Origin of the sequence: Coprococcus sp. LG101-27 (assembly GCF_027695515.1) — a bacterium.
In the GTDB taxonomy this organism is placed as follows: Bacteria; Bacillota; Clostridia; order Lachnospirales; family Lachnospiraceae; genus Allocoprococcus; species Allocoprococcus comes.
This window is the reverse complement of record NZ_JAQEUJ010000001.1, coordinates 1-57671: the sequence shown is the minus strand read 5'-3', so window position 1 is coordinate 57671 and position 57671 is coordinate 1. Positions and strand designations below refer to the sequence as shown.

Genomic DNA, 57671 nt, shown 5'->3' with positions numbered 1-57671 from the left:
TTTTCACAGGTATCAGTCGTCATGATTGCTTTTGCTGCCTCAGTTCCGTTTGCCAGTGTATCATTTTTCTTTTCAGCAAGAGCCTTTACCCCTGCCACGATGCGATCAATTGGAAGCTGCTTTCCAATGACACCGGTCGATCCGATCAGTACACCGTCTGCATTAATTCCAAGAGCTTCTGCTGCCGCATCTGCTGTGTCCTTGCAGTAGCCAAATCCTTCCGCACCGGTACATGCATTGGCAATTCCGGAATTGACGATCACAGCCTGTGCTTTCGCACCACTCTTTACAACCTGCTGATCCCATTTTACGCATGCTGCCTTTACAACGTTTGTAGTAAATGTTCCTGCACATTCACATGGAACCTGGCTGTAGATCATTGCCATGTCGGTTCTGTCCTGATATTTGATCTTTGCTGCTGTTGATGCTGCCTCAAATCCTTTTGCTGCGGTCACACCGCCTTCGATAATCTTCATCGTATATAGCCTCCTTTAGCCCTCTTCGATAAATGCTGTAATATTTTCCTCATTTAAAACAAACTCATAGTAGTTGACATCCGGTCTCTTGGTCCATCCGATCGTATTCCAGAACGTATTGCCGATATCATTCTTGGTAAATGCGATCAGTGTGATCTTGTTGATATGTTCCTCTTTCAGAGCTGACATTGCATAGGCAACCATGCTCTTTCCGATCCCATGACAGCGGTACGCCGGATCTACACATACATGATAAAAACATCCGGTTCTTCCGTCGTGTCCGCAGAGGATTCCTCCTACTACTTTTCCGTCTATTTCGGCGATCACACTGGTTGTCGGATTCCTTTTCAGGAATCGTTCCACGCCTTCTTTTGAATCATCTATGCTCCGGATTCCAAATCCTTTGATCCGCATCCAAAGTGCATGAAGCTGGTCATAATCTTCTACTGTCATCGCACGAATAATTGTTGTCATATATTTTCCATTCCTTTTCTTTTTCTGCCATGTTCTACGGGAACATCGGAACCAGATCAAGACCTTCACTTTCCGGAAGTCCAAAGATCAGGTTCATGTTCTGTACAGCCTGTCCTGCTGCACCTTTTACCAGGTTGTCGATCGCACCCATCATAATGATACGGTTTGTTCTCGGATCGATCTTAAATCCGATATCGACATAATTGCTTCCTTCTACCCATTTTGTTTCCGGGTAAACATCTTTCTCCAGAACACGGACAAATTTTTCATTTGCATAATATTTATCGTAAACTGCTTTTACTTCTTCCCAGGTAACATCCTTTGTAAGCTTCGCGTACTCTGTTGCCAGGATTCCTCTGTTCATCGGAACCAGATGCGGTGTAAAGTTAATCACAACCTCTTTGCCGCTCGCATATCCAAGCTGTTCCTCGATCTCCGGTGTATGTCTGTGTGTTGCCACACCGTATGCTTTCATATTCTCATTGACTTCACAGTACAGGTTCGGAACCTTTGCCCCTCTTCCTGCTCCGGATGTTCCGGACTTGGCATCAATGATCAGCGTATCCATATCGATCAGTCCTTCTTTTGCCAGCGGATAAGCAGTCAGGATGGAGCATGTTGTATAGCATCCAGGATTGGCGATCAGTCTTGCGCCTTTGATATCTTCTCTGTTCACTTCACACAGTCCGTAAACTGCTTCTTCGATAAACTGCGGGCTCTTGTGCTCAATACCGTACCATTTTTCGTAAGTCTTGACATCTTTGATACGGAAATCTGCGCTCAGGTCGATGATCTTAACCTTTGATAAGATTTCTTCATTAACTAATGATGCGCACAGTCCCTGTGGAGTTGCTGTGAAAATCACATCTACCTGATCTGCAAGTTGTTCCATATTATCATCTAAACATACCGCATCTACGATCTGAAACATATTGCGGTATACATCTGCATATTTCTTATCGATATAGCTTCTTGAGCCAAACCATTTAATTTCTACGTCTTTATGTCCTGTTAAAATGCGAACCAGTTCTCCTCCGGCGTAACCGGTAGAACCGATGATTCCTGCTTTAATCATGTAAACCATCCTTTCGTAAATGCCGTATTTGTGTATAGATAGGCATAATCATAAATACTATAAACCCATTAATCCCTATTGTAAAGGGGTTCGCGGTAATTGGGGGAATGTTTTCCGATTGGTTTAGTATACATGGTTTTATTTGGTAAAGCAAGTGGTTTTTTGATTTTTATGCATGTTTCTGTATATTTTTATGTGTAATTTCTTATTTTTATGCATTTATATTTATTTTTATGCATTGTTATGCATTTTTATTATTATAAGATGCATTAGGTCTGTATTCTTTTTATTGACTATTTTAGGAAAATTCAATTAGTATTAAGGAAGTGATTGTAAAGGAGTTGTTATTTTATGGAACGGGATCTTACTTCGGGGAGTGTTTTTCGGAATGTGATTTATTTTTCGCTACCTTATTTTTTATCTTATTTTTTACAGACGCTTTATGGGATGGCGGATCTTTTTATTGTTGGGCAGTTTGATGGGGTTGCCAGTACAACAGCGGTTTCGATTGGGAGCCAGGTGATGCATATGTTGACGGTAATGATCGTGGGGCTTGCGATGGGGGCTACAGTTTCAATCGGGCAGTCTATTGGAGCGGGCGATAAGAAAAGGGCTTCTGTGTTTGTGGGAAATACGGTGATTTTGTTTATGGGGATTTCTCTGGTGCTGGCGGTTTTGCTTCTGTTTTTTGTGAAGCCGGCTGTTGCCGTGATGTCTACACCTGCGGAGGCTGTGTCAGGAACGGCAGCTTATCTGACGATCTGTTTTCTCGGGATTCCTTTTATTACGGCGTATAATGTGATCAGTTCGATTTTCCGCGGACTGGGGGATTCTAAAAGTCCGATGTATTTCATCGCAGTTGCATGTGCGGTGAATATTATACTGGATTATCTGTTTATCGGATTTTTCCATCTGGGAGCTTCCGGTGCTGCTCTTGGCACAACACTTTCCCAAGCGTGCAGTGTTCTGTTTGCATTGATTGCCATTAAACGTAAGCAGACCGGACTTTCTTTTTCCGGAGACTGTTTCCGCCCACAGAAAAAACCGCTTGGCAAAATTCTGAATATTGGGATTCCGGTAGCGCTTCAGGACGGATTTATTCAGATTGCTTTCATTATTATTACGATCATTGCCAACCGGCGCGGACTGAACACAGCCGCTGCTGTCGGCATTGTGGAAAAAATCATCAGCTTTCTGTTCCTGATTCCGTCTTCCATGCTTTCGACTGTTTCTGCACTCGCAGCTCAGAATATCGGTGCCGGAAAGTATGACCGTGCAAAGCAGACGCTTCGCTATGCCATGATGATCGCCATTGGATTTGGTCTGGTCGTCTCTATATTGATCCAGTTTATCGCAGCTCCGGTTGTCGGACTTTTCACTGCAGACGCAGCCGTTATTCTTCTCGGCGCACAGTACATTCGCGGATATATCTGGGATTGTATTTTTGCCGGCGTTCATTTCAGTTTCAGCGGATACTTCTGTGCATGCGGAAAATCTGGAATTTCATTTTTACATAACCTGATCGCTATTTTGTGCGTGCGTATTCCGGGTGTTTATCTGACTTCAAAAATTTTCCCGCATACACTGTTTCCGATGGGACTCGCAACCGCTACCGGCTCCTTATTGTCTGTGATCATCTGCATCATTGCTTACCGATGGTTATGTGAAAAATCCGGAAAATAGAATACAGGATCGGACTCTTACGGATTTCTCCAGATCATCAAAAATGGTGACTCACTACGAGCCACCATTTTTGATGATCACTTATCTGATATGCGCTTCTTCATGTGCAAGCAGCCATTCTTTCTTTTCAAGTCCACCGGCATATCCGGTCAGGCTTCCGTCGCTTCCGATGACCCGGTGACATGGAATAATCACAGAGATCGGATTATGTCCGACCGCACCTCCGACTGCCTGCGGCGAGATACTTTTCGCGCCCCGTTTTACTGCAAGGATCTTTGCGATCTTTCCATAAGTAATGGTACATCCATATGGGATTTTTGCGATAATCTTCCATACTTCTTTTCGGAAATCACTTCCTGCAGGTGCAAGAGGAAGTTCTTCCGGATCCGGATCCTGCCCTGCAAAATACCGATCCAGCCAGTACTCTGCCTGATCCAGTACCGGCAAGTCTTTCTTCTCCTCAAAATCTTCTACAATCTTGTCCATATAGTATTTCTGTCCTTCAAACCATGCACCGACAAGTACATCCTCCCGTGCTCCAAGCGTAATTTTCCCGATCGGCGAATCATAGTAGCTTACATACAGCATTTTTCATTCTTCCCCTTTTTCATCCGTCCTGATACCCATGTTTTTGAGGATTGCGAGAGTGCAAAGCACGTAGCAATCTGGTATCAAAGGGGTCAAAATACCTTTGGACCCCAACATCTTAAAAATAAAAACAAAATTCCTTAACTTTTGTATCATTCAAATTATAAAATGGAGATTTTTTCCTGTCAATCTTCTTATCCGCGAATTTGTCCATTTCCAAAGATCACATACTTTTTCGTGGTAAGGGCTTCCTGCCCCATCGGTCCGCGGGCATGAAGTTTCTGGGTACTGATTCCGATTTCCGCCCCGAATCCAAATTCGTTTCCGTCAGTAAATCTGGTTGACGCATTGACATACACTGCCGCCGCATCTACCCTCTCCTGAAAATACAGTGCATTTGCATAATCCTTCGTAATAATCGTCTCGGAATGCCCGATGTTCCATTTGTTGATGTGCCGGACGGCATCACAGATAGTTGGAACAATTTTTACAGAAATAATCGCATCCAGATATTCCTGTCCCCAGTCACTTTCCTGTGCCCAAGCGATCCGCTCATCAATCTGCCTTGCCGCTTCGTCTCCCCGGATCTCTACCCCTTTTGCCGAAAGCCGGTCACAGATCACCGGAAGCGCCTCCTCTGCAATTTTCTCATGAATCACTAAGGATTCACATGCATTGCATACACCAAGCCTCTGCATCTTTGCATTCTCGATAATCTCCGCTGCCATCTGGATATCAGCAAATTCATCCACATAAATATGGCAGTTCCCCGTCCCGGTCTCAATCACCGGAACCGTACTGTTCTCCACCACAGATGCAATCAGTGAAGCACCTCCTCTTGGAATCAGTACATCCAGATAGTCCTTCATCCGCATCATTTCCATAGCCGACTCCCGGCTGGTATCTTCAACCAGAATCAGCGCATCCGGTTCCATTCCCTTTTTCGCAAGTGCCCCACGGATCATCTCTGCTATAGCCCTGCAGGAATTTGCTGCTGCACTTCCTCCTTTTAAAACGGCGACATTTCCGGTCTTAAAGCAGAGTCCAAAGGCATCTGCAGTCACATTCGGACGGGCTTCATAAATGATTCCGACAACACCAAGCGGAACTCGTTTTTCTCCGATCTGCAGTCCGTTTGGCCTTATTTTCATGGAAATGATCTCTCCCAAAATATCCGGAAGTGCTGCAATCTTCCTAAGTCCTTCTGCCATTTTCCGGATTCTGTTTTCATTTAGAAGAAGCCGGTCGATCAGTGGCTCTGTCATCTTATTTTTTCTTGCAAGCATAATATCCTTTTGGTTTTCTTCTATTATATATGCCTGTTGTGCCACCAGCGCATCTGCCGCCAGGATGAGCCCTTCCTGTCTTTGAATTACATTTAAAAATGCGACCGTTTCTTTTGCACTGACTGCACGCTTTCCAAGCTCTTCCATATAGATTTTTTTCTCTGCTCTCTGTTTCATTTCATTCACCTCTACTTTCCCACAGCCATCCGATACTGTATATTTCTTTTCAGTCTCCGCTCCATCCTGTACGCATCTCTTTCCGGTCCAAACTCATTTTCCCCGTCATAGCGGTGATTCTTTGCAAGAAACAGCGTACCGACTTTCTTTCCTGCCATAATATCATTAATTGCATAAATATTATCGCCATTTGCGATCACCATATCTGCTCCCGCTTCTGTTGCAATCTTGGCTGCCTCGATCTTTGTCGCCATACCACCGGTTCCGACTGCGCTTCCGGCTCCTTTTCCCATCTTCTCCAGTTCTTCATCAATCCGGTTCACGGTATGCACAAATCTTGCTGCCGGATTAGTTCTTGGATCATCCGTATAAAGTCCCTCGATATCTGACATCATGATCAAAAGATCCGCCTCCACCAACGCCGCCACATCCGCAGACATAGTATCATTATCGCCAAAATTTCCATAGCTGTCCGCATCCACGGAAATAGCATCATTTGCATTGACGATTGGAACCACATTCATTGCCAGAAGTTCTTCAAATGTATCTCTCGCATGGATACGGCATGTCTTGCTGTAAACAGATTCTTTCGTCAGCAGCACTTGTGCGGTGAGCTGACTGTATTCCGCAAAAAAATTCTCATAGATCATCATCAGGCGCCCCTGCCCTACTGCTGCACATGCCTGTTTGACAGAACCAGCTGGCTTCTCACTGATTCCAAGGACATTTTTTCCGATACCGACTGCACCGGAAGATACTACGATTATCTCTTTTCCGCGGTTTCTGAGATTGATCAGTACACGGACAAATTTCTCCAGTTTTTCCAGATTGATGTTACCGGTTTTTGCATAGGTGACAGTGGAGGTTCCCACTTTGATGACGATTCGTTTCTTTTCCTTTAGAGTGGCTCTTAATTCCATTTCGTTTTTCCTCTTTTCAATTCATATTCTTAGTAGGTATAAATAAAAGAAGCAGAAAAAGAGTATGCGGCGATACCTTTTTCTGCTTCTTTTTTCACTATCGAATCATAATACTTCAATGACTGAACCAAACCTATCACTTTTTCATTCCATCCGAAATGAACATTTTAAGCTGTATATATTGGATACACGCATTCCCTGATCTGCAATATTGAATTTTCTGTTCTGTGCCCTTGAAGGACACGGTCGATGCGGGAATGTAGGAATGAAAAATACACTGCCTTCTGCCAGCAATGTCAGAACGAAATCAAATATGTTATTCTTATTCATTTTATGCATATCACTCATCTCGCCGGTTCCTTTCTTCCTTTAGCGTGTTACCTTGTTACTTTTTGTTATATTTTACGGGTTTTTGTGTAAATGTTAGGTATTTTTCTGATTTATCTTTATATTTTCTGTTTAATCTTCTTCTATCCTTCTTTTTTCTTACTACTCTCTTTCCTTTTTTATACATAATTATGCATATTTTATGTATATTTTTACTTTTATTTGCATAAAATAACATTTTTAAAAGTTTTTTCATTTTATTATTGCATAAATATAAAAAATAGTGTATAGTGGGTTGTGAATTGAATACAAAAGAAAATTTTTAGGAGGTTTATATACAATGAAAGAAAAAGTAGTTCTTGCATATTCTGGTGGTCTTGATACTACCACACTGATCCCTTGGTTAAAGGAGACATTTGATTACGAAGTTATCTGCTGCTGTATCGACTGCGGACAGGGCGAAGAGCTGGATGGTCTTGATGAAAGAGCAAAACTCGCAGGTGCTTCTAAATTATACATCGAAGATATCACTGATGATTTCTGTGACAACTATATTATGCCATGTGTACAGGCAAATGCTGTTTACGAAAATGCATACCTTCTCGGAACTTCTATGGCTCGTCCGGCAATCTCCAAGAGACTTGTTGAAGTAGCAAGAAAAGAAGGTGCTACTGCTATCTGCCACGGTGCTACTGGAAAAGGAAATGACCAGATCCGTTTCGAGCTTTCTATCATGGCTCTTGCCCCGGATCTTAAGATCATCGCTCCTTGGAGAATGACAGATCTGTGGACACTTCAGTCACGTGACGATGAGATTGCTTACTGTAAAGCTCACGGAATCGATCTTCCGTTTGACGCAAGCCACAGCTATAGCCGTGACCGTAACTTATGGCACATCAGCCACGAAGGACTGGAACTTGAAGATCCATCCTGCGAACCAAATTACGCTGATCTTCTTGTTCTTGGAAATACACCGGAAAATGCACCGGATGAAGATGAATATGTAACCATGACATTTGAAGAAGGTGTTCCGAAGACAATCAACGGCGAAGCCATGAAGGTTTCTGATATCATCCGCAAACTCAACGAACTTGGCGGCAAGCATGGTATCGGTATCGTTGATATCGTTGAGAACCGTGTTGTTGGTATGAAATCCCGTGGTGTTTATGAAACTCCTGGTGGAACAATCCTGATGGAAGCTCACAAACAGCTTGAAGAACTGGTTATCGACCGTGCTACCATGGAAGTTAAGAAAGATCTTGGCAACAAACTCGCTCAGGTTGTATACGAAGGAAAATGGTTCACACCACTTTGTGAAGCTCTTCGTGCTTTCGTAAAATCTACCCAGAAATATGTTACAGGTGAAGTTAAATTCAGACTTTACAAAGGAAATATCATTAAAGCCGGAACTACTTCTCCATACTCACTTTACAATGAATCTCTGGCAAGCTTCACAACTGGTGATATGTACGATCATCATGATGCAAGCGGATTCATCACTCTGTTCGGACTTCCGCTGAAGGTTCGTGCGATGAAGAATCTTGAGGTAAACAACAAATAATTGTATATCCCCATACTGACAGATTTAAAGGACGTTGATATGAAATTATCAGCGTCCTTTTTCTGAGCAAGCCAACGCTTAAAAGGTTCCGCTTTTGGCGAGGGTCTACATGAAATGTAAGTTTCACTCCAACAGGCTCGTCAGGCATACAATGTCATTTTTATAATTATGCTATAGTAGTTATCAGCCATTTATGATTCATATAAAGGCATATCCACCCCGTATTCTCTATCAATCCCCATACAGATCTGCTCAAATATCTGATTTGGCAGATATACACCTTACTTTCCGCTTTCAGGCAGCTCTCCCAGTGATAGTTTCCCCGGCACAACGCAGTTCCAAGACCGGGAGACGCGCGCAAAGTGAGATCATATTTCAGGCGATACTCCCCTGGTTTTATTTCGGGAAGTTCCTTACAAAATTGCAGATCTGGCATGAATTTCATTCCCATTTCTTCTGCTTTCTATCATTATATGATACCACAGGCACAGTCGTTCTTATTCTGTCAGTTCTTGCTCTTTAATCTTCAACCAGTCCTCTTTCCACTACATTTTCCACGGCATCCATCTGTTCCAGGATTTCTTCACGGCGTTCATCCAAAAGTAAACCTTTGTTGTATTTGTAATACATCGCACAGTCATTTTCCCGCAGGAACGCAATGCTGTACACATTACTGTTGAGTTCCGTGACAAATACTGCCATTTCCTGGCTCTCGCCGAAAGCAGATTCCAGGAATTCAAAGCAGTGATTCAGCGTTTCCAGTGTCTTATCTGCCATTTGCTCTCTCTGCTCTTCTTCGCTGTCAAATGTGGCCTTTACAGACTCAAATTCCGGAGCTTTCTGGTATTCTTCCAATTTGCATAAAATACGCTCCATACGGTGCATTTCCGCCTTTGTAAGCTGTCCGGCGGCCTTCTTCTGTTCAACTTCCCGCCTAAGAGACTGAATTTTCGCAGCAAGGACCTCTCCCGGAACTGCACCTTCCTTTTGCAATTCCTCTTTATAAGCACACAGCTGAGCAAACAGTCCCTCCACAAATTTTTCCATCTCATATTCTTCTTTAAAAAGTTCTGCCATCTTTCCGACCAGAAGATTTACCACACCCAGTCGCTCATCAAACGACGCAAATTTCAAACGTTCTAAGGTATCTTTTTCATAATATCCTGCAAGGATCCGCTCCAGTCCATACTCCTTCTGATACTTTCGGTAAAGCTCCAGATAATTTGCAAAATCCTTCGCTGTCTTCCAGTGCTGGAGGTACTGATGCACAACCTCACGATCCACCTCTTTACCAAGCTTTTCATAAACCTGGATCAATCTTGACAGGTCTTCCCATCCTCTGGCTGTGACAAACATTTTTCCATCTACTGTATTTTCCATACGATAGAAATTCTCTTTTCGAAGTTCCAGATAAGAAAGCACTGCAGGATGGATTCCAACCTGATACGCATATTCCTTCCAGACATCAAAATCAGCTTCCACATCGATCCGCTTGATCCGGTCCAGTGTCACCACATCAAATTCCCGCACCGACTTATTATATTCCGGCGGATTCCCTGCCGCCACAATGATCCATCCCTCCGGCACACTCTGATTACCAAACATCTTGCACTGTAAAAACTGCAGCATAGTCGGCGCCAACGTCTCTGAAACACAGTTGATCTCATCGATAAACAGGATTCCCTCTTTCATGCCGCTCTGCTCTATCTTTTCATATACAGCAGCAATGATCTCACTCATCGTATACTCGGTTACCGAATACTCTTTTCCACCGTAGATCTTTTTCTGAATAAATGGAAGCCCGATCGCACTCTGTCTGGTATGGTGCGTGATCGTATACGCAACCAGTCCGATCTCACATTCCCTTGAAATCTGCTCCATGATCTGTGTTTTTCCAATTCCCGGAGGTCCCATCAGAAGGATCGGTCTCTGATGGATTGCCGGAATCTGATATTCTCCATATTCATCCTTCATCAGGTATGCCTGCACCGCATCCTTGATTTCCTGTTTTGCACGTTTAATATTCATCTATTTCTCACTCCTCTCAAATCTTCTTCATCCAGAACCAGTTTCATCGCCCACGGCGGAACTTCCTGTTCTTCTGCCCCGTCGTCCATAAATACAAACGCGGTCTGGTATGGCGGCATTTTCTGCGGATAAATCCCCTGTCCATCGGTAAAATAGATCACACCCTTCAGTTCAGTGAACCGGTGCGTCGCGATCAGCTCATCAATATAGGCAAACGCCGGTCTGAAATCCGTTCCACCTTCCCCGACAAGATCCAACTTTTCCATATATTCCTGTAATTCTTCTTTACAGGTAATCTTCCGGTCCGACTGCACCTGGTCATCACATTGTATAATGTGGATATTGACTCTCTGAAAAAAGCTCCCTGCTTCACTTAAAATGCCATAGGTCTCCTCCAGAAATTTTTTTACCAGATCTCCTGAACAGGACATGGAAGTATCGATCACGATTGCAAAATCCTCCACTTTTTTCACTTCTTTCCACTCCTGCGGCTCGATCAGAGGCATATTTCCATAAAGGCGCAATCCATAACTGTAAAATACATAATCAAAGCTGTCATCATCCACGGTAACCTCTTCCTTCAGCACAGCAAATTTGCGCAGAAAGCTGCGGTAGTCATATCGCTGTCGGTTCTCAACCCGGACCTGATCCAGAAAATGCCCGGTATTTGATGCTGCTTCTTTCGAAAAAGTTTCCATATCGGTCTGCATTTTCTCGCTGATATCCTGCCACCTCTGGTTCATCTCACTTTTCCGGTCATCATCCTCATCTTTTGCCCAGTACTTGTGGTCATCCACGGTAAATTCCCGAACCATGCGCTCCATTTCCCGGTTCGAAAGCTTCCATCTTACCAGTACTCCATAAATTTTTTCCGCTGTAAATACCTTGATTTCTTCTTTCAGATCCCGGTAAGTTCTCTGTCTGATCCAGGACTGGCTTTTTCGTATATTCTGGAGGTTCCAGTCGTCAATCACAGATTCTACCGCAATATCCGCCGCCAGGTTCCATACAAGCTCTTCCCGTCCATTTCTGCGAAATACATGTCGGAAAATGCAGTGCAGAACCAGATGTAGATAGGCGCGGTTTACTCCGATCCGGTTCTGCCTGTACTCACCTCCCAGCATCTGCCCGTTAAAATACATTGTCTCTCCGTCTGTAGCAAGAAGGTCTACCGAAAAATCCTGTACATAATAAAACGCCGAAAGCGCCACATCCATAAATCTCATCTTCATATACAGTTCGTTCCTCGTCAGAACCAGTATTTTATGTCCGATTTCTTCCAGACCCTGTTCTAATGACATTTCTTCCAATCTTTCCACCTTCTTTTACAATACAAACTTTTTCTTCTTTTTTGGAAAACTACGGTAACGCTCGTCCATCAAAATAGCTGAAATCTCGGTCTGTCCTGCATCTGCCGCATAAGTAATCGTTTTTCCCAACGCTTGTTCATCAAAATAATGCTCTCTGCAGCAAAAAAGCAGAACCTCCTGCGGATCTCCGGCGGCGATTTCGCGTCTTTCTTTCACCGCATGGATACAGCTTTCTCCAATTTCTTCCATATGCGCCTTTACATAATTTTCATAGCGCAGCTTCGCCGCATCTTCCAGCTTCCACGGATATCGCAGACGCGTCAGAGCCACACTGAAAATTGCCTCTTCCGAATCTCTTGCTTCAGAAAGTGCAAACAGCCGGTCGTATTTTCCATAATCCAGTTCCCGCCGGTAAAAGCACTCCCTGTACTCTCCACCGGAACCATAATAATGCGTCTCCACGATCCGCGCCGGCGTATTTTCCACCGCATCTGCGTAATATTCCGGAAACAGGATCTTTGTCTCCGTTCCCTGATAACGCAGTGTTGCAATGATCTGATACCGGATCTCCGTCAGAATTTCCTTAAGACAGGACTTATTTCCATCCATAAAATCAATCTCCACCTTCTCCAGACGGCATCCGGTAAATACCCCGCTACCCATCCGCACGATTGCATCTGTCCCATGGAAAAGTTTCAGATTCATACATCCATAAAACGCATAATTTCCAATTGACTGTACGGTAGACGGAAGATGGATCTCCCTTACTATTCCACCACAGCAGAGTTCTTCCGGCTGCGCAAAACGATCATCTTCTTCATCTGTCTCTGTCTGATAAACAGATGCATTTTTCTCTTCTTCATCTTTATGCAGTGAAAATGTATATGGAGCAATGCGGATGACAGGAATTCCCTCTATCTGCTCCGGTACTTTTATGATTCCTGAATCCTGCCAGATCCTGAGAATTTCAAGTCCGTTTTCTATTTTCTGATATTGTATCTTCATAAATTTCACTCCTGAAATTGATTCTGTCTGTTCTATCCAATTAAGGATTATAGCAAAAAAAAGCAGATTTTTCCATTATCCACTTCACACAATATATCGAAATTTCACGAAATGTATCGTTATGAACAAAATTATTTACATATCTATAGAATTCCTTTATTCTATAGTTAGATAGTCGGTATGAATATTTGAAGGAGGTACTTATGTATGACGTCAGGCATGTATTAAGAAAAGCCGGTCTCCGTTCCACCTACTCTGGTTATAACTATCTTGTTTCAGCAGTCGCTCTCGTTCTCAAAGATCAGGAATTTTATATGAAGAACGTAACCTCTAATCTCTACTGTGTTGTCGGCGAGCAGTATGGCGTTTCCAACATGTGCGTTGAAGCCGCCATCCGCACAATGATCAACAGTTATTGGAATCAGAATTCTAATAAAATTTTAAGCCCGCTGCTTGGTTATCCTGTATTTGACAAACCGACCGCATCCGAATTTATTTCGATGCTGGCAGATTATATCCAGGATCATTCCCCTCGTTAATTATAAGATACTGCGTAGAATTTATGCATTATCGCATATCAGCATGGTATACACAGAATAACATTAGTAGGCCGGCATTAAACAAGGTGCAGCCTATGAGGTTGCACCTTGTTTATCGAATCGGATTTTTATAACATAATTTTTATAATTGGGGACGTTTTTCCATACTCGCTGTTTTAGTTGCCACAGCTACAATTTGAATCCTTATCAAACTCCGGATTGATTGCATAAAAGTTCTTACTGTTCAGATTATCCTGAACGATTCTTAAACTTTCTCCAAATCTTTGGTAATGTACAATTTCCCGTTTTCTTAAAAACCGAATTGGATCACATACTTCCGGGTCTTTTACAAGCCTTAAAATGTTGTCATACGTCGTCCTGGCTTTCTGTTCTGGCACGACCTTGTAAGTACAACATATACAAAAATATAGAGGGTAAAGCAGATATTCCGCCTTTCCAGTGTATCAATTCAGACGTTCAGAAATGAGCGTCTATTTTTTTACCCTAAAACCAGAAAGGACGTGATACCACGAAGAAATCACCACCGCCGGAGCGTTCCCCTCCGCTTCCAGACCAGAACCCAAAAACAACTATCAAACACAACATTCAGAAAGGACAGGTACATCTATATGGAATTAAAATTCGTTATCCCCAACATGGAAAAAACATTCGGCAACTTGGAGTTTGCCGGAGAAGACAAAACAGAACAGAGAAGAATCAACGGACGCATGGCGGTACTCTCTCGCAGCTTCAACCTTTATTCAGACGTACAGAGGGCGGATGATATTGTGGTTATCCTCCCTGCCGAAGCCGGAGAGAAACATTTTGACTTTGAAGAACGTGTAAAGCTCGTCAATCCCCGTATCACCGCAGAGGGCTATAAAATCGGCACAAGGGGCTTTACCAACTACATTTTGCACGCTGACGATATGGTAAAAGCATAAGGAAAAGGAGGACATCAGACTATGAGATTAGCAAACGGAATCGTGATTGACAAGGAAGCAACATTCGGGGCATTGAAATATTCTGCCCTCCGCCGTGAGGTTCACCTCCAGAATGAAGACGGCTCGGTATCAGAAGAAATCAAGGAGCGTACCTATGACTTAAAATCCAGAGGACAGGGGCGTATGATTCAGGTTTCTATCCCTGCCAGCGTGCCATTAAAGGAGTTCGATTACAACGCAGAGGTGGAACTTATCAATCCAGTGGCAGATACCGTGGCAACGGCTACCTTTCAGGGAGCAGAGGTGGACTGGTACATCAAGGCTGATGATATTGTTCTGAAAAAAGGTGCTGCCATGAATCCGCAATCACCAAAGAAAGAACCGCCAACAGAAAAATAAGTATGGACGCAATTACTGGATATGAAGAATACGAACAGGACTTCCGGCTGGTTTCTCTGCCGGAATACTGCTGGATGGCAGGTCAGCTTCTTATCGAAGCCCTAGAAGATTATCAGCCGCCGGAAAATCTGGCAGTTTATATGCCGGAATGTCTGTGCAGGGAGTTGTCCGGCTATACTTTTTTATTTCAAGCCCATATGGAAGACAACAAGAAAGGATATTCGCTGCTTTATATGGGCTATTTTTAATCACGGAAAGGAGGATTGTTCCCATGAAACAGCTTTTCCCCCGTGGAAAACGTATCCGCCCCACGGATAAAGACCTTGTGTTCCATACTGCCCTTGCCGCCCTGTTCCCTGTCTTCCTGCTGGTTGTCCTGCTGTTTCATATCCGGCAGATTGCCGGAACCAACTGGCAGGAAGTGTCCCTTTCCCAGATAGCACAGGACATAAATATCCCTTACCTGTTATTCAGCATGGGCGTGGCAGGGCTGGTGTGTCTTACAGCAGTTCTTCTGTTCTGGCGATACCGCAGGGACGAAGTAAAGCAGCTCATCCACCGCCAAAAGCTGGCAAGGATGGTGTTGGAAAACAAGTGGTATGAATCGGAGCAGAGAAAGGAAGACGCTTTTTTCAAGGACTTGTCTTCCAGCCGTTCCAAAGAAACCATCACTTATTTTCCCAAAATCTACTACCGGATGAAACAGGGCTTGCTCCATATCCGTGTGGAAATCACCTTGGGGAAATATCAGGAGCAGCTCTTACACTTGGAGAAAAAGCTGGAAAGCGGCTTGTACTGTGAGCTGACGGATAAGGAATTAAAGGATTCCTATGTGGAGTACACCCTGCTTTATGATACCATTGCCAACCGTATTTCCATTGAGGATGTACAGGCAAAGGACGGCAGGCTCCGGCTTATGGAAAATGTCTGGTGGGAGTATGACAAGCTCCCCCATATGCTCATTGCCGGAGGAACCGGCGGCGGAAAGACCTACTTTATCCTGACCCTCATTGAAGCCCTGCTCCGCACCAACGCCGTCCTGTTCGTATTAGACCCGAAGAACGCCGACCTTGCAGATTTACAGGCGGTTATGCCGGATGTGTACTACAAAAAGGAAGATATGCTCGCCTGCATTGACCGTTTCTATGAAGAAATGATGAAACGCAGCGAAGACATGAAGCTCATGGAGAATTACCGGACAGGGGAAAACTACGCTTACTTGGGGCTTCCGGCAAATTTCCTTATCTTTGATGAATATGTGGCATTTATGGAAATGCTCGGCACAAAAGAAAATGCCGCTGTCCTCAACAAATTAAAACAAATCGTTATGCTTGGGCGGCAGGCTGGCTTCTTCCTGATTCTCGCCTGCCAGCGTCCGGACGCAAAGTATCTGGGGGACGGAATCCGTGACCAGTTCAATTTCCGTGTGGCTCTGGGGCGGATGTCGGAAATGGGCTATGGAATGATGTTCGGGGAAACCACAAAGGATTTCTTCCTAAAGCAGATAAAAGGGCGTGGCTATGTGGATGTGGGAACCAGTGTTATCTCAGAGTTTTACACGCCCCTTGTGCCAAAAGGACACGATTTCCTCAAAGAAATAAAAAAGCTCATAGACAGCAGGCAGGGAGTGCAGGCGGCGTGCGAAGCGAAAGCCGCAGAAACGGACTGACCTGCTGTGGCTGGTGTGCCGCAAGGCACGCCAGCATGAACCCCTCGTATCTAACAGAGGGGTACAAATCGACAGGCAATAACCAAACAACAGGGCAGAATCCCACGGTACACAAGGGATTTTCCCATATCCGGCGTATGTCAACAAGGCTCTGAAAGTTGACATACGCTTTTTTAGACAGGAGGGATTTTCACTGAATGAAGAAACATGGGTACGGAACATCAAAGAGAAACGGGAAAGTTACGGTATCTCACAACAGAAACTTGCCCTAGCTGCCGGAATCACCCGTCCGTACCTGAGCGATATTGAAACGGGCAAGGCTCACCCATCCGAAGCATTACAGGAAGCCATCACGGAAGCTCTGGAACGCTTTAACCCAGACGCTCCCCTTGAAATGCTCTTTGACTATGTGCGGATTCGCTTTCCCACTACAGATGTGAAGCATATCGTGGAAGACGTGCTGCGGCTAAAGCTGCCTTACTTTATCCATGAAGACTACGGCTTCTACTCTTACACGGAGCATTACTATCTTGGGGATATTTTCGTTTTGGTATCGCCGGAACTGGAAAAAGGGGTGCTGCTGGAACTGAAAGGGCGTGGCTGCCGCCAGTTTGAAAGCTATCTGCTGGCACAGGAACGGAGCTGGTATGAATTTTTCATGGACGTTCTCATGGAGGACGGCGTGATGAAGCGGCTTGACCTCGCTATCAATGACAAAACGGGAATCCTGAACATTCCCCATCTGACAGAGAAGTGCCGGAATGAGGAATGTATCTCGGTCTTCCGCAGCTTCAAAAGCTACCGCAGCGGCGAACTGGTACGGCGTGAGGAAAAAGAATGTATGGGGAACACCCTGTATATCGGTTCCCTCCAAAGTGAGGTGTACTTCTGCATTTACGAAAAGGACTATGAGCAGTACAAAAAGCATGATATTCCCATTGCGGACGCAGAGGTAAAGAACCGCTTTGAAATCCGGCTGAAAAATGAGCGTGCCTTTTACGCCATCCGTGACCTGTTAGAACATGACAATCCAGAACGGACAGCTTTTCAAATCATCAACCGCTATATCCGGTTCGTGGACAGGGACGATACGAAGCCCCGTTCTGACTGGCGTATCAATGAGGAATGGGCGTGGTTTATTGGGGAACACAGGGGAAGTCTGAAACTGACAACGAAACCGGAACCCTATTCCTTTGAACGCACCCTGCACTGGCTCTCCCATCAGGTAGCCCCCACGTTAAAGCTGGCTCTCCGTCTGGATAAGATGAACCACACCCAGATTGTCCATGACATCATCACCCATGCAAAGCTGACGGAGAAGCACGAAAAAATCCTGAAGCAGCAAGCCGCCGCTGCAAAGGAGGTGGTGCTTTAACGGTGGCAATTTTGGAACCTAAGAACTCTTACAGGAAAGAAAGGAGCTTTTATGAATTTCGGACAGAATCTTTACAACTGGTTTTTATCCAACGCCCAGTCCCTTGTGCTGCTGGCAATCGTGGTGATTGGACTGTACCTCGGATTTAAGAGGGAATTTTCCAAACTTATCGGCTTTTTAGTAGTGTCCCTTGTAGCGGTTGGTCTGGTCTTCAATGCGGACGGTGTAAAGGACATCTTACTGGAACTGTTTAATAAGATTATCGGTGCATAGGAAAAAACATATTACACTTCCGTTATGGAGCAAGCTCTGATTGCTTCATGGCGGAAGTCCACTAGGGGCTTGGGGAGCGTAACTCCCCAAACAACCTGACAGAGAAAGGACGTGATACTGATTGAGGAAATGAAAATCTACATCCTGAACACCACAAGGTTTTACCATGAGGATTTTGAGGAATATCCGGGGGCATGGTTTTCCTGCCCCGTGGATTTTGAAGAAATCAGGGAACGTCTTGGGGTTCAGAGTGAGGAAGAAATCGAAATTGAAGACTATGAGCTGCCGTTTCCATTGGAGGGCAACACAAGGCTCTGGGAAATCAACGCCCTTTGCCGGATGGTACAGGAAATGCAGGGAACGCCTCTCTATTATGAAATGGATGTGGTACAAAAGCGGTGGTTTTCCAGCTTTACGGAATTTATCGACCACAAAGACCAGATACGCTGCTATCCGGTGCAGGACGGAGAATCCCTCGCCCATTATCTGGTGCAGGAGATTCAGGTATTCGGAGAAATACACCCAGACTTAATGAACCATATCGACTACGCTGCCATTGGTCGGGAGCTGGAAACCAGCGAAAACTACCTGTTTACGGACAATGGTATCTTTTATTACCGCTAAAAGGAGGTGAAGGAACTTGGAAGAAATGCGGATTTACATTGCCAACTTAGGAAAATACAATGAGGGCGAACTGGTAGGGGCATGGTTCACGCCGCCTGTGGATTTTGAGGAAGTCACGGAACGTATCGGCTTGAATGATGAATATGAGGAATATGCCATCCATGATTATGAGCTGCCCTTTGCGATTGACGAATATACCCCCATTGAGGAAGTCAACCGCCTGTGTGAAATGGTGGAGGACTTACCGGAATATATTCAGGAGGAACTATCAGAGCTGCAATCCTACTTTGGCAGTATCGAAGAACTCTGTGAGCATGAAGACGATATTATCTGCCATTCCGGCTGTGACGATATGGCGGATGTGGCTCGCTACTATCTGGAAGAAACCGGACAGCTTGGGGAACTTCCGGCACACTTACAAAACTATATCGACTATGCCGCCTATGGGCGTGACATGGAATTGGAGGGAACCTTTGTTGTCACGAACCACGGCGTATATGAAATCTTACGGTAGACCCGTCTGTATCTCCTTTGGGAAATGCAGGCGGATTTTTTATTCAGGGGCGGCTTTGGCTGCCCCCATCTTTTAGAAAGGACGGACAACATGAAAAAAATACGAAGCTATACCAGTATCTGGTCGGTGGAAAAGGTACTCTATTCCATCAATGATTTTAAGCTGCCATTCCCCATCACGTTCACACAGATGGCGTGGTTCGTGGTATCGGTGTTTGCAGTTATGCTCTTGGGGAACCTCCCTCCCCTTTCGTTCATTGACGGGGCATTTTTAAAATACTTCGGCGTACCCTTTGCCCTCACTTGGTTCATGTGCCAGAAGACCTTTGACGGGAAGAAGCCTTACGGCTTCCTGAAATCCGTACTGGCATATCTGGTACGCCCGAAACTGACCTATGCAGGAAAGCCCGTGAAGCTGGAAAAGGAATATCCGGCACAGCCCATCACGGCAGTAAGGAGTGATATTTATGGCATATCCGATTAAATATATCGAAAATAACCTTGTGTTCAACCATGACGGGGAGTGCTTCGCTTACTATGAGCTGCTTCCCTACAACTATTCCTTTTTAAGCCCTGAACAGAAATATCAGGTACACGATTCGTTCCGGCAGCTTATCGCCCAGAACAGGGACGGAAAGATTCATGCCCTGCAAATCAGCACCGAATCCAGCATACGGGCGGCACAGGAACGCTCCAAACAGGAAGTGACGGGCAAGTTAAAGGATGTTGCCTGTGCAAAGATTGACGCACAGACCGAAGCCCTGATTTCCATGATAGGGGAAAATCAGGTAGACTATCGCTTTTTTATCGGCTTCAAGCTGCTTGTCAATGAGCAGGAAGTCACCATGAAACAGTTCCGCAGGGAAGCAAAGACCGCCGTTTCCAATTTCCTCCATGAAGTCAACCACAAACTCATGGGGGATTTTGTTTCCATGAGCAATGAAGAAATCTGGCGGTTTCAGAAGATGGAAAAGCTGCTGGAAAGTAAAATCTCACGCCGCTTCAAAGTCCGGCGGCTTAACAAGGACGATTTTGGCTATCTGATTGAGCATTTATACGGGCAGACCGGAACCGCCTACGAAGATTATGAGTATTATCTTCCGAAGAAACGGTTTCAGGAGGAAACGCTGGTGAAATACTATGACCTCATCAAACCCACCCGTTGTCTGATAGAGGAAAACCAGCGGTATCTGAAAATCGAACAGGAAGACGGGACAGTTTATGCCGCCTACTTTACCATCAACAGCATTGTAGGGGAACTGGACTTCCCATCCTCGGAAATCTTTTACTATCAGCAGCAGCAATTCACTTTTCCCATTGATACCTCTATGAATGTGGAGATTGTGACAAACCGGAAAGCCCTCTCCACGGTGCGGAACAAGAAAAAAGAGCTGAAAGATTTGGACAACCACGCATGGCAGAATGACAGTGAAACCAGTACAAACGTGGTGGACGCTTTAGACAGCGTAAATGAGCTGGAATCCACCTTAGACCAGAGCAAGGAATCCATGTATAAGCTGTCCTATGTGGTGCGTGTGACAGCTCCCGACTTGGAAGAACTGAAACGCCGCTGCAATGAGGTGAAAGATTTTTATGACGATTTGAACGTGAAGCTGGTTCGCCCCTTTGGGGATATGCTGGGGCTGCATGGGGAATTTCTCCCTGCCAGCAAACGGTATCTGAACGATTACATCCAGTATGTCACCAGTGACTTCCTCGCTGGTCTTGGTTTCGGAGCAACCCAGATGTTGGGGGAACCAGAGGGTATTTATATCGGGTACAGCCTTGATACAGGAAGAAATGTGTACTTAAAACCTGCCCTTGCCAGTCAAGGGGTAAAAGGCTCTGTTACCAACGCCCTTGCTGCCGCTTTTGTCGGCTCCCTCGGCGGTGGAAAATCATTCAGCAACAACATGATTGTCTATTATTCCGTACTATTTGGGGCACAGGCTCTCATTGTTGACCCGAAAGCGGAACGGGGACGCTGGAAAGAAACCCTGCCGGAAATCGCCCATGAAATCAATATCGTAAACCTGACCTCAGAGGAACAGAACAGGGGCTTACTTGACCCCTATGTGATTATGGAGAACCCAAAGGATTCCGAATCACTGGCAATCGACATCCTGACCTTTTTAACCGGCATTTCCAGCCGTGACGGGGAAAAGTTCCCTGTTCTTCGGAAAGCCATCCGTGCAGTGACAAACAGTGAGGAACGGGGACTTTTCAAAGTGATTGAGGAACTTCGGGCGGAGGGAACCACCATCAGCACCAGCATAGCCGACCATATCGAATCCTTTACGGACTATGACTTTGCACACCTGCTCTTTTCGGATGGGGATGTCACACAGTCCATCAGCCTTGAAAAGCAGCTCAATATCATTCAGGTGGCGGATTTGGTGCTGCCGGATAAAGAAACCTCGTTTGAAGAATACACCACAATGGAGCTGCTTTCCGTGGCAATGCTCATTGTAATCAGCACCTTTGCCCTCGACTTTATCCACACCGACCGCAGCGTGTTTAAGATTGTGGATTTGGATGAAGCATGGAGCTTCTTACAGGTGGCACAGGGCAAGACCCTCTCTATGAAGCTGGTTCGTGCCGGACGTGCCATGAACGCAGGCGTTTACTTTGTCACCCAGAACACGGACGATTTGCTGGATGAAAAGCTGAAAAACAATCTGGGCTTGAAGTTTGCGTTCCGTTCCACAGACATCAACGAAATCAAGAAGACCCTCGCCTTTTTTGGGGTGGATTCCGAAGATGAAAACAACCAGAAGCGGCTCCGTGACTTGGAAAACGGGCAGTGCCTTATCAGTGATTTGTACGGGCGTGTGGGAGTGATACAGTTCCATCCTATCTTTGAAGACCTGTTCCATGCCTTTGATACCAGACCGCCCATGAGAAAAGAGGTGGATTGATGGTGATACATAGAACTTCCAACGGGCAGCAACTCCCTGTTCCCTATTCAGCAAAAAAGGGCTTGTCTTGGAAAATAGCAGGAAAATTGATTGGCAGGGTGCTTCTGGCACTCCTGCTCATCCTCCTGTTGCTTGCAGTCTTCGGCACAGCCGCCCACGCTGCCGGACTGGTGGATGATACGGTGGACGCTGCCAACGAATACAGCAAATACCCTCTGGACAACTACCAGCTTGATTTTTATGTGGACAGCGGATGGGACTGGCTCCCGTGGAACTGGCTGGACGGTATCGGAAAACAGGTGATGTACGGGCTGTATGCCATCACAAATTTTATCTGGACAATCAGCCTGTACCTTTCCAACGCCACAGGGTATCTGATTCAGGAAGCCTACTCGTTGGACTTCATTTCCTCTACGGCGGATTCCATTGGGAAAAATATGCAGACCTTGGCAGGCGTTACCACAGGCGGCTTGTCCTCGGAGGGATTTTATATCGGGTTCCTGCTGATTCTCATTCTGGTGGTGGGGATTTACGTTGCCTACACAGGGCTTATCAAACGGGAAACCACAAAAGCCATCCATGCCGTTGTGAATTTCGTGGTGGTGTTCGTGCTGTCCGCTGCCTTTATCGCCTATGCTCCTGATTATATCGGGAAAATCAATGAATTTTCCGCAGACATCAGCAATGCCAGCCTGACCCTTGGCACAAAGATTGTGCTGCCAAACTCGGAAAGCCAGGGAAAAGACAGTGTGGATTTGATACGGGACAGCCTGTTTTCCATTCAGGTCAAACAGCCGTGGCTCCTGCTGCAATACGGCAACTCGGATGTGGAAAGTATTGGGGCTGACCGTGTGGAACACCTGCTCTCAACCAGTCCAGACGAAAACAACGGGCAGGACAGGGAAGAAATCGTGGTGGAGGAAATCGAAGACAGGGAAAATACCAACCTTACCATCACAAAGACCATCAACCGCTTGGGAACCGTCTTCTTCCTGTTCATGTTCAATATCGGTATCTCCGTTTTTGTATTCCTGCTCACGGGGATAATGATTTTTTCACAGGTGCTTTTTATCATCTACGCCATGTTCCTGCCTGTGAGCTTCCTCCTTAGCATGGTTCCCTCTTTTGAGGGGATGTCCAAACGTGCCATTACAAAACTGTTCAATACCATCCTTACCAGAGCCGGAATCACCCTGATTATCACGGTAGCGTTCAGCATTTCCACCATGCTCTACAACCTGTCTGGGGAATATCCGTTCTTCCTGACGGCGTTCTTGCAGATAGTGACCTTTGCCGGAATTTATTTTAAGCTGGGGGATTTGATGGGGATGTTCTCCTTACAGAGCGGCGATTCCCAAAGTATGGGGAGCCGTATCATGCGAAGACCCCGTATGCTCATGCACGCCCATATGCACCGTTTACAGCATAAGTTAGGGCGTTCTGTGGCAGCTCTTGGGGCTGGAACGGCTGCATACCACGCAGGGAAACAAGCTAGCCCAGACCAGAGAAATGCTTCCAACTCCGGTACTTCCAAAAATACACAGGCAGACCACACCCGACCAAACGGACGGGCAGCACCAGAAAAGGAATCTGCATGGAAACGGGCTGGCTCTGCTGTGGGTGCGGTGGCAGATACCAAAGATAAGATAGCCGATACTGCCGGACAGCTTCGGGAGCAGGCAAAGGATTTGCCTGTCAATGCAAAGTACGCCCTTTACCACGGGAAAACACAGGTATCAGAGGGAGTACGGGATTTTACTTCCAGCGTGACCCAGACCCGAACTGCCAGAGCCGAACAGCGGAACGCACAGGCAGAAAGCCGCAGACAGACCATTGCAGAACGCAGGGCGGAACTGGAACAGGCAAAACAGCCGCAACAGACAGCTTCCGAATCCCCCAAAGGGGCGGCTCCCGTCCATGAACGCCCTGTTACTGCAAAGCAGCCGGAAGATTTCCGACATCATGCAGATACCACTCATACAGGAAAACCAGCCATGCAGCCGGTTTCCCCATCCATCAGGGAACGGGGACAGGTTCCTTATGGGGGAACTGTGGCAGAACGGGCTTCGGTTCCGGTAGTAAAGGCAGCTTCCATCCACCATGAACAGATACCGTCTGCAAGGACAGAACGCCAGATACTCCCTCCGGCTTCCCCAGACAAACCAGAGGAAAGACAAAAGGCAAATACGGCTCCTGTGATACCGGAAAGAAAACGGGCTGCCCCTGCGGTAAAAGAATCGAACTTTACCATCCGGCGTACCACCGCCAGAAAGGAGTGGACAAAAACGGTAACAGCGGCTGCCAAACAAAAGAAAGGGGAGAAACCATGAAGTTAAGACACCTTTTCTTTGCCTGTTCCGGCGTGTTCGTGATGATGTTCTCCCTGCTCCTTTTGGTGGTGATTGTCTTCTCGGATGAGGAAGACGGCGGAAGCGGCGGAAACCTTATCTATGGGGGCGTGAGCGTATCACAGGAAGTCCTCGCCCATAAGCCTATGCTGGAAAAGTATGCAAGGGAATATGGCATAGAGGAATACTTAAATGTGCTGCTCGCCATCATTCAGGTGGAATCCGGCGGCACGCTGGAAGACGTTATGCAGTCCTCGGAATCTCTGGGGCTTCCCCCGAACTCCCTTAGTACAGAGGAATCCATCAAACAGGGCTGCAAGTATTTCTCGGAACTGCTCGCAGCGGCAGAAACAAAGGGCTGTGACTTAAACAGCGTGATTCAATCCTATAATTACGGCGGCGGTTTCCTAGACTATGTGGCAGGACACGGAAAAAAATACACCTTTGAACTGGCAGAAAGCTTCGCAAGGGACAAATCCGGCGGAAAGAAAGTCACCTACACCAACCCTGTTGCGGTAGAGAAAAACGGGGGCTGGCGGTATTCCTATGGAAATATGTTCTATGTCCTCTTGGTATCGCAATACCTGACCGTGGCACAGTTTGATGATGAAACGGTACAGGCTATCATGGAGGAAGCCTTAAAGTATGAGGGATGGACATATGTGTATGGGGGCGATTCCCCCTCCACTTCCTTTGACTGTTCGGGACTGGTGCAGTGGTGCTATGGCAAGGCAGGAATCGCCCTGCCACGGACAGCACAGGAACAGTACAATGTGACGCAGCACATCCCCCTGTCCGAAGCAAAAGCAGGGGATTTGGTCTTTTTCCACTCCACCTACAACGCCGGAACCTACATCACCCATGTGGGGCTGTATGTGGGAAATAACCGGATGTACCATGCCGGAAATCCCATTGGTTACGCAGACCTGACAGGCTCCTACTGGCAACAGCACCTTGCCGGAGCCGGACGAATCAAACAATAAGAAAGGATGAACCGATATGATTCAGATTAGAAAAGAGGATAACCAGAAAAAGCAGAAAGAAAAGAAACTGAAAGTTTACAAAGTCAATACCCACAAAAAAACCGTGATTGCCCTGTGGGTGCTGCTGGCAATGAGCTTCCTGTTTGCCGTCTATAAGAATTTCACGGCGATAGACATTCATACTGTCCATGAAACCAAAGTGATTGAGGAAACCATCCTCGACACTCACAAGATAGAAAACTTTGTGGAGAATTTCGCAGAAGTCTACTATTCATGGGAACAGTCTGCCGCTTCCATTGATAACCGGACAAACGCTTTAAAAGGGTATCTCACCGGAGAACTGCAAGCCGTGAATGTAGATACTGTCCGAAAGGACATCCCCGTATCGTCTGCCCTCACCGACTTCCAGATATGGGAAATCACAGAAGAAAAGGAGCAGCATTATCAAGTAACCTATACGGTGGAACAGCGTATCACAGAGGGAGAATCCAGTAAAACCGTCCGTTCCGCCTATCAGGTGACCGTCTATGTGGACAGTTCTGGGAACCTGACGATTATCCAGAACCCAACCATTACCAGCGTTCCCGTAAAATCCGGCTACACTCCAAAAGCGGTACAAAGTGACGGTACGGTGGATTCCATCACCACGGAGGAAATCAACGAATTTCTCACTACCTTTTTCAAGCTGTACCCTACGGCAACCGCAAAGGAGCTGACCTATTATGTGAATGAGGGCGTGCTGAACCCTGTGGGGAAAGAATATATCTTCTCGGAACTGGTAAATCCTGTCTACAACCGAAACGGAAATCAGGTGACAGCTTCCCTTGCAGTAAAATATCTGGATAACCAGACCATGACAACACAGGTATCGCAGTTTTACCTTGTGCTGGAAAAGAACGGGGAAAACTGGAAAATTGTGAAATAGTTATAGAGAAACGTGCATTTCTCATTTGGAGATTTGCACGTTTCTCTTACAAAGTATTTAAAAGAAATTTTCGTTTAATCTTTATATTTTTGATTAGCTCCCAGCAGTAGTGTATCAATTGCTTCGGATAATTCTTTTCTTACTTTATCAGGATTTGAAAAGGCATATCTTAATTGTAATGTTGTATAACCATGAAGCATACCTGTTACCATGCTCAAAATTTCAGTGGTCTTATCTGGATTAAAGCCACATGAGCAAATAAGTGTTTTAAGTAAAGATAGATAATCATTAAAAATGATTGCTGTTTCCTCTGTTCCATTCCAACTAGCCCATTGAATTATTTCATACACACCGGGATGTTCAATCATATAATTAAGATATTCAACTGCCACTAATTTTAACGCTGAATCCCCTGTCTTACCGATTGCTGCACGAATCATTTTTTCATTCATAGTACGCATACCACTATGTGCTATCTCCCTAAGAAGTTCATCCAAACTTCCTATATGATTATATAAGGAGGGGGTACGAATCCCTAAATTTTCAGCAATAGCTTTCAAAGAAACATTATGAAGTCCATTTCTATCAGCCATATCAGACGCTGTTTTTATAACTTCGGCTCTTGTAACTCGCATATTCATTTTCCTCTTTCTTCACATCATTTACCTCATTTTAAGTAATTAAATTAGCGAAGTCAATAATTAGGTTAGAAAAAAAGAACTTTTATATTGACAAATTGTCTTATAATATTTAATATTACTAATATAATTAGTTTTAATACTACTATAATTAGTTTATGAAAGGAACTACAAATATGTGTACAAGATTTGTGTATAATGGGAAAGAAACCATTGTTGGGTTCAATTTTGATATTGACCTTTCTGAATGGGAACATACCGTAATTGCTGAAAAAGACCGTTTTTTTTTAGGGATAAAAATGTCCGATAATAAGTATCACTCTTTTCACGGAATCAATAGAAATGGGAATGTTGGCACATTGTTGTATGTACATGGAAATGACAATGCACAATTTTGCGGTAATGAATCATGCTATACAATAGCTGATTTGACAGAAAATTTTATAAAAGGCAACCTCTCTTTTGATGATTCATTGGAAATAGTGAAAAAAAAGAAAATTACTTATGCTCCTGACACTACTATGCAGGCTATGTTTTCAGATAGAACTGGGCGTGTTCTCATTATTGAACCGGGGATTGGGTATCGTTTGGAAAAAGAAAAATATTCCTTAATAACAAATTACTCCATTTTAAAACCAGAATTGACTAATCCATATGTTTTATCTGGGGATAACAGATATGAAAAGGCAAAGGATTTACTGCAAGGATATGGAGAAAACTTCTCTATTTCCAACGCCTTTGATGTACTTAGGTCAGTACGTCAGGAAGGACTTTGGGCAACCAGAGTTTCTTTTGTATATTCCGTTACTAAAAATAAGGTATATTATGTGTTGAACAATGATTTCAAAAATATTGCAGAGTATCAATTCTAATATCACTGCAATTATAAGCAAAAGTGGAGGATTTACATTTCCCCCACTTCCTTAGATTTGACAATACCATCTGCCTATTGCAATTTTTATTTACTTTTCCATCAATATTTCAAACAACAATTTCTACTTCGACAATCAAGTTAATTTATGTTGTTTAACCTCTATTTCCTTTGTCTACTAAGACATTTAATTATTTACCATACATCTGTGATAATTTTTAATTTGCCTATTGACTTTAACGTTACGTCATAGTATATGATAAAACCAAAAGGAGGAACTAGAATTATGAAAATATCCGCTATCCGTTCTGACAAAGTTTATTCAAAAATTATGAATGCACCGTTAGACAAAAAAAATGACATTTATAGATATGAACTTATGAAGCCTTTTGAAAAAAAGTGGGCTTGTTATAGTGTTCCTATGAAAGCTCTAACGCCTAATGGATATGATGTAATTATGGCAAGCGAAATGCTTGGACATATCGCCCCAACCGCTGTTGACCAAAAGCAACAAAATAATATTAAGCTAATTTCTGATAATACACTCTGGGAAAAATGTGAGTTATCCATTCAGCAGTCGTTGAATTGCTTTGTTGAACACGGTGTTAATCTACCCATTAAAGAATATGCGTTTACAATTTTACTTGCAAATGCTAAAAATCCTTACATTATTTTAAATGATGGTTACTGTGGTGATGGTGGTATTCCAGGATATATTTTTTCTTGGTTACTACCTAATGAATACACTTTATCACATCTTCATGTAGCATTAGCACATGAAACTAATCACAACGTACGATTTCAATTTATTAAATGGAAGAATGACATCACTCTTGGTGAAATGATAGTCAATGAGGGATTGGCAGAAAACTTTGCAACATTTCTGTATGGTGAAGATAAAGCAGGTCCTTGGGTAACAAAAACTGATATAGAAACCTTAAATGAATATATTAAGCCTATTATTCGGGACGGTTTAAATGTTCAAGGATTAGAAAATCTGAATGCATACCTTTATGGTGATGAAATGGCAGCATTACAAAACTATCCTCAGGTCGGATTACCCTATTGTTCCGGATATGCGTGTGGCTATCACTTGATTAAACACTACTTGCAAAAGACTGGAAAAAACATTGTCGAAGCAACTCTATTACCTGCAAAAGAAATTTTAAATGCTACGGAGGATTTCTGGAATGAATGAAAAAGCTAAAACAGTCCATGAAGTTGCTAAATTAACAGGTATTACTGCTCGAACACTACATTATTATGATGAAATTGGTTTATTAAAACCATCTATTATAACCGAAGCAAAATACCGTCAGTATACAGACGACGATTTAACTAGGCTTCAGGAAATTTTGTTTTTTAGAGAAGTTGGATTCGCCCTAAAAGAAATTAAGGAACTGCTGGATTCACCTCATTATGTTCGTTCAGAAGCATTAGAGCGTCATGTACTGATTTTGGAAGCTCAGAAAGAACGAATAGAAGCTTTGATTTCACTTGTAAAAGACACAATCAACGGAAATAAAGAAATTAAATTTTCTGCATTTTCAAATGCAAAAATACTTGAGTTACAATCGCAATTTCAAGAAGAAGTATTAGAACAATGGGGAAATACTGAAAGTTTCAGAGAATACAAGACTATGTTTTCTTCCCATTCAAAGCAAATACAAGAGAAAGAAATAGAATCTTTTTATTCAATGGCTCGCAATATTTTTGAAAAACTAGCTATGTATGAAAATAGTCCTGCGGAAAGTTCAGAAGTACAAGCAATAGTACATGAATGGCAACAATATATTTCTGAACACTTTTATGAATGTAATAAACAAATTTTATCTAATTTGGGAGTTCTCTATATTACAGATGAAAGATTTACCACTTTTATAAATAGATTTAGTAGTGGAAATCTTGCAGCTTTTTTTAATGAAGCAATACAAATTTTTTGCAGAGGTTCAGAATGAATATGATGGAGTGGGTTATTTGTCCTATATGCAACAATAAAACAAGGATTAAAATACGAAAAGATACACAGCTAAAAAACTTTCCGTTGTATTGTCCAAAATGTAAAAAAGAAAGTTTGATATGCGTAAATAACTTCAAAATAGAAATTATCAAAGAGCCAGACGCCTAGACGCAGAGCCGATAATTTATAAGCTATATAGCTTATAGACTATCGGCTCATTTTAATTTCAATCTTATTCTTGCAGGCAATAGAAGTTATTTATCTTCCATTTCCTTGTATTTGACAATACCATCTGCAACGCTTTCCATGATAACAAGGTCTGCGTCTGTAAAATTGTCAATTTTGCTTTCAAGCTGTCTTCGTCTGCTGCTTTTTGCCAGACTATCAGAGGATAAAAAGAACTCATCCACTGATACATTCAGCAGAGATACAAGGTCGTACAGCACCTGTAAACTTGGGTGCTGCCCTTTATTCTCAATATTGGTTAAATAGCGTGGGTCAATTTCAATCATTGCTCCCACCTGTTCACGGGTCAAACCCTGTTTTTTGCGGGCTTCTTTTATGGCAAGCCCAAACGCCCTGAAATCATATTTATCTTCTTTTTTACGCATAATACACCACCTCTGTACATTTTACTGTTCCTGTTGTAATAGCGACAGGTATAGAAAAACGTATTACATAGTTGTACAGTTCCTATTATGCGTATCAAAGATAAAACTATGCTGCCGAAACGGAAATAAAAAAAACCGTTATTTGGCAGCATACTTTCCCTGCGTCAAAATCACATCATCTTTTCCAGACGACGGTTTAACAAAAGCCGCCGTCTTTTTTTGCATGAAATATAGATGATTTTTAAAGTCTACTACTTTATACAGACAGCGGCTTACAGGAGGAAGCCGCTATGCAAAATATTTTCTTAAATATATCTACATTCGGTAAACCGTTAAAAAAAGCCATCCACCTACGCTAGAAAAGTCTGACCTGCAATATGGTTTTTTACAATACATAGTAAGAACTATCGAAGCACACAAGCAGAAATATCGTCTGTTTGCGTGCTTTTTTAGTTGGAAGAAAAAGTTTTTAAATTTTTCTTCTCAAAACGCAACTGCACCCCCTGTCCTGTCGGGACTAAGAGCGAAAAGGGGGAAAGAAGCAGAAATTCCTATCAACTCGCTCCCTTTCAAGGCTGGAAAGGGGGTGAGCAATGATGAAGCCATCTGAATTTCAGACAACCATAGAGAACCAGTTTGATTATATCTGTAAAGTCGCTATGGAGGATGAACGCAAAGACTATCTCAAAGCGTTGTCCAGACAGTGTAAACGGGAAACCCTGTTCTGTGATATGGACGATTACACCGTCAATCTGTTTTCTTCCGAAGACACCTATCCCTCCCATTTCCATACTTTTGAAATGGATGGATTTACTGTCCGCATTGAAAACAGCCTATTAGCAGAAGCATTAGAAAATCTGGATGGAAAGAAACGTGACGTTATCCTGAGATATTATTTCCTCGGATTTGACGATACGGAAATTTCAAAAATTCTGGAAGTCAACCGTTCTACCATCCAGAGAAGAAGACACGCCGGACTGGAATTTATCAAAAAATTTATGGAGGAAGAAGCATGACAGCAAAGCACCCTATGATTCCGTTTCCTGTGATTGTCAGGGCTGCGGACGGCGATATTGAAGCAGTCAACCAGATTGTACGCCATTACAGCGGTTTTATTGCCAGCCGTTCCATGCGTCCCATGAAAGACGAATATGGCAATACCCACATGGTTGTAGATGAAACCCTACGCCGCCGGATGGAAACACGTCTGATTGCAAAGATTTTATCTTTTGAAATCAGGGAACCAAAGTAAAAATAACGCTCTCCTGTGGAAGCATGGACAAGCCCATGCTTCCCAGACAGAGCTTGCCAGTCTATTAAAGTGCATTATCACCAGTGCATTTTAACAGGCTGACAAAGCCAGATTGTTCCTTGAAAAAGAAAGCGTCTAATCAACGCAGCATAAAGCAGCCGAATACGTTTCGATAGAAAGAGAGCCGTTGGGCTGGCACGCCGTAACCCACCAAAGGAGGGATGAAACCGGATAGCGATTCCTGCCAGCGTTCCATAAGCAGCTTACCGCAATAGCTGCCGCCATGACCTTTCTATCGTGATAATGATACTTCCGTACAGCCTTAGTCCGTGTGATGATGTAGCACCGCTGGCAAAGGGTACGGCTGGATGAGAACCATGCAGGGGTGAGATTCCCATGAGCTTTAGCGGAAGCTGTTCGGTTTGCTAAGGATGATTCTTTCATAATGAACAAGCATTTTTGCATAGTCTGTAAACATAGTAAAGACTGTGAGGTGGAATTATGCCAAAAGAAGCAGAAATTTCCTGCAAAAATGTATTTAAGTGTGAAGATAAGTCGGCATTAAAAAAAGAGTTCAATCAGAAATGGATAGAACTCATCAATCAATTAGAAAAATCCAAAGGACAGGTATTACCTGTAAAATGATAGACAAACATTTCTCAACACGGTATAATAAGTGTAGGTGGAATGTTTGTTTTATCTTCTCTTTAAGGGAGATAAAATATGATGAACACAAAGTCAAAAGTTGCTATTTATTGCCGCTTATCAGAAGAAGATAGAAACAAACAACATGAAACTGATGATAGTAACAGTATTCAAAATCAAAAATCCATGCTGATTCAATATGTATTGGAACAAGGTTGGGAAGTCTACAATATATACAGTGATGACGATTATACTGGTTCAGATAGACGAAGACCAGAATTTAACAAACTGTTAAATGACGCTGAACACCGAAAATTTGATATTATCCTCTGTAAAACACAATCCAGATTTACCAGAGAGTTAGAGTTGGTGGAAAAATACATACATGGATTGTTTCCTATTTGGGGGATTCGTTTTATCAGTATTGTAGATAATGCAGATACCGCTAATAAAGGAAACAAAAAATCAAGACAAATCAATGGTCTGGTTAATGAGTGGTATTTAGAGGATATGTCAGAAAACATCCGCAGCGTATTGACTGACCGCCGGAAGAATGGATTTCATATTGGTGCATTTGCTCTTTATGGTTATAAAAAAGACCCCGAACAAAAGGGACACCTGATTATTGACGAAGAAGCTGCTGCTGTTGTCAGAGAAGTTTTTACTTTATTTTCACAGGGATATGGCAAAACAGCGATTGCCCGTATGCTGAATGACCGTGGGATTCCAAACCCTACGGAATATAAACGGCTTCATGGTTTACGCTATAAGCAGCCTACCAGAAAAAATAGTACCTTATGGAAATATTTTGCTATTTCCGATATGCTGACAAATGAAATTTATATCGGAAATATGGTTCAAGGAAAATACGGCAGTGTTTCGTATAAGACAAAACAAAATAAGCCCAGACCTAAAGAGGAATGGTACAGAGTAGAGGGAACACACGAACCGATTATTGACCGTGAACTTTGGGATAGAGTACAATCTATGGTAGCTGAAAAAGCAAAACCATTTACAGTAGGAACCATAGGGCTGTTTGCCAGAAAAGCTCGCTGCATGAGCTGTGGCTATACCATGCGTTCTAATAAGCAGACAGATGGAAGACATTATTTACAATGTTCAAATCGCCATGTTGCAAAGGACGCTTGCATAGGCTCATTTATTTCTGTGAAGAAGTTGGAGCAGGCAGTTATTTCTGAACTGAACAAGTTATCACAAGAATATCTTGATAAAGATGAATTGGAACAGAACGTGGAATTTCACTCCAACGTAAAGGAGAAAAAAACTGCTTTAGAAACACAACTTGCTACTTATCAAAAAAAGATTGAAGAAGACGCAAAGGTAATCAGAGAACTTTATCTTGATAAAGTAAAAGGGATTCTTTCCGAAAATGATTTCCTGAATTTGTCAAAAGACTTCACAAATGACAGAGAACGGCTTGAAAAGCTGGTGATTGAAACGCAAAAACAGCTTGATGTAATTGAGAGAAAAATCCAGACAGGCGATAATCGCCGCCAGCTTATTGAGCAATACACAAATCTTGAACATTTAGACAGAGAAACCGTTGAAACTCTAATTGATTATATATTAGTAGGAAAACGGATTCCAGGGACAAGAAATGTCCCGATTGAAATACATTGGAATTTCTAAGTTCTGTAAAATCTGGTGTCTGGCACACCAGATTATATAGAACTTCTACTTAACACTTCTATGTTGCACTTATGCAGTTGCACCATCCGCAGCCATATCTTCATGTAAATCTGTAATTGGGTCACCCTTGGACTGAAAATAAGTTGCTGTCCACGGTGTTCCACTGGCTGCCTGCGGCCAAAGTGCAAGTGTGTGGTCCACATAATATTTATCAAAACCAGAAGCCTTAATTTCCTCCGGAGATAAATCCTTGGTAAGCTGGTAAACAATGGCACATATCATTTCCATGTGGGCAAGTTCGTTTGCACATACAAGATGGAAGTATTTTTCTTCCTTATTTATAATAGGATATTAACACATCTTCTTATGAATTGACAGCTTATTATTTTATCCTAAGTTTCTGCCCTACATAAATCAGATTCGGGTTGGACATGCCGTTGAGCTGTGCAATCTTCTGGTAGGTTGTGCCGTATTTGCTGGCAATGTTGGAAAGAGTATCTCCATTCTGCACGGTATAATACTGCGCACTTCCGACATTAACCTGATCCTGTACTGCTAAATACCGACTACCAAGGACCGTCTTGCGGACATCCCCGTTACCGTATCGTCCAGATAATACTTCCTGCGCCAGATTGCTTGTGCTCGTCGCCCAGATGTGATTGATAAGATTCTGCACCTCTTCGTAGCGGGTTCCAAGATTCCGAATCCGGTCTTCGCCATTGCCAAACTCTCCGAGCATTGTCTTGTACGCCAGATCTAATATAGATCCTTCCGGAGATGCTGTTGCCGGTTTTGGCGTCTCTGGTTGTTCTGGAACAACTACGTTCGTCTTATCGCTTACAGCGTACTTGCCCCAATCCTCTTTGCTTCCGTAGAATTTATCCAGATCGAGGTTGCCTGCATACCCTGATAGCCTTCCGCAAGATGTATACTGCCGGATCGCACAGGTGTACTCTCCCTCATTCCAAGGAACATCCTGATAACCAGTTGGATCGTCATCCGCATACTGTGCGATCCACAAGCCATAGTTACCTATGTTATCGAATTTGTAGCTGATCGACTGTGAACAATATAAGATCGGATGCACACCGGTCTTACTGTATGCATAATCTAGCCAAGACTTGCACCAGGCGTAATCGCAGTTACCAAAGGAGCTGTTGTTTCCTGTTTCCCAGTCCAGGACAAGCATTGCTTCTCCAAGACGATTGCCAACATTTCCTAAAAAGTAATCCGCTTCCGCCTGAATGTTTCCGCCGTTGGCATAATGGTAGATTCCAAGGCATTTTCCGGCAGCTTTCGCCTGCTCATAGGCTCTCATATAATCCGGATTTACATAATTTATCCCCTCTGTCGCCTTGATCACCACAAAATCACATGGTACAACCGCAAGGTTAATCCCACTCTGCCAGCTACTGATGTCAATTCCGTTTAATGCCATAACTTTTCCTTTCTACCGCTAACTTTTGGTGGTAAAACAAATAGCTTCGTCTGTATGTGTCTATTCGTCCTTATTCATCTGCTTAATCAACTGGTTCACATAATTACTAAGTCCAGCCACTAAAATTCCCTGTACAATTGCCGTAAAAATAGCCATTGCAATATTTTGTGTGCCTTTAAGGTCGCAAGTTGCTACCACGTAGATACCGCAGATAGTAATTCCAACAACACCGAGTATTGCTGGAATATACTTGTCTGTTATTTTTTCGGTATTTTTTAAACCGATTCCAACAAAGTATAGTACAATTGCAACTACAACCAATTCTGGTTTTACATAATTCATAATCTGTTCCATAATATCAATCTCCTTTTTTCTTGTTTAGATGAAGGTCTTTAATCTCTTCATACATCTTTGTTCCAGTTCCGTTCCCGCCTAATTCGTGATACGATTCGTACATATCACAAAAATTTTCAAATGCGTAAGGTGGGATAGAACCAAGTTCCATATATTTATCATGGTACTCAAACAGTTTTACTTTTAAGAGAATCATCGTTCCCTTGCTGTTTGCATCTCTGTAATGCTTCTGGTTCTTCAATAGCCAGATGATATAACCTAGCGCAATAGGAAGAATCAGCGTATATGTCTGCATCAAAAATTCTTTCACTACATCTGTCTCTCTTTCTTATTCTATGTAATAAAATAAGACCCGTTAAGGTCTTGCTCTAATCTCTCTCATTATTACCACTCCATTCCCCGGACAAACCGGACGGGAATATAAAATAAGAGCGGTCATCCCGCTCTTACACAATACATTTTCTATGACTATTTTTTACATTTTCCTTACAAACTTCTGCGTAAATCATGGTAGTTCCGATATTAACATGTCCCAGAATCTGCTGCACCTCTTCTACTGGCATTCCTCTTTCCAATCCGTCTGTTGCTGTCGTGTGCCGGATCAGATGCGGATACATCCTTCTTCCAATTCCTGAAGCTTCTCCTAATTTTCTTACTCTCTTTTCTATAGCTTCTTTCTTCATACGACCATGTGGCCGACGATCGGACACAAACAGCGCCGGATTATTGTCGTCCCTTGATGCCAAGTAGTTTCTAAGTGCAAGCTCTGCTTTTGCGTTCAAATAAGAGGTTCTATGTTTGTCCCCCTTCCCAAAGAGAGATACTTCTTTTCTTATAAAATCTACATCTTCTATGTTTAACCGTTCCAGTTCTGTCACTCGGCACCCTGTGCTGTAGAACATTTCTATTATAGCCTTGTCCTTCAGTGTCTTACATGCATTTCTCACCATTTCTAACTCAATTCCGGTAAGTGGCTTTCTCTTCGGTCTTTCATATTTGATTGGCCGTATATTTCTGCATGGATTGCTTCCTATGTACCCTTCGTTGGCCGCCCATTCGCAGAATACATGTATTATCGTTCTTCTTCCATCCAGTGTGGAATTGCATATCTTTCTTGTCTGCTGTGTATTGTACAGGTATAACCGGATATCATTGGTTGTAATTTCTTCAAACGGCTTATTAACCTGGTAAAAGAAATCTCTCAGAACCATATTATACAATTCCAACGACTTCATACTCATTCCTTCAATTTTCCTGGTAACAAAGAAAATCTTATAGCATTCCGGAAGATATCCCTCATGCAATACCACTTCTGTATTTCTCGGAGAAATCTCATACTCTCCTACGAATATGGTTAACTGCTGGTACACAATCTTCAGATCATCATCAGAAATTTTCCCTTCGATCTTGGTCAGAAATTCGTTCACAAATCGTTCGCGCATAAAACCCCTCCATTTTGTGTACACAAAGGGGAGCTTTAGTTGCTTAGTATAGCAACCCATTTTTAGTTGAGATTTACAATTCTATCATTTCCCGCGCCAAATCGTGTTAGATATAAAATATATTTTTCTAAGTCCAAGACACAAGAATCCCATAAATCTTGTGTTATAGTACCAAGTTCTCGGCTTGGAGCATCCAAGTCGTCATATCTATTCCCGCTCGTAATAACGCCTGACGATAGATAGCCTCCACTGCCAATAGTGATTTCGGGACAGTTCATAACAGAATATTCGTTGTCTGGCATCACAACACTATCACCATGATAATGACCGCAAATATATACTAAAATTTTTGAAGTTCTACCTGTAAAATCAGCATCCATACTTGCTCCTGCGTTGTCCACGATAGTATGCGTGTTGAATCCGTTAACGAGATTAAGAAACGAGCTTGTAGTTTCACCCATTGTAAATCTTGAAAATGGGATGTGTCCAAAAAGTAATATATTGAAATCATCTGGTGTTGTTTCCAACACATTTTTAAACCATACAGTTTCTTCATAAGGAATACCTTTTACATCTGTTGTTAAACTGTCGCAATTTGTGGAAATATATACGCATCTGATTTTATAAATCTCAAAATCAACATAATAATAAGGCTTTAAGACATCTTTTGTGACAACACTTCTATTATTTAATATTTTTCCCATTGTTCGTGCATTAGCCAAATATCCAGAGTATTCTGTTCCGTGTGTTTTTGGATCTGTTGATGGAATGAAACCGCTGTCATGATTTCCAATCACGGGGAATACGTTACTGATTCCTGTTGTATTCAGTTCCATAACGCATTCTCTGATATATTTCTGATATTCGTCATCCTGAATCATACTATTATTCCATAGCAATTGTGTGTTCACAAAATCTCCACAATGCACCAGAAAATCATAACTAACGACATCATTGACCTTACTTATATGATTCATCTGCATTTTGTATTGACCAACAGAATCGGTATTCGATGTATAAGTGTGAGTATCAGATATATATGCAAAACACAAATTTTTATTTTTCTGATGAACGAATGTTTTTTCTATCGTATCTGCAATTTCCGAAGTAAAAAGGTCTTCGTTTCGTTTGTCTGACACCGCTTTTGTTACATAAGTCTTTTCATCAACAGATAGATGAATACTGGGATTTTTAATATGTGAATCCAGTCGTTGAATAGATATATTAGGATTTAATACAGGATGTGTTTTATATGTTTCACCGTATTTCTGAAAACCTAAATCAGTCTCGTTTGTTATATCAACAGATGTAACCCATATATGAAGTTTTAGGTTGTCAAACACTGCTCCGCCGATAACACTAATCTTATAGCGATTCTGTGTGCCAGTTAATGTTAATGATGTGGCAAGATTCTTATTACTATTATAGTTAATAGGTAACGTTGCCAAACCAGTTCCAAAATTCATTGCTGGATTTTTTCCTGTAGAACTGCCGCTGATGGTTTTGCACCATAATTTGTAAGTCCCTGCCTCAAGCAAAGGGCTTATTTGAGCAGCATTGAATACAAATTTATCTGTATTTTCAATGGCTGTTCCATTAAAAGTAAAAATGCCAGTTTCGGAGTCATAAGAGATGGTAACTCCACTTGTTGTTTGACTCCAATCAGACAAACCCCACAGATTATTGTTATGCAATATATCTGACTGAATTGCATTATTTAAATTACACTTTAGTGAACCAATATCCTCTTTATTGGTTGCAATCTGCTCCCGATCGGCTGTGAACGCTTCTGCTACTGCCTGCATCTTACCCAGCTGCTCACTTCCGGCTGTCTGAATGTCTTTGACTGCTTTCTCGCCAGATGCTACAATGTCTGTCTTGAGTTGTGTCCCAGTTTTAATCTTCTCACCAAGAGAAGTGTCCAATGCACCCGCTTGCTTCACAGTCGCACTCAGAGTCTCCTGAACCGTTCCTGCCGTCTCTGTAGACTCATCTAATGCAGTCTTGGCAGTTCCTGCTTCCCGGATGGACGTATCCAACTCTGTCTTTGCAGTTTCGGCCAGCTCCACCGACTTGTCCAGTGCTGTCTTAGTGTCACTAGCAGTCTGAATAGACTCATCCAGTTCTTCCTCGGAAACACCAGCATTTATAATGGTCTGTTCAAGTTCTCCCTTGGACTCTGCAACCTGATTTTGAATCCGTTGGATCTCGTCATCAGTGTGAGTAGTAATCTTGCCTACAGAGGTCTCTTCCTGATTCTGGATAGCTTCGATTGCTTCCTGCTTTTTCTCTCCGACTTTCCTAAGAGCATCTTCCTTGGTCTTTTCTGCTGTAACTGCACTCTCCGATGCACTAGCAGCATACTTACCAGCTTCTGCCGCACTTTCCTTTGCGCTCTGCTCTGCCATCTTTGCCCGATCAGCTGCAACATTAACAGCTTCAACAGTTTCATGAAATATATTCGGCTCTGGCAATGGTTCTTCTGATGGGTTCTCTGGTTTGATTCGGGATTTTACTGGTATAATTATTTCACATTTCGTATTTCCGTATTTTTCTGTAGATACATATATAAATGCATATATAAAATAATCATGTGTTTTATTTTCGGTGTTCAATAATTCGTTTGGTATTTGAACCTCGGTTACCCCATTTACTGTTGTCCCTATGCGAGTAATGCACTTTTCATTTTCCCTTGATAAGGAGAAATGCACCTCTAGGAAATTTGGTAGTACCACCCCACCCGATAGAATTTTTAGAACCTGTCCGTAATCATACTGCCAGATACTTCGTGTTCTTTGCAACATTTCGTTAAATTGTACTTCTATAATATTATCCATAATTTCAACCCGCCTCCACTACTCATTTACATCTTTCATTTCAGACATCCTCTTTAAAATAATTTGTAGTGCGGTATTTTCTTGCCCCATAATAAATGTCTTATATAATCATCAAGTACAACTGCTACGGCTGATAGGAAGAACCACAAAATTGAAAACGGTAAACATATCTGACCAAATAAATTAAAAGGCATATTACTGTAATTCCAAACATTCCAATCGAGCCATAAATTCACGATACAGCCGCATACAAATTCCAATGCAGTAATCACAATCGCACCGATCAACATCTGCCTTACCAATGGCATCTTCCGGCATTTTTCGTTGATACAACCAATAAGGAAGAACGCCACCCCTCCAACAATAAACATCGTCCAATGAGTGCGCCCTCTTGCAACAAGTTCAATCAATATATAAATCAGACCGCCAATCACAAACAGAATCAGCGGTCTTAATTTCTTCATGATTTCTGAGCCATCATTGCTTTCAATGGCTCTGACTGGTATGCTTCTGGAATATCCATCCCGTAAGTGACTTTTTCTACATCTTCCTTGCTTTCCAGAGAACGGATGTAAATACGCAGGTCACGGAAATATGTTACGTGCCATGTCACGTAAGCCATTGCGGTTGCTGTAATTTTTTTCATATCTTTATTGCTGTAGAATTTGCAGTGTTCCGCTTCATTCGATGTGTGCCACGGAATATTTTCTTCTCCAGCTGCGACCTGACTTTGTAATCCGACAAGACTTGTCTGGTCATGATCTCCCAAAGTGAAATGTTCTGTAGTTCCATCTGTAAGAACGACATCCACACCTGCAGCAATAACCCCCTGTTGTGCCATGTTCATTTCAGCTACTTTAGTCTCTTGCAAGTCCTCCAAAGTTGGCTCATATGGTTCCGGTTCTGGTTCTGGTTCTGGCATTGGTTCCGGTTCTACATATACACTTCCGTCACTAGACAGAATAAATCCATTTTCTTCTTCTTTATAAAGTGTAGTAAACTTTTCATACTTACCAAAAACACATCCTTTCTCTGTAAGTAGTCGAAACCCAGAAGTGTTTTTCTCTACCCCTTCAATTAGAATATGTGAATCATCTTGTTTTACTACTTTCCCTTCAACTGGTTCTTTCTGGTCTAAAAAAAGTATATTCATCGTTATTCCTTTCTTTGACTGGTTGATAAAGTTACATATATAAAAAGCGCATAACAAAAACACCCGACCAATATGATATACCGAGTGTAAATAAATAAGTTTATTTGCTTATGCGCTTAAATATTTAAAGCGAGATGTAGGCTAAATATTATTCGTATGGGAAAATAAAGTTATAAAAACACTGAATATTCGTACTGTAAATTCCCTGCTTATGCACCTAAAGCAGGGATGTATAATGTGCAGGTAAACATCTTATTTTGGAAAATGGAAATAATTATGCTCTTACATATGAACCAAATCCATTTTTGACGTACAAAATATGAACGAACAATGTAACCGTTGCGTTTCCGTTTCCGAAGTTGTGTCCTTCAATCCCAAATTGATTGCTTGTAGAATATCTTGCAGCCGTAGATACATTTAACCAAAGATCGTAATCGCCATGAAAATTCCATGCTAAAACCTCTAACGGATAATAGCCAGGTATTGTCGGCAAGTCCCAGGTCCATCGAAAATCAGAATTAGCAGCAACCTTCAAATTTGTTTTTGTGATTTCAACATTTTTGATTATATTATTTATCGCTGCTGTTATGTCGTTATTTGCTTTTGTTAAATTGCTATTTAACTCTTTAACTGCCAGTGCATCTACGAAGAATCCTTCCTCTGTTACAAGATCAATTTCATCCAAGGTAACAATCCTGTTCGCACGGATAGCTTCATCAGCTTCTGCTCTTGCGTTTTCTTCTGCAATTCGTGCTTTCTTCTCCGCATCATCTGCAGCTATGCGTTCTTCTCGCTCTGTGTCATCCGCTGTTTTTCTGTCCCCTTCTTCCTTTCCTACTTTCGTTAAAAGCTGTTCCACCAAGGTTTGCTGGCTTTCTTCCTCGTCGTCTGGAAACCCCATTGCATCAGAGCATTTTATTTTTTCTTTGAACGAAATCAGTGATTTTCCATCATTAATGACTCTGATCTGCAGTTCATTCATTCCAACCACAAAAAAATCACCACTCGGTGTAAACGAGATCACACTGTTGTCAACATCACATAGTGTACCTTTTGGTTTATCCATGCTTTTATGATAAACATAGGCAACCGCTGCTGCCGTTGCCGGAATCTCATAATCCCTGACCGCAAACTCAAGCCCTAACATATCCGTCCCTTTTGTTACTTCGATCGGGATCTTAATGGTATTTCTAAGCACATAAACATCTCTTTTTATAGTGTTCATTTTTCTTTTTCCTTTCTTATCCAGGAATCCACTGGACGATATAAATACTGGTCGTGGTTCCCGTGCTTCCTCCAGGAAGTCTAAGAACGTAATTCCATGGAAAATTGTAATAGCTTGTACACCAGATTTCCTGCCCCGTCTGATCTCCTGTTGCTCCTCCTGTCGCTCCTCCATTCTCATTCTGACTCGCCTGTACAACCTGTCCATTTCCGATACTCATTGCAGTATGGCTTGCCACATTCAAAAGGATATCGCCTCGTTGAACGCCGCTTCCTGAAGATAAATTAACAGAACCGGTTACATCCTGAAATCCACACGATTTAAATGCAGCATACATATTTCCCGTATAAGTTGCACCGGCATCTTTTACCTTGATACCGGCTTGCTGGTACGCTGTGATCAGCAGCGAAGAGCAGTCATAGTCCGGTCCCCATCTGCTTCCTTGATCGTATCCATGGCTGTTATCGTTCGCAATTCCAATCGCCCACTGGACAGCCGATTCTATTGCTTTGGAGTTTGTATCATACTGGCTCAGCAAATTGTAGAAACTTCTTGCCTGTGATCTCCTGGCGGATTCCACTTCTACGCCTGCACGCTCGAAGTTCTTTAAAAATGCACTAGCAAGATCTTCCGGAGATGATCCGGATGTCTTAAAAGCTACCCAGGACATATTGTAAGAACCGGTTGGAATCCACTGTCCGGTTGACTCTGATAGTGTATCAATCCAATATAGCTGCCCGTTCGGATCAGTTATAGAATATCCGTTTGCCATCGCCCAGTTTGTATAATTGGTCGCCGGAGTCCATTGGACCAATCCAAATCCACCAGAATAATTCCCTTCATTTAAACTTTGCCACACTCCCGGATTCACATAAGACTCGCTCTGCATATTTCCCAGAATTCCAGCGATTGCATTTAAAGACCAACCTCTTCCGGAAAAATACTTGTACACTTCTACCGCATTTGCGTTCATCTGTGCTTGCGATAGTGCGTAATTCCCGATTGTCCAGCTCATTTAAAAGCTTCCTCCTTTTGTACTTCCTCCAACCAGATACCCATTTACATACTCCAGATATGTTCCATCAGAAAATACTGCTTTCCCAGTTTTTGCAGAGTATCCTTTAGAATCTTTCTGGACTTCCAGTGATGAACCGCCGACCGTCATTTTCCCAGACGCAATCAAAGCTACACTGTCAAATTGTCCTCTGAGTTCGTTTCCGATCGAAAGATATTTTGTTCGTGTGCTTCCTTGCTCCGGATAGATCAACAACCCTGTTTGTCCACCGGTCGCTCCGGCACGAATCACAACTTCGTAATTCGATGTCTTAAATTTAAGATTTCCTTCCGACAATGTAGCTGTCTGGCTTCCATCTGAATTAGCACATACATATCTGCCTTTCGCATACACACCATCTTTATCGAGCCGCACAATCTCGTTCCCACTTGCATCCATGACTCTCGCTACACCATTGCCATTATCCGCGCCACCAAGTTCCAGCGTGCCACCTCTTATGCGGTCCGCCAGCATTGTTCCTGCAACGATAAAATCTGCAAAGAACCCAGCTCCTGTTCCAAATGTGCTCCACTTCCAATCATTTCCATCCGCAGTACGTTCGGATGCAATCTCGAATCCAAGTGTTCCAAGGCACATAGCTCCAAACGTGGGTGATTCCGGATCCAAATCTTCAAATAACACAGCTCTTACCGTCTGCTTTTTTGCAATTGTGGATTGTGCTTTCAGTTGCGCTTTTACACCGTTAATAATTCCGCGCACTTGCTGTCCGACAAGTGTACCATCATTTCTGATAGCTTGCTCTACTCTATTCATTACGGAAGATGCATTGTTTAAAAAATTGTATTGGAATTCTCCGAGTGTTACGGATGTGAGTTTTTTCCTCACAGCATCCCATTCCAGTTCAATCACTCTGGCATCAGACACGATTCCAAGTTTAGAGTGCTTGCAATGGACGGTGTCTCCAAGAGATACAGATTCCAATTCTTTTACATCTTCATACAGCTCTGTGTTCTGTAACAGCTCCATATTTGCCTTTATGGTAATCTTTGGTTTGTCGGCATCTGCTGCATACTGTTCTTCGCATCTTTTTCTCAATGCTTTTTCAAGTTGTTCCTGCGTATCACATATGATCACGCCATTTTCTTCATCATCTTCAGATGCATCTGCACGCATTTTCACGTCCTCGAATGACATTACTTTGTAATGCGCTGTTGGATATTTTTCTATAATCGGCGAGTCAACCCACGGCGTTTCTCCTGCAATCATATATCCGTTGTATGATTTCGGAATAATTCTCGTTGCAACTTCCGTCATGTCAATCGTTTCAGAAAACCCATTTTTTACAATGTTTTTTCCGTAAAGAACCTGCACTCCATGATCGCCACCGACGCGCTCATCTACTGTAATATTATAGTTATCATAGAGGATTTCTCCGCCCCAGCGATTTATAAAAGAATTCTCATCATTGCCGTTTATTGCTTCGATCAAATTTTTTGTCTGGTAATATGCCGTAGACAGCTTCTTAATGTCTGACTTTGCTGTGTACATCTTATTCGGTGCAGTCATGATATCAAGCGTATCCTGTCCATTCTTTTCAGTTGGTCTTACATCCAACAAAAAGCAATCCTCTTTTGCATCCAAAAAGATAGGAGTAAGTTCTGCGCTCACTCCCGAATCCTGTTTTTCTTTGTTTTTTATACGAAACAACTGTTCTCCGTTAAACGATGGCAGTTTAACAACCGCATTATCGTTAATATACTTCCATCTGCCTTCATCGTCGATCTGGTGCTCCAGCGTTGCTGTCCATTCTCCATTCAATACCACATGAACGGTAAGTTCTTCCGGAAGAAGTGTCATGTCTCCGTTGTGATCATAATCTTTATTTTCAACATTATAAATCTGTATCATTATAAACATCTCCAATTCGGAATAACTTTCAATTCGAATCCGTCTGTAATTTTAACATTGTTTCTGCCCTCGATTAAAATCAAATCATCATAATCGCCGGCCACGGATGTATTGCTTAGTGTTCCGTCCTCTCTATAAGCAAGCTTTCGTCCTGTGTCAATGGTTAGGTTTTGCCCTATATTTGCCACCATTTTTCCATCATTGACGACAAGAGTGCATTCGCCCTCGCCAGTAATCTTATAGATTGGATAGGCAATCTCATAAGGATTGTCTACCACATCACTCGCAGACATTTCTCCGAGTCCGCTTTCGAGATACCTAAGTCCATCTTTTGTTAGGAAAGTAGTTGTAAAATTACCAACTCTTTCCGTAGTACGCTTCCCATCGTCCACTTCAACTTTCAAAATCTTGTAGTAATGCTCCGGATCACAGTCAAACCGGAGCAATCCACCTCTTTTTGACAGCCATTTTTTTGCAAGTCCGAAACGTTCATCCCATCGGTCAGAATCTCCAATAAAGTTAAAATCCACTTTGATTTCTGTGGATTCATAACCTCCCTCCAACAGAATCAGCGTTCCGTCCATGCCAGGAATATCCACTGTCTTTTCTTTTCGGACAGCTGCCGGAATGTCAGGAATATTTTTCGCATAGATTCCTAAGCTTGATGCAAGAATTCCATTGTATTCTACGTCCATCATACTCCGACAGCTCCTTTCTTCCATTTAACGCTAGAGGACAGCTTTTTAATGATGGCATCTACTAGTACATCAGCAAGCTTTTTATCTCCGAGTGAAATGTTATTCTCAATGACAAATGTCAATTCCGACAAAGCTTCAGCAATCAGCTGAGCAAGTACAGTATTATTGGATTGCATCTCATCGCGGATATAAGTCTTTAGCAAGTCGATTGGAAGAACTGCTTCCGCTCCAGCTTCGCCACCGCCCATCATTCTGTCTCCGTTCATTCCGAAAATAGTTGGGCTGTTCAAGATACCGCCGTTTGCGTACCAGTCAACCGAAAACTTTGGAACTTTTGGTGGAACAAGCGACCATGATCCGCTTGCCTTGAAGTGTGGAAGCTTGATTTTCGGAAGTTTCCACTCAAAACTCATGAATCCCTTGATTTTATCAATGACTCCCTTAATAAAATCACGGATTCCGCCAAAGACAGCATTTACGCCATCACGAAACCATTCGCATTTGTTGTAGAGAGTGACAAAAATTGCAATCAGTGCAACAACCACTGCTATGACTTTGATAATCGGATTTGCTGCAAGAACAGCGTTAAATGCTGCGAATCCTGTTTTCGCCTTAGCAATAACCGGAGCAACTTTCGTTCCGACATCGATCACGCCAGAGATTCCACCAGATACTTTGCTTATAATGCTAAATACCGGTCCGAGTGCAGCCGCCAATAATAAGCACTTCAAGATCATCTCCTGTGTTCCTGGAGACAAAGAGTTCCACGAAGCAATAATATCTTTCAGAATCGGAGTGACCATCTGTAAACATTCAGCAAGCACCGGTCCCAGTGCATTTCCGACATCAAATCCAGCATCTTTCAGCTGATTCAGTGTCAATTTAAACTGATCAGCTGGATCCAGTGTAGCTTCAAAGGTGTCATTTACGCTTCCCAGATTATCATTAAGAGATGCGCCGAGTTCGTCAAAATTCAGTTTTCCGCTTTGGCAAAACTCTGCTAGTGCAGGACCAGCTTTCGCACCGAACAGCTCAACCGCAGCATTGTAAGCTTCGGAAGAACTTCCTGCGTTAACCATCGTGTCTTGAAGTTCTGACAGCGCATTTTTCATGCTTTTGCCCTCTTTCGATGCATTGACCAATGCTTTTTTGAGTCCGGCCATTACTGCGCTTGTATCAACTCCAGATGTCTCGCATTGTCCTAAAAATGTAGCAGCATCGGCAGCGGACATTCCCAATTCTTTCAGGGCTGCAGCATTCGACACCATAGATGATGCCAATGTATCCATTGAGATTCCTGTGTCCTGTCCGACCTTATTCATTGTGTCAAGGAGTGCTCCGGCATCTTCTGCGCTCAAATTAAACGCTTCAATAACCTTTTGCGTGCTGTCGATGGATGAGTTGACATCTGTTCCGTTCAGCTCGGCAAATTTGATAAACTTCGCAGACAGATTTTCAAGCTCTTCTCCCGTCAAATGGAATCGTGTATTTACTTCTCCGACTGCAGTTCCGGCTGTCTCAAAGTCTGTCGGAATCGTCTTTGCAATATTCCTTGCAGAGTTCTGCATTTCTTCCAGTGCATCACCGGTGGCACCGGTCTTTTGGACGATGATATCCATTCCCTCATCAACTTGTGCCCATGCTGCCATGACTCCGGCACCAGCTGCAGTAATCGGTGCAGTGACATTCTTCGTCAAAGAGTTTCCAATCTTTCCAGTGCTGTCACTAAAGTCTTTTACTTTTTTTGAGTAATCTTCCAATGTGGCAACTCCACTTTTCAGCTTTTCGTTCACATCTTCAAGACCACTTTTATAATTGTTTAGAGATGCTTTGGCATTATCCAACTGCTGCCTTGTCTTCGAGATAGCTGCTTCGTCTCTTACTTCCGCACTTTCCTGTGCTTTCAGGATCTCCGTCAATCTATCGACTTTCTGCGTATATGTTTCTGTCTGATTCTGCAGATATTCCTGTGTCGCTCTCAGTTTTTCCGCGGACGATGTACTACTATCCCATTCAGATTTTGCAAGCTTAAAAGCTGATCTGTTCTCGTTGACTGCATTATTAACATCGGTCAATGACTTCCGGAAGTCAACCGCACCGTCAGCTTTAAACGATAGCCCTACGGTCTTTAAATCACTATTAGCCAATCAAAGCACCTCCCTTTGCTTTTTCTACTTCCATAAATACTTCCAGACATTCGTTAAAAAAGATGGGATCAGAGTTCCAAAATTCTTCTTCGCTCATTCCCATCTTACGCGCAGCAACCATATACTCCGCCCAGTTGATATTTATCTCTTCCTCGGAGCATTCGACTTCTTCGCCTGTTCTTTTTTTTTATATTCATTGAGTCTCTTCTCGAACTCATCGAAAATGTCCTGAATACTTGATGCATCCATTGGAGTAAGCATCATGGCTTCCTCTTCGTCAACCTTTAAGCCATTTGACCTGAGGATAATGTAGATCAGCTTGCCCGCAAGTTCCATATTTTCATCATCGGTCAGTTCACTTTTTCCATCAATCTTCTTGTCAATTCCGTTCATCTTCACAAGGTAAAGAGTATAGAAATTAACCTTTACTTCCAGTTTGGATCCATCTGTTAATTCAATCAGCTTGGATTTCATTTAATCACGCTCCTACCGCTGTAGTAAGGTCTGCATCCGTCAGAATCGGCTTCGCAAAGAACTTATCTTCTGTAAGTCCTTCTGGCGCCGTGGACTCTGTAACTTTCGATACTATATTTCCAGCAGAATCAAATGGATACGCTCTAACTTTGATTGTATCTGTCTGCTCGCTTGCCTTTTCCTCTGACGTAGAGATATCATCGGAATTTTCCACGAGCTTACATTTCGGATACCATTCAAAGCGAGATTTTCCATTTTTCAGCTTAACAACCTTACCATAAGCAAAGATTGGTCTTTCGTTCTTTCCGCCAGCGAGGATAAGTCCACCTGTCCCTTTTGTCTCTCCACGCATTTTGGAGATTGTATCGTCCGGAAATGCAATCACGGAGATCTCGATATCGATGCTGGACATCGGTGTATCAGAATCGTAAATCTTTCCTGATGCGTAAACATCACTGGTCTCTGAATTTTCTGTCACTTTTACGCTTTTGACAACTTCCGTCTTTTCAACGTCGGCTTCATAAGTTCCGTCATAATCTCCGGCTTCTGTGGTATTTGCGAAGCAAGTGTACTGTGCGCCTACCGTCTGCTTCATAGCCGGCTTTTTTGTGTTAATAGCCATATATCCTCCTAACCAAAGATGCACTCAGTCATCTTCTTATAGTATTTTTCTTTGTTCTGTTCAAATAGTGGCTTCAGATGCGCTCTTGCAGCCATCTTTCTCGTTCCATGTTCCAACATTGGCCCGTAATATTTACCCCATCCAACTTTAATATTGCTTTCGGTTCTTTCCAAGGCGAATGTACCGATGATGTGTGTGTATCCAGCTTTAGTGATTCGGCTACGAGGTCTTGGAAGTCGTAAGAGGTCGTTTACAAATTCCTGCGCTCCTGCCTCAATTGCATCTAGTGCTTTTTCTTCCGATACTTTCTCAGCGTATTCTTTCATCATCTTCTCAAATTCGCCAAATCCGGAATCGTAAAAATCTACTTCTTTGCTCATAAGCTTTCCGCATCCGTAGTGATTGAGAAATAAGAATGCCATACTCTATCTTCAATCACGTATTCGTGAGCAATAGTCGGATGGTAGCCGAGCTCATTTAACAGCTCTTTCAGTTCCATCAGCTTCGGATTGCGAGGACGTTTTGCATAAAAGCTAATCTGCCATGTGATTTCCTGCGAGTAATCATCTCCTGATGCCATCACATCTTCCCACAGCATTTCCCAGTAGTCGATGCGAGGAAAAACTTTTTCATTTTTGATACTGCTGACTCCCTCATTAACCGGACAGCCGGTGTCATGTAAGAGCTTACTCAATTCTTTTTGTGTCATGCGATCACCTCACGATCATGCGCTGGTGTTTTTAAAGTCAGTTCCGACTCTCTAAATCCATCTTTCGTAGTGATGTGCGCTACATTGTAGATCTCGTGTTGTTCTCCGCCAATAATACAGACACATTTACTGTTAATCTGCTTATACTGTGGAATAGCGAGTTTTAGCGTCACTTCGATGCTGTCAGCGGATAGCTTTGCTCTGGTGGTGTCATATACCGCAAGCTCACGATACCAAAAGCGCATTCCGGTATCACGGAGCTTTTCTTCCGGATAATCTTCCGACTCATCATTTTCGATGCAATACAGTTCAAATACTCCGTCAGTGTATTCAGGCAGTGCCATTTACGTCCACCTCCGTCTCCATCTGCCAAGTCAGGATCACGCTTGCATAATTCTCAAAAAACTCACTTGCTCGGTGGTGATAAGAATAATACATATAATTCTTCATTAGCATTCGATACGTCAAATCTTTGGTGATGCTACAGCCAGGATTCAATCTCCCGACTGCATGTTCACCTTCTTTTGCAAGATTTCTCAGCTGTCTGTCATCGCAGTATGGAGGAATCTGGAACTCTTCTCTCATCTCATCAACAAGAATGGATAGTTCATTTTCGTTCATACTCTGCCCTCACTCTTACTAAACGGATGCAGTAGACGTCTGATGTACGTTAATTACATACTCTTCAAGTTTTGTGACGTCGAAGATAACTGCAACATTATCATCAACAGCTCGTCCATTCGCAAAGCAGTTCGCAATGATCAGATCCGCATTTTCCATCGCTTTTGTCTGATCATATTCTGTTACTCTCACACCCGTCGCGCCCATTGTGTAATATCCATCAATGGTAAATGCTGCTTTACCCTGCGGGCAGTTAGCATCCGTGATCTTTTCAATATCAATGAATGTTTTATTGACATATCCACCAGTAAGTGCTTCTCCAAACATGCACGGATCTACATATTCCGCTTCATCTGCTGGGTTACAAATCAGATACAGTTTGGTAACAACACGTTTTCCGTTATTTGTAAGGGTTTTTCTTACATTTGCAAGTCCTTTCGGGCTGAATTTGGTGATGTTATTTAAAACGGTCTTCGCTTTATTTGTTCCATCGCCATTTGTGGTTCCGATCTGACGGAAAATACCGATCGGCCCAGTCTTTCCATCTCCATCCAGATAACCTTTTACAAGACCATCCTGCATTGCTTCTGAAAGGATTGCCCTAAAATACCGGTCTACAAATTCCATGGAAAGTTCACGGATGGCTTTCGGGATCACCAGATATGCGGACAGCATATGGAGTTCGATATTTAGTGCTGAAATAGTTCCTGATAATTCGCCCTTGATTTCACCTGTAAGATCTCCCCATACTGCTGCACCTGAATGTGATGCTACAATCCATTTCTTTACATTTGCCGGTGCCATGTTTACCAGTTTTAAAATTGGAGATGCTTTTCTTACATCATCGAGTGTGCGATCGATAATTTCTGTCGGGATGATATCAATCTGATTTGCTGTTACAGACTGCTTAATATCCTTGAATCCCTCATAAAATTTCTTTTCTTCCTGTGAGAGATTGCGGAGTCCAAGCTGTTTCTTAAATTCAGCGTCATGGCTCGCTCTTTCTGCCTCTGCCACCACCTGATTGATCAGATCTGCATGTGCTGCTTCCTCGATCATTTCGATCGACTGCATAATCGCATCTGCTTTCTGATCTGCCGGAGCGCTCTCTAACAGCTGCTTAACTTTTTCTTTTAATTCCTGTGATGAATTTTCAATCTTCATTTTATCTTTTCCTTTCTACTCAAAAAATGCACTCCATCCAGTGCTGCTATTTGCTGGTTCCTTCGGTTCTGACGGAACTTCTTTTTTCTGTAAAAGATTCACTACTCTTTCCGCAATGACCTTTGCGATTGCTTCATCATCCAACCGCATTGCAATTTCTACCGGCTTTACATTTTCCGGTTTTTTGAGAATGGCACTGCGAATATTCGCAAATGCTGATTGTTTAATTCCGCCATCATCGGACTTTTCGGTTTTTGTGGCAAAGCCATATTCTACAGCTTCCTGAGCTGTGATCCACGTTTCATTATCCATGAGATTTTTGATCTCATCTTCTGAAATCGTTGCTCTGCTTACATAAGCATTGACGGAAGCCTGTGTAATCTTATCAAGGTCTTCCGCTGCCTTTCTAAGCTCTGTAGCATTTCCATTCGCATATGTCCATGCATTATGAATCATGAGCAGTGATGCTTCATTGATGATTCTTTCGTCACCTGCCATAAAAATGACTGATGCTGCGGAACAAGCGAATCCATCACAGATTGTAGTGACTTTCATATCACTATTCTTGAGCGTATTGTAAATCGCCAATCCCTCTGCGACTTCACCGCCATAGCTGTTGATATGCACATTAATTTCCTTTGCATCTAAGGACTGTAGTTCGTTCACAATTCCGCTTGCTGACACGTCACTTTCTAACCACGGCCATGATGTGATGTCACCGAAGATGTAGAGGTCCGCCACATCATTCTTAGATTCCAAGGAATAATACTTTTTTGCGTCCATGTTCTCTTTCCTTTCTTTCGGATTTACTGTTTAACGGACAGCTCCGAGATAATTGGATCACCTCCTACTGATCGCGTTTTCTATGCTGCATTACCATTTCCCTCCTCTCCATAGTTCTTTGTCAGAGCTCTTGCCTGGCTGAATTCTGTATTCAGCACTGTGTAGCCTACCATTTCACGGAGTTCATCGTAATTAAATCCAATTCCGCGAAGTTTATCCAGATTGGTTGCACTGTCTACCACATCTACGTGTTTGAAGCGTGCCAGCCATACCATAACTTTTTCATTCTTTGTGCAATAATCATTTTCACCAACTATATAAGCCGTCAGTGTATCATTGATCACCTCCGCCACCGGACCAACGGCATAGGTTATGAATTCGTTCGTGGCATCTGATTTTTCTGTAATATTGCCATTAAATACCGCTTCCGGAATGTCAAAGGCGTTTGCCACCTCATTATTGATTTGCAATGCCATTTTTGCCAGTTCTTCTGCCTTAGTTGTTGTGTTGATCTGCAGCTGTTCAATCGCCACATTGTCCGTTTCCGTAAGCACAGCAAGCTCATTTGATTCCAATAGGCTCTTGATTTTTTTCACATATTGATCCTTTGTCATCTCTTTGTCTGTGCCATCTGCCTGTTTTTCTCTGAATGATAGCGTTGCTGTCCCAAGTTTTAATTTGAATCTCGGCATACTGGACATACGCATCATCGCATTAACAGCATCAAGCGTCCGATCATACTGTCCAACTACGTTTTGCAGATACAGGCGAATTCTTGCATTATCATATTTTAGGTGTATCACCTCTGATGATCGCTTTTTTTTCCAAATCGGATAGTCGTATCCGGCGCATGTTAGTGTTATATTGCTATATGTTCGCTCAGTCAGCACATTATTGCTAACATTCCAAGCTGATGCCAGATAATATTTACCACCTAACGGAATAATCAGCACTTCCTGTACCGTAAGAAGTTGTCTTACAACTTCCGTCCAGAACACAGTTCCGCACTCATGGTCATTAGGCTGTATATTCAGCCGATACTCCTGTTTATTTTTCTCTTTACTTTCTGTCTGTATCAAGATATCGGATTTAGCAATTGCCTTCGCAATCATCATAACTGCTTTTTCAATGGCCAACTTTGATAAATTCAACTTTTCCATATCCACCGCAATAATCTCAGCTAGAGACTGCATCTCCTTATCCCGTTGCCACAAAAATTTAAACATATTCTTCTCCTGTTAAATATATACGACCTGGACTTCCAGCTCATCTTTGCAGAACATTGCTACATCAAAAGCCATAAATCCATCATTTTTCCTTAGCTTCGGTTCAATTTTACCAAAGCTCTTGTTTCCAAATTTATCTTCAGATACTCTTGTATTATTTGTATACCATCGCATGATTGCAGATGGTCCAAAGTTAATCATGCCCTGTGAGAACATCGACTGGATGAATGGTGCGATAATTCCAGTCACTGATGTTATCTTTCTAATCAGACGTACTATTCCATGTGGGTTCTTCTTGTCTTCTATCGTCAGCCCGCGTTCTTCGAATGCCTGTTTGAACAATGTGTACCGGTAAGTATCCATTGCAATCTTCTTGACCTCGTAGTATTTCATCTGTTCCATGCACCAGTCTGCGATCAGGTTCACATCAATCACCGGACCTGGAACAATCTCGAAGTCTTCAAACTCTGTCTGTCCTACATTTCTCAGTGGGAACTTTATGGAATCGATAAATGGAGAATCTGCACAGATCCATGTATGCTGTCTCCAAATCCACTCACCTTCATCAGTCTTAGTCAGAATACCGGCGGATGCAAAGTCTCGCACATCTGCATAGTCAATTCCAATGACTGCTGCCTGTCCTCGTGTATCCAATGTTATCCTTGGAATCTTGTGTTCCAACTCTTCCATTGTCCTACCTATATAGCATGCTCGTAGGACATTCTGCCAGGTTGTGACCGTTTCCTCTTCTTTCCGCGCCGATCTGTCCATTCGCTTTGTTATGAACTCTGCACGCTTAGAAGGAATCTTCTTCATTTCTAAATAGTCATGCATGATCTGATTCGCAAGAATCGGCATATACTCCATAGATGGATTAGCCTTATGCCATGCCTCCGGATCATCCACTTCCTTCATATCATCGATCTCGCATACGAACGGGAAGTATCCCAGCAGATTTTCTCCTGTCTCCAGGATCTCAGCGCACATTGCTGATATCTCATCCAGCGGACCGTCTCTTACATATCCGTCAGTCGTGATGATAAATTCTCGTGAATGCTTAACTTTACCAAGAGAGGATTCAAATACATTTATCTGATCGTAATTCTCATATGCGTGAATCTCGTTTAGCACCAGGCATCCAGTTCTTTTACCATCCTTTGTCTTTGCATTGGATGTGTTATATTTCATTTCTGATCCGGTCACAAGGTTTGTTATCAGCTCTTTTGTTACGGAAAATTTTCCTTTGAACTTCTGGTTATCATGCAGCATATCATAAGCCACTTTGAATGTATCCTTCGCCTGGCTCTCTGAGTTTCCCACAATTTCAACGTGGTAATTTTTCACTCCATATAACGGAGTCTGAAAAAAATTAACAATCGGAACTATAAATCCATCCTTACCATTTCCACGTCCCTCTTTTATAAAAAACTTTGGAAATATTGGAATATCATCTTTATACATAAAGGCAAATGCATAAATAAATTTTTGAAATGGAAACAATTCATAATAATTTGTTTTGCAGTACTGCATACATTTTCTGAATGTTTCCTCATCAAAAAAAACATCGTTCCGTTTTAATGTCGGCTTTACGATGTTCTTTATCAACAATTTTCTTTTTTTGTTTATCCATTTCGGATGCGCTTCGGCATATTTGAGATAATCATCAATTTCTTTACAGATAACCATCCATCGAACTTTCTGGCTCCGGTACTGGTTCTTTCAACTTCAGATCTGCCAAGATCTTCAACATCGTAGCTGTAGTCTTTTGCAAATTGACTACTGATTCATTTGCCTTTTCCGCAGTCACACCATTGCCATTTATTGTTTCATATCTTAATCCTTTTGCTTTAATATCTGCGATCAATTTCTTTTTTAATGACCAATAATATACATAGTCATCAATCAAATCCGTGTAGAATTCCGCTTTCATCCCACGTAACTCCAACTGCCTTATCAATGACTCTTTCATAGCTTTTTGTGTCAATTTGCTCACCTCTTTTCACTCAAATCATGCCTTTTTTGCTGTTTTTATGCCAAAAAATACAGGCTTTTTACGCCCGTCTCTAAAAATTCTTTCTTATAGTAAATTCCCAAAAATGCCACCCCTACCCTTTTCACGCGAGATTTCAATTTTCCTCCAGAGTCATGGCTACATCCCCGTTCTTCACTCAGGAAAAATCGCCGAGAATTTACCGGGGGGCTATTTAAAAATTGAGGACAGCTGCGGACTCGAACCGCACATGCGACGGCTTGCACCGTCCGCTTGTCTCCTCCTAAGCTATGTCTGCCCTCAGTGTAGCTACCATCGTTCCATGCTCACAAGCTTCTTCTTTCTGGCAAACCTCTTCGGTGCTCTGCCATGTCTCAGGTTGTGACACTGCGTACATAGACTTACCAGGTTATCATCATCAAGTCCAAGTTCCGGATGTTCCTTTAGTTCCTGGATATGATGTACCTCTTCAGCTCTCCATATCTTTCTGTCTCTTCCGATCAGCTGTGTGCCAGATGCAGCTGCGTCTTTTATTCTCTTGCGGCAATCCTGACACTCGTAATGATCTCGATCTAATATCTGCATTCTCTTATGTTTCCATGCAGATGAGTTGTAAAATGCTTTTGCTTCTTTGTCTGTCATATTTTTATTTTGGCGGTTTCTGTATCTGTAATAAGGAGTTCTAAAAAAGTAATCGCAACAAACAAATGTACTGACGTATGAATAAATTCTTTCCAGAGTAAACCGCCAAACCTCTTTCCAGAATTTACGGCAAAGAAAAAGGCAACAATCTTTCGACTGCTGCCCCGTTTCAATTCTTTACCTGCATATACTATATCACAGGTTGAGTGTCGCATTCTATCGCATATTTAAAATTTTTCAATGCATCTGAATGCTTTTTATGCACATACTGCCAGCAATACCCGGTTCTTGCACAGATTTCTTTCCATCTCATAAGATCTATGTAATGATAAGTCAGGATATCTTTCTCTGTCTCATCTTCTATCTGCTCAATTCTTTCCCTGATCTCAGGCCGGATCCTGACCCTTCTCTTCCTCTGCTCCAGCAGTTTCCGTTCCTGTTCGTCCACTTCTGCTGCATAATCTGACAGATCAGAAAGGTTGCTGCTTTTTGGCAACCCATCTGCTGCCAGTGCTCCCGGAAGCATCCGATCCAGCTTTAAGCGTTCCAACTCTTCCTCGATCCGCTTCTCCTGGCGTAATGCTTTGCCGTACTGTTTCAGGTATTCCTTTTTCTTCTCATTCTCTTCCTTCACAGTTTCCATCGGTATACCCTCCCTGTCTCCCTATCTCTTAATACTAAGACCTCGAATCCAAGCAGACTTGCTATATCCTTTAATGCTTTATGTGCTTCCTTTACATGATGTGGGATACGGCTTGCATCTTGGATGGCTTTGCCTGCTGTTGGATCACAATATCCTTCCTGGTTTTTATACAATGTTTCATCACCTTCTCTGCTACTCTATCATTGCCGGAATGAACAGCGCCCATAAGCACCACGCAGATCCCGTCCATTTCATTCCAATAATTACTGCAACTGTCGTAATTATCCATGCAAGTGTCTTTGTATATTTATCTTCCATTATCCTTTATACCTTTCCGGAAGCGGCATCCACGCCACAACCTTATACGGTTCTCCCTGTTCATCGAACCAGACACCTGTCTGGGAATAATACAGCGTTGTTGCCTTATCAGCTCCCTCGATCGTGACCAGAAACTCCGCTGCATATGCACTTCTGACATATGATTCTATGAACTCCCGTTGATCTGGGAGTCTTTCTGTTGTTGGAATCCATCC

The 57671-nt window shown here is 42.7% G+C and carries 63 protein-coding genes and 2 pseudogenes (1 of these 65 running past the window's edge); 24 read left to right on the top strand and 41 right to left on the bottom strand.

The genetic code is table 11. The features are described 5' to 3' along the window. The 3 genes in view from argJ to argC are tightly spaced (at most 43 nt apart) and all read right to left on the bottom strand, a layout consistent with a single transcriptional unit that may run on beyond the window. Positions 1 to 476, bottom strand: partial view of a bifunctional glutamate N-acetyltransferase/amino-acid acetyltransferase ArgJ gene (gene argJ, locus PG766_RS00325; RefSeq protein ID WP_117823967.1) — the 5' end (the start) only. The gene continues 748 nt to the left of window position 1, outside the view; only the first 476 of its 1224 coding nucleotides appear in the window; its start codon is at positions 474 to 476; the stop codon falls past the left edge of the window. 15 nt (positions 477 to 491) lie between these two features. Continuing rightward, a complete protein-coding gene (locus tag PG766_RS00320; RefSeq protein WP_044999341.1) occupies positions 492 to 941 on the bottom strand; it encodes a GNAT family N-acetyltransferase in 450 nt (149 codons plus the stop codon). A gap of 43 nt (positions 942 to 984) precedes the next feature. Further along, on the bottom strand, positions 985 to 2025 hold the full coding sequence (argC, locus tag PG766_RS00315; RefSeq protein ID WP_022220715.1) for an N-acetyl-gamma-glutamyl-phosphate reductase: 1041 nt from the start codon (positions 2023 to 2025) through the stop codon (positions 985 to 987). A gap of 351 nt (positions 2026 to 2376) precedes the next feature. Here argC and PG766_RS00310 point away from each other — a divergent pair, with 351 nt between their 5' ends. Beyond that, complete coding sequence (locus PG766_RS00310; RefSeq protein WP_118198454.1) at positions 2377 to 3708, top strand: MATE family efflux transporter; 1332 nt, start codon at positions 2377 to 2379, stop codon at positions 3706 to 3708. Positions 3709 to 3789: 81 nt separating this feature from the next. On the opposite strand, the gene PG766_RS00305 is transcribed toward PG766_RS00310, so the two are convergent. The 3 genes from PG766_RS00305 to proB form a co-directional block, all read right to left on the bottom strand. Further along, positions 3790 to 4296, bottom strand: coding sequence for a methylated-DNA--[protein]-cysteine S-methyltransferase (locus PG766_RS00305; protein WP_118198455.1), 507 nt, complete (start codon positions 4294 to 4296; stop codon positions 3790 to 3792). Between the two features lie 194 nt (positions 4297 to 4490). Continuing rightward, positions 4491 to 5759 carry a glutamate-5-semialdehyde dehydrogenase gene (locus PG766_RS00300; RefSeq protein WP_118198456.1) on the bottom strand — a complete coding sequence of 423 codons (1269 nt, stop codon included), beginning with the start codon at positions 5757 to 5759 and terminating at the stop codon, positions 4491 to 4493. 11 nt (positions 5760 to 5770) lie between these two features. Then, the gene (gene proB / locus PG766_RS00295; protein WP_270590230.1) at positions 5771 to 6679 is read right to left on the bottom strand and encodes a glutamate 5-kinase; all 909 of its coding nucleotides are present in this window, start codon (positions 6677 to 6679) and stop codon (positions 5771 to 5773) included. Positions 6680 to 7346: 667 nt separating this feature from the next. Here proB and PG766_RS00290 point away from each other — a divergent pair. Next, positions 7347 to 8567: an argininosuccinate synthase gene (locus PG766_RS00290; protein ID WP_008374664.1), complete on the top strand. Its 1221-nt coding sequence runs from the start codon at positions 7347 to 7349 to the stop codon at positions 8565 to 8567. 519 nt (positions 8568 to 9086) lie between these two features. Here PG766_RS00290 and PG766_RS00285 read toward each other — a convergent pair. Genes PG766_RS00285 through PG766_RS00275 form a run of 3 tightly spaced genes read right to left on the bottom strand, consistent with a single transcriptional unit; the run spans position 9087 to position 12910 of the window. After that, positions 9087 to 10595: an ATP-binding protein gene (locus tag PG766_RS00285; protein WP_118198459.1), complete on the bottom strand. Its 1509-nt coding sequence runs from the start codon at positions 10593 to 10595 to the stop codon at positions 9087 to 9089. Next, a complete protein-coding gene (locus PG766_RS00280) occupies positions 10592 to 11896 on the bottom strand; it encodes a vWA domain-containing protein (protein ID WP_118198492.1) in 1305 nt (434 codons plus the stop codon). Before PG766_RS00280 ends, PG766_RS00285 begins: the two co-directional genes overlap by 4 nt. Positions 11897 to 11920: 24 nt before the next feature. Then, a complete protein-coding gene (locus tag PG766_RS00275) occupies positions 11921 to 12910 on the bottom strand; it encodes a leucine-rich repeat protein (RefSeq protein ID WP_117823971.1) in 990 nt (329 codons plus the stop codon). A gap of 203 nt (positions 12911 to 13113) precedes the next feature. On the opposite strand from PG766_RS00275, the gene PG766_RS00270 reads away from it, so the two are divergent. Further along, positions 13114 to 13449 (top strand): sporulation initiation factor Spo0A C-terminal domain-containing protein, encoded by a 336-nt coding sequence (locus PG766_RS00270; RefSeq protein ID WP_270590229.1) that lies wholly within the window; start codon positions 13114 to 13116, stop codon positions 13447 to 13449. 176 nt (positions 13450 to 13625) lie between these two features. On the opposite strand, the pseudogene PG766_RS17015 reads toward PG766_RS00270, so the two are convergent. Then, a pseudogene (locus PG766_RS17015) lies at positions 13626 to 13841 on the bottom strand (manganese catalase family protein); the annotation flags it as partial. Between the two features lie 237 nt (positions 13842 to 14078). On the opposite strand from PG766_RS17015, the gene PG766_RS00260 reads away from it, so the two are divergent. From PG766_RS00260 to PG766_RS00200, 13 genes are all read left to right on the top strand, one after another. Next, positions 14079 to 14393 carry a YdcP family protein gene (locus PG766_RS00260; RefSeq protein WP_002578441.1) on the top strand — a complete coding sequence of 105 codons (315 nt, stop codon included), beginning with the start codon at positions 14079 to 14081 and terminating at the stop codon, positions 14391 to 14393. 21 nt (positions 14394 to 14414) lie between these two features. After that, positions 14415 to 14792, top strand: coding sequence for a YdcP family protein (locus PG766_RS00255; RefSeq protein ID WP_118263303.1), 378 nt, complete (start codon positions 14415 to 14417; stop codon positions 14790 to 14792). Positions 14793 to 14794: 2 nt separating this feature from the next. Then, on the top strand, positions 14795 to 15040 hold the full coding sequence (locus tag PG766_RS00250; RefSeq protein ID WP_103900071.1) for a hypothetical protein: 246 nt from the start codon (positions 14795 to 14797) through the stop codon (positions 15038 to 15040). 23 nt (positions 15041 to 15063) lie between these two features. Next, positions 15064 to 16461, top strand: a complete 1398-nt coding sequence (locus tag PG766_RS00245) for an FtsK/SpoIIIE domain-containing protein (RefSeq protein ID WP_103900072.1) — start codon at positions 15064 to 15066, stop codon at positions 16459 to 16461. 151 nt (positions 16462 to 16612) lie between these two features. Beyond that, positions 16613 to 17836, top strand: coding sequence for a MobT family relaxase (gene mobT, locus PG766_RS00240; RefSeq protein WP_270590341.1), 1224 nt, complete (start codon positions 16613 to 16615; stop codon positions 17834 to 17836). 51 nt (positions 17837 to 17887) lie between these two features. Continuing rightward, on the top strand, positions 17888 to 18109 hold the full coding sequence (locus tag PG766_RS00235; RefSeq protein ID WP_002570387.1) for a hypothetical protein: 222 nt from the start codon (positions 17888 to 17890) through the stop codon (positions 18107 to 18109). Between the two features lie 129 nt (positions 18110 to 18238). Beyond that, positions 18239 to 18733 carry an antirestriction protein ArdA gene (locus tag PG766_RS00230; protein WP_103900082.1) on the top strand — a complete coding sequence of 165 codons (495 nt, stop codon included), beginning with the start codon at positions 18239 to 18241 and terminating at the stop codon, positions 18731 to 18733. Positions 18734 to 18758: 25 nt separating this feature from the next. After that, positions 18759 to 19247 (top strand): antirestriction protein ArdA, encoded by a 489-nt coding sequence (locus PG766_RS00225; protein WP_370764339.1) that lies wholly within the window; start codon positions 18759 to 18761, stop codon positions 19245 to 19247. Positions 19248 to 19337: 90 nt separating this feature from the next. Then, the gene (locus PG766_RS00220) at positions 19338 to 19730 is read left to right on the top strand and encodes a conjugal transfer protein (RefSeq protein ID WP_005427021.1); all 393 of its coding nucleotides are present in this window, start codon (positions 19338 to 19340) and stop codon (positions 19728 to 19730) included. Next, on the top strand, positions 19714 to 22164 hold the full coding sequence (locus PG766_RS00215) for an ATP-binding protein (protein ID WP_118263305.1): 2451 nt from the start codon (positions 19714 to 19716) through the stop codon (positions 22162 to 22164). The genes PG766_RS00220 and PG766_RS00215 overlap by 17 nt, the downstream gene beginning before the upstream one ends. Then, positions 22164 to 24494: a CD3337/EF1877 family mobilome membrane protein gene (locus PG766_RS00210; protein WP_215634007.1), complete on the top strand. Its 2331-nt coding sequence runs from the start codon at positions 22164 to 22166 to the stop codon at positions 24492 to 24494. Before PG766_RS00215 ends, PG766_RS00210 begins: the two co-directional genes overlap by 1 nt. After that, on the top strand, positions 24491 to 25495 hold the full coding sequence (locus PG766_RS00205; protein WP_011861916.1) for a bifunctional lytic transglycosylase/C40 family peptidase: 1005 nt from the start codon (positions 24491 to 24493) through the stop codon (positions 25493 to 25495). Before PG766_RS00210 ends, PG766_RS00205 begins: the two co-directional genes overlap by 4 nt. Before the next feature lie 16 nt (positions 25496 to 25511). Beyond that, positions 25512 to 26420 carry a conjugal transfer protein gene (locus PG766_RS00200; protein ID WP_103900078.1) on the top strand — a complete coding sequence of 303 codons (909 nt, stop codon included), beginning with the start codon at positions 25512 to 25514 and terminating at the stop codon, positions 26418 to 26420. Between the two features lie 74 nt (positions 26421 to 26494). Here PG766_RS00200 and PG766_RS00195 read toward each other — a convergent pair whose 3' ends face one another. Beyond that, positions 26495 to 27055, bottom strand: a complete 561-nt coding sequence (locus PG766_RS00195; protein ID WP_103900079.1) for a TetR/AcrR family transcriptional regulator — start codon at positions 27053 to 27055, stop codon at positions 26495 to 26497. A gap of 179 nt (positions 27056 to 27234) precedes the next feature. On the opposite strand from PG766_RS00195, the gene PG766_RS00190 reads away from it, so the two are divergent. The 4 genes from PG766_RS00190 to PG766_RS00175 all read left to right on the top strand — a co-directional run bounded on the left by PG766_RS00190 (position 27235) and on the right by PG766_RS00175 (position 30057). After that, positions 27235 to 27930 carry a conjugal transfer protein gene (locus PG766_RS00190; RefSeq protein WP_118263308.1) on the top strand — a complete coding sequence of 232 codons (696 nt, stop codon included), beginning with the start codon at positions 27235 to 27237 and terminating at the stop codon, positions 27928 to 27930. 285 nt (positions 27931 to 28215) lie between these two features. Beyond that, complete coding sequence (locus PG766_RS00185) at positions 28216 to 29127, top strand: DUF2268 domain-containing protein (RefSeq protein ID WP_074133956.1); 912 nt, start codon at positions 28216 to 28218, stop codon at positions 29125 to 29127. After that, positions 29120 to 29887, top strand: a complete 768-nt coding sequence (locus PG766_RS00180; RefSeq protein ID WP_055058896.1) for a MerR family transcriptional regulator — start codon at positions 29120 to 29122, stop codon at positions 29885 to 29887. Before PG766_RS00185 ends, PG766_RS00180 begins: the two co-directional genes overlap by 8 nt. Next, entirely contained in the window at positions 29884 to 30057 is a 174-nt protein-coding gene (locus PG766_RS00175; protein WP_055058897.1) for a cysteine-rich KTR domain-containing protein, read from the top strand. The genes PG766_RS00180 and PG766_RS00175 overlap by 4 nt, the downstream gene beginning before the upstream one ends. Positions 30058 to 30143: 86 nt before the next feature. On the opposite strand, the gene PG766_RS00170 is transcribed toward PG766_RS00175, so the two are convergent. Beyond that, positions 30144 to 30500: a helix-turn-helix domain-containing protein gene (locus tag PG766_RS00170; protein WP_103900081.1), complete on the bottom strand. Its 357-nt coding sequence runs from the start codon at positions 30498 to 30500 to the stop codon at positions 30144 to 30146. Between the two features lie 593 nt (positions 30501 to 31093). Here PG766_RS00170 and PG766_RS00165 point away from each other — a divergent pair. From PG766_RS00165 to PG766_RS00150, 4 genes are all read left to right on the top strand, one after another. After that, on the top strand, positions 31094 to 31516 hold the full coding sequence (locus PG766_RS00165) for an RNA polymerase sigma factor (protein ID WP_022615780.1): 423 nt from the start codon (positions 31094 to 31096) through the stop codon (positions 31514 to 31516). Beyond that, a complete protein-coding gene (locus PG766_RS00160; protein ID WP_009255079.1) occupies positions 31513 to 31752 on the top strand; it encodes a helix-turn-helix domain-containing protein in 240 nt (79 codons plus the stop codon). Before PG766_RS00165 ends, PG766_RS00160 begins: the two co-directional genes overlap by 4 nt. Positions 31753 to 32253: 501 nt before the next feature. Next, positions 32254 to 32397, top strand: a complete 144-nt coding sequence (locus PG766_RS00155; RefSeq protein WP_005427045.1) for a hypothetical protein — start codon at positions 32254 to 32256, stop codon at positions 32395 to 32397. A 78-nt stretch (positions 32398 to 32475) separates the two neighbouring features. Next, entirely contained in the window at positions 32476 to 34047 is a 1572-nt protein-coding gene (locus PG766_RS00150; protein ID WP_270590228.1) for a recombinase family protein, read from the top strand. An 84-nt stretch (positions 34048 to 34131) separates the two neighbouring features. Here PG766_RS00150 and PG766_RS00145 read toward each other — a convergent pair. The 29 genes and pseudogenes from PG766_RS00145 to PG766_RS00005 form a co-directional block, all read right to left on the bottom strand. Beyond that, a pseudogene (locus PG766_RS00145) lies at positions 34132 to 34392 on the bottom strand (manganese catalase family protein); the annotation flags it as partial. Positions 34393 to 34429: 37 nt separating this feature from the next. Then, a complete protein-coding gene (locus tag PG766_RS00140) occupies positions 34430 to 35485 on the bottom strand; it encodes a GH25 family lysozyme (RefSeq protein WP_270590227.1) in 1056 nt (351 codons plus the stop codon). Positions 35486 to 35545: 60 nt separating this feature from the next. Next, positions 35546 to 35839 (bottom strand): phage holin family protein, encoded by a 294-nt coding sequence (locus tag PG766_RS00135; protein ID WP_270590226.1) that lies wholly within the window; start codon positions 35837 to 35839, stop codon positions 35546 to 35548. A gap of 4 nt (positions 35840 to 35843) precedes the next feature. After that, entirely contained in the window at positions 35844 to 36149 is a 306-nt protein-coding gene (locus PG766_RS00130; protein ID WP_270590224.1) for a hypothetical protein, read from the bottom strand. Between the two features lie 136 nt (positions 36150 to 36285). Further along, a complete protein-coding gene (locus PG766_RS00125) occupies positions 36286 to 37281 on the bottom strand; it encodes a tyrosine-type recombinase/integrase (protein WP_270590223.1) in 996 nt (331 codons plus the stop codon). Positions 37282 to 37343: 62 nt separating this feature from the next. After that, on the bottom strand, positions 37344 to 40118 hold the full coding sequence (locus tag PG766_RS00120; protein ID WP_270590222.1) for a metallophosphoesterase: 2775 nt from the start codon (positions 40116 to 40118) through the stop codon (positions 37344 to 37346). Positions 40119 to 40171: 53 nt separating this feature from the next. Further along, entirely contained in the window at positions 40172 to 40582 is a 411-nt protein-coding gene (locus PG766_RS00115) for a putative ABC transporter permease (RefSeq protein ID WP_270590221.1), read from the bottom strand. Then, entirely contained in the window at positions 40579 to 41271 is a 693-nt protein-coding gene (locus PG766_RS00110) for a hypothetical protein (RefSeq protein ID WP_270590220.1), read from the bottom strand. Before PG766_RS00110 ends, PG766_RS00115 begins: the two co-directional genes overlap by 4 nt. A 274-nt stretch (positions 41272 to 41545) precedes the next feature. Then, entirely contained in the window at positions 41546 to 42496 is a 951-nt protein-coding gene (locus PG766_RS00105; RefSeq protein WP_270590219.1) for a hypothetical protein, read from the bottom strand. A gap of 16 nt (positions 42497 to 42512) precedes the next feature. Continuing rightward, on the bottom strand, positions 42513 to 43511 hold the full coding sequence (locus tag PG766_RS00100) for a phage tail tip lysozyme (RefSeq protein ID WP_270590217.1): 999 nt from the start codon (positions 43509 to 43511) through the stop codon (positions 42513 to 42515). After that, positions 43512 to 45419, bottom strand: a complete 1908-nt coding sequence (locus PG766_RS00095; protein ID WP_270590215.1) for a phage tail spike protein — start codon at positions 45417 to 45419, stop codon at positions 43512 to 43514. Further along, on the bottom strand, positions 45419 to 46117 hold the full coding sequence (locus tag PG766_RS00090) for a distal tail protein Dit (protein WP_270590213.1): 699 nt from the start codon (positions 46115 to 46117) through the stop codon (positions 45419 to 45421). The genes PG766_RS00095 and PG766_RS00090 overlap by 1 nt, the downstream gene beginning before the upstream one ends. Then, a complete protein-coding gene (locus PG766_RS00085; RefSeq protein ID WP_270590212.1) occupies positions 46114 to 48264 on the bottom strand; it encodes a phage tail tape measure protein in 2151 nt (716 codons plus the stop codon). The genes PG766_RS00090 and PG766_RS00085 overlap by 4 nt, the downstream gene beginning before the upstream one ends. Continuing rightward, entirely contained in the window at positions 48257 to 48385 is a 129-nt protein-coding gene (locus PG766_RS00080) for a hypothetical protein (protein WP_270590209.1), read from the bottom strand. The genes PG766_RS00085 and PG766_RS00080 overlap by 8 nt, the downstream gene beginning before the upstream one ends. A gap of 20 nt (positions 48386 to 48405) precedes the next feature. After that, a complete protein-coding gene (locus PG766_RS00075) occupies positions 48406 to 48738 on the bottom strand; it encodes a hypothetical protein (RefSeq protein ID WP_270590207.1) in 333 nt (110 codons plus the stop codon). A 4-nt stretch (positions 48739 to 48742) separates the two neighbouring features. Next, on the bottom strand, positions 48743 to 49360 hold the full coding sequence (locus tag PG766_RS00070) for a major tail protein (RefSeq protein ID WP_270590205.1): 618 nt from the start codon (positions 49358 to 49360) through the stop codon (positions 48743 to 48745). An 8-nt stretch (positions 49361 to 49368) separates the two neighbouring features. After that, positions 49369 to 49740, bottom strand: a complete 372-nt coding sequence (locus PG766_RS00065) for an HK97-gp10 family putative phage morphogenesis protein (protein ID WP_270590204.1) — start codon at positions 49738 to 49740, stop codon at positions 49369 to 49371. After that, positions 49737 to 50069 carry a hypothetical protein gene (locus tag PG766_RS00060; protein ID WP_270590202.1) on the bottom strand — a complete coding sequence of 111 codons (333 nt, stop codon included), beginning with the start codon at positions 50067 to 50069 and terminating at the stop codon, positions 49737 to 49739. Before PG766_RS00060 ends, PG766_RS00065 begins: the two co-directional genes overlap by 4 nt. Beyond that, a complete protein-coding gene (locus PG766_RS00055) occupies positions 50066 to 50413 on the bottom strand; it encodes a hypothetical protein (protein WP_270590200.1) in 348 nt (115 codons plus the stop codon). Before PG766_RS00055 ends, PG766_RS00060 begins: the two co-directional genes overlap by 4 nt. After that, positions 50400 to 50690, bottom strand: a complete 291-nt coding sequence (locus tag PG766_RS00050) for a hypothetical protein (RefSeq protein ID WP_270590198.1) — start codon at positions 50688 to 50690, stop codon at positions 50400 to 50402. The genes PG766_RS00055 and PG766_RS00050 overlap by 14 nt, the downstream gene beginning before the upstream one ends. Positions 50691 to 50708: 18 nt before the next feature. Beyond that, positions 50709 to 51854 carry a phage major capsid protein gene (locus PG766_RS00045; RefSeq protein WP_270590196.1) on the bottom strand — a complete coding sequence of 382 codons (1146 nt, stop codon included), beginning with the start codon at positions 51852 to 51854 and terminating at the stop codon, positions 50709 to 50711. A gap of 15 nt (positions 51855 to 51869) precedes the next feature. Beyond that, a complete protein-coding gene (locus PG766_RS00040) occupies positions 51870 to 52637 on the bottom strand; it encodes a head maturation protease, ClpP-related (protein ID WP_270590194.1) in 768 nt (255 codons plus the stop codon). 80 nt (positions 52638 to 52717) lie between these two features. Continuing rightward, positions 52718 to 53863, bottom strand: coding sequence for a phage portal protein (locus tag PG766_RS00035; RefSeq protein ID WP_270590192.1), 1146 nt, complete (start codon positions 53861 to 53863; stop codon positions 52718 to 52720). 12 nt (positions 53864 to 53875) lie between these two features. Then, a complete protein-coding gene (locus tag PG766_RS00030; protein WP_270590190.1) occupies positions 53876 to 55549 on the bottom strand; it encodes a terminase TerL endonuclease subunit in 1674 nt (557 codons plus the stop codon). Further along, positions 55536 to 55847 (bottom strand): P27 family phage terminase small subunit, encoded by a 312-nt coding sequence (locus PG766_RS00025; protein WP_270590188.1) that lies wholly within the window; start codon positions 55845 to 55847, stop codon positions 55536 to 55538. Before PG766_RS00025 ends, PG766_RS00030 begins: the two co-directional genes overlap by 14 nt. Positions 55848 to 56162: 315 nt before the next feature. Next, positions 56163 to 56438 (bottom strand): HNH endonuclease, encoded by a 276-nt coding sequence (locus PG766_RS00020; protein WP_270590185.1) that lies wholly within the window; start codon positions 56436 to 56438, stop codon positions 56163 to 56165. Between the two features lie 247 nt (positions 56439 to 56685). After that, entirely contained in the window at positions 56686 to 57138 is a 453-nt protein-coding gene (locus tag PG766_RS00015; RefSeq protein WP_270590180.1) for a hypothetical protein, read from the bottom strand. Positions 57139 to 57229: 91 nt separating this feature from the next. Next, a complete protein-coding gene (locus PG766_RS00010) occupies positions 57230 to 57427 on the bottom strand; it encodes a hypothetical protein (protein WP_270590178.1) in 198 nt (65 codons plus the stop codon). Between the two features lie 28 nt (positions 57428 to 57455). Then, positions 57456 to 57671, bottom strand: a 216-nt coding sequence (locus PG766_RS00005; RefSeq protein ID WP_270590174.1) for a DUF551 domain-containing protein, incomplete at its 5' end; no start/stop codon positions are given.

Excerpts from the sequence above, each read along its gene's own strand:
- PG766_RS00260 (WP_002578441.1), top strand. The coding sequence starts at position 14,079 with ATGGAATTAAAATTCGTTATCCCCAACATGGAAAAAACATTCGGCAAC.
- PG766_RS00010 (WP_270590178.1), bottom strand. The coding sequence starts at position 57,427 with ATGGATAATTACGACAGTTGCAGTAATTATTGGAATGAAATGGACGGG.
- PG766_RS00310 (WP_118198454.1), top strand. The coding sequence starts at position 2,377 with ATGGAACGGGATCTTACTTCGGGGAGTGTTTTTCGGAATGTGATTTAT.
- PG766_RS00065 (WP_270590204.1), bottom strand. The coding sequence starts at position 49,740 with ATGAGCAAAGAAGTAGATTTTTACGATTCCGGATTTGGCGAATTTGAG.
- PG766_RS00305 (WP_118198455.1), bottom strand. The coding sequence starts at position 4,296 with ATGCTGTATGTAAGCTACTATGATTCGCCGATCGGGAAAATTACGCTT.
- PG766_RS00015 (WP_270590180.1), bottom strand. The coding sequence starts at position 57,138 with ATGGAAACTGTGAAGGAAGAGAATGAGAAGAAAAAGGAATACCTGAAA.
- PG766_RS00300 (WP_118198456.1), bottom strand. The coding sequence starts at position 5,759 with ATGAAACAGAGAGCAGAGAAAAAAATCTATATGGAAGAGCTTGGAAAG.
- PG766_RS00080 (WP_270590209.1), bottom strand. The coding sequence starts at position 48,385 with ATGGTTGCTGCGCGTAAGATGGGAATGAGCGAAGAAGAATTTTGGAAC.
- PG766_RS00175 (WP_055058897.1), top strand. The coding sequence starts at position 29,884 with ATGAATATGATGGAGTGGGTTATTTGTCCTATATGCAACAATAAAACA.
- PG766_RS00245 (WP_103900072.1), top strand. The coding sequence starts at position 15,064 with ATGAAACAGCTTTTCCCCCGTGGAAAACGTATCCGCCCCACGGATAAA.
- PG766_RS00290 (WP_008374664.1), top strand. The coding sequence starts at position 7,347 with ATGAAAGAAAAAGTAGTTCTTGCATATTCTGGTGGTCTTGATACTACC.
- PG766_RS00020 (WP_270590185.1), bottom strand. The coding sequence starts at position 56,438 with ATGCAGATATTAGATCGAGATCATTACGAGTGTCAGGATTGCCGCAAG.
- PG766_RS00160 (WP_009255079.1), top strand. The coding sequence starts at position 31,513 with ATGACAGCAAAGCACCCTATGATTCCGTTTCCTGTGATTGTCAGGGCT.
- PG766_RS00255 (WP_118263303.1), top strand. The coding sequence starts at position 14,415 with ATGAGATTAGCAAACGGAATCGTGATTGACAAGGAAGCAACATTCGGG.
- PG766_RS00060 (WP_270590202.1), bottom strand. The coding sequence starts at position 50,069 with ATGACACAAAAAGAATTGAGTAAGCTCTTACATGACACCGGCTGTCCG.
- PG766_RS00150 (WP_270590228.1), top strand. The coding sequence starts at position 32,476 with ATGATGAACACAAAGTCAAAAGTTGCTATTTATTGCCGCTTATCAGAA.
- PG766_RS00135 (WP_270590226.1), bottom strand. The coding sequence starts at position 35,839 with ATGGAACAGATTATGAATTATGTAAAACCAGAATTGGTTGTAGTTGCA.
- PG766_RS00070 (WP_270590205.1), bottom strand. The coding sequence starts at position 49,360 with ATGGCTATTAACACAAAAAAGCCGGCTATGAAGCAGACGGTAGGCGCA.
- PG766_RS00105 (WP_270590219.1), bottom strand. The coding sequence starts at position 42,496 with ATGAACACTATAAAAAGAGATGTTTATGTGCTTAGAAATACCATTAAG.
- PG766_RS00195 (WP_103900079.1), bottom strand. The coding sequence starts at position 27,055 with ATGCGAGTTACAAGAGCCGAAGTTATAAAAACAGCGTCTGATATGGCT.
- PG766_RS00165 (WP_022615780.1), top strand. The coding sequence starts at position 31,094 with ATGATGAAGCCATCTGAATTTCAGACAACCATAGAGAACCAGTTTGAT.
- PG766_RS00190 (WP_118263308.1), top strand. The coding sequence starts at position 27,235 with ATGTGTACAAGATTTGTGTATAATGGGAAAGAAACCATTGTTGGGTTC.
- PG766_RS00115 (WP_270590221.1), bottom strand. The coding sequence starts at position 40,582 with ATGAAGAAATTAAGACCGCTGATTCTGTTTGTGATTGGCGGTCTGATT.
- PG766_RS00210 (WP_215634007.1), top strand. The coding sequence starts at position 22,164 with ATGGTGATACATAGAACTTCCAACGGGCAGCAACTCCCTGTTCCCTAT.
- PG766_RS00225 (WP_370764339.1), top strand. The coding sequence starts at position 18,759 with ATGCGGATTTACATTGCCAACTTAGGAAAATACAATGAGGGCGAACTG.
- PG766_RS00125 (WP_270590223.1), bottom strand. The coding sequence starts at position 37,281 with ATGCGCGAACGATTTGTGAACGAATTTCTGACCAAGATCGAAGGGAAA.
- PG766_RS00200 (WP_103900078.1), top strand. The coding sequence starts at position 25,512 with ATGATTCAGATTAGAAAAGAGGATAACCAGAAAAAGCAGAAAGAAAAG.
- argC (WP_022220715.1), bottom strand. The coding sequence starts at position 2,025 with ATGATTAAAGCAGGAATCATCGGTTCTACCGGTTACGCCGGAGGAGAA.
- PG766_RS00090 (WP_270590213.1), bottom strand. The coding sequence starts at position 46,117 with ATGATGGACGTAGAATACAATGGAATTCTTGCATCAAGCTTAGGAATC.
- PG766_RS00285 (WP_118198459.1), bottom strand. The coding sequence starts at position 10,595 with ATGAATATTAAACGTGCAAAACAGGAAATCAAGGATGCGGTGCAGGCA.
- PG766_RS00215 (WP_118263305.1), top strand. The coding sequence starts at position 19,714 with ATGGCATATCCGATTAAATATATCGAAAATAACCTTGTGTTCAACCAT.
- PG766_RS00185 (WP_074133956.1), top strand. The coding sequence starts at position 28,216 with ATGAAAATATCCGCTATCCGTTCTGACAAAGTTTATTCAAAAATTATG.
- PG766_RS00055 (WP_270590200.1), bottom strand. The coding sequence starts at position 50,413 with ATGGCACTGCCTGAATACACTGACGGAGTATTTGAACTGTATTGCATC.
- PG766_RS00155 (WP_005427045.1), top strand. The coding sequence starts at position 32,254 with ATGCCAAAAGAAGCAGAAATTTCCTGCAAAAATGTATTTAAGTGTGAA.
- PG766_RS00250 (WP_103900071.1), top strand. The coding sequence starts at position 14,795 with ATGGACGCAATTACTGGATATGAAGAATACGAACAGGACTTCCGGCTG.
- PG766_RS00120 (WP_270590222.1), bottom strand. The coding sequence starts at position 40,118 with ATGGATAATATTATAGAAGTACAATTTAACGAAATGTTGCAAAGAACA.
- PG766_RS00230 (WP_103900082.1), top strand. The coding sequence starts at position 18,239 with ATGAAAATCTACATCCTGAACACCACAAGGTTTTACCATGAGGATTTT.
- PG766_RS00205 (WP_011861916.1), top strand. The coding sequence starts at position 24,491 with ATGAAGTTAAGACACCTTTTCTTTGCCTGTTCCGGCGTGTTCGTGATG.
- PG766_RS00095 (WP_270590215.1), bottom strand. The coding sequence starts at position 45,419 with ATGATACAGATTTATAATGTTGAAAATAAAGATTATGATCACAACGGA.
- PG766_RS00050 (WP_270590198.1), bottom strand. The coding sequence starts at position 50,690 with ATGAACGAAAATGAACTATCCATTCTTGTTGATGAGATGAGAGAAGAG.
- PG766_RS00220 (WP_005427021.1), top strand. The coding sequence starts at position 19,338 with ATGAAAAAAATACGAAGCTATACCAGTATCTGGTCGGTGGAAAAGGTA.
- PG766_RS00180 (WP_055058896.1), top strand. The coding sequence starts at position 29,120 with ATGAATGAAAAAGCTAAAACAGTCCATGAAGTTGCTAAATTAACAGGT.
- PG766_RS00075 (WP_270590207.1), bottom strand. The coding sequence starts at position 48,738 with ATGAAATCCAAGCTGATTGAATTAACAGATGGATCCAAACTGGAAGTA.
- PG766_RS00100 (WP_270590217.1), bottom strand. The coding sequence starts at position 43,511 with ATGAGCTGGACAATCGGGAATTACGCACTATCGCAAGCACAGATGAAC.
- PG766_RS00140 (WP_270590227.1), bottom strand. The coding sequence starts at position 35,485 with ATGGCATTAAACGGAATTGACATCAGTAGCTGGCAGAGTGGGATTAAC.
- proB (WP_270590230.1), bottom strand. The coding sequence starts at position 6,679 with ATGGAATTAAGAGCCACTCTAAAGGAAAAGAAACGAATCGTCATCAAA.
- PG766_RS00045 (WP_270590196.1), bottom strand. The coding sequence starts at position 51,854 with ATGAAGATTGAAAATTCATCACAGGAATTAAAAGAAAAAGTTAAGCAG.
- PG766_RS00030 (WP_270590190.1), bottom strand. The coding sequence starts at position 55,549 with ATGGTTATCTGTAAAGAAATTGATGATTATCTCAAATATGCCGAAGCG.
- PG766_RS00270 (WP_270590229.1), top strand. The coding sequence starts at position 13,114 with ATGTATGACGTCAGGCATGTATTAAGAAAAGCCGGTCTCCGTTCCACC.
- PG766_RS00235 (WP_002570387.1), top strand. The coding sequence starts at position 17,888 with ATGAATTTCGGACAGAATCTTTACAACTGGTTTTTATCCAACGCCCAG.
- PG766_RS00110 (WP_270590220.1), bottom strand. The coding sequence starts at position 41,271 with ATGAATATACTTTTTTTAGACCAGAAAGAACCAGTTGAAGGGAAAGTA.
- PG766_RS00040 (WP_270590194.1), bottom strand. The coding sequence starts at position 52,637 with ATGGACGCAAAAAAGTATTATTCCTTGGAATCTAAGAATGATGTGGCG.
- PG766_RS00170 (WP_103900081.1), bottom strand. The coding sequence starts at position 30,500 with ATGCGTAAAAAAGAAGATAAATATGATTTCAGGGCGTTTGGGCTTGCC.
- PG766_RS00035 (WP_270590192.1), bottom strand. The coding sequence starts at position 53,863 with ATGTTTAAATTTTTGTGGCAACGGGATAAGGAGATGCAGTCTCTAGCT.
- PG766_RS00275 (WP_117823971.1), bottom strand. The coding sequence starts at position 12,910 with ATGAAGATACAATATCAGAAAATAGAAAACGGACTTGAAATTCTCAGG.
- PG766_RS00280 (WP_118198492.1), bottom strand. The coding sequence starts at position 11,896 with ATGTCATTAGAACAGGGTCTGGAAGAAATCGGACATAAAATACTGGTT.